General features: G+C 48.3%; 49 protein-coding genes (1 of these 49 running past the window's edge). 40 read left to right on the top strand and 9 right to left on the bottom strand.

Annotation, left to right across the window (positions count from 1 at the left end; translation table 11 throughout):
- On the bottom strand, positions 1-1,234 hold the 5' portion of the coding sequence (locus tag IT393_05100) for an MtrB/PioB family outer membrane beta-barrel protein (GenBank protein MCC7202028.1). Its footprint begins 1,064 nt before the window's first position; only the first 1,234 of its 2,298 coding nucleotides appear in the window; its start codon is at positions 1,232-1,234; its stop codon lies off the left edge, out of view.
- A complete protein-coding gene (locus tag IT393_05095; protein ID MCC7202027.1) occupies positions 1,231-2,718 on the bottom strand; it encodes a DmsE family decaheme c-type cytochrome in 1,488 nt (495 codons plus the stop codon). The genes IT393_05100 and IT393_05095 overlap by 4 nt, the downstream gene beginning before the upstream one ends.
- Positions 2,719-2,720: 2 nt before the next feature.
- On the opposite strand from IT393_05095, the gene polA reads away from it, so the two are divergent.
- Positions 2,721-5,378 (top strand): DNA polymerase I, encoded by a 2,658-nt coding sequence (polA, locus tag IT393_05090; protein MCC7202026.1) that lies wholly within the window; start codon positions 2,721-2,723, stop codon positions 5,376-5,378.
- 214 nt (positions 5,379-5,592) lie between these two features.
- Here polA and IT393_05085 read toward each other — a convergent pair whose 3' ends face one another.
- Positions 5,593-6,363, bottom strand: coding sequence for an inositol monophosphatase (locus tag IT393_05085; GenBank protein MCC7202025.1), 771 nt, complete (start codon positions 6,361-6,363; stop codon positions 5,593-5,595).
- Positions 6,364-6,771: 408 nt separating this feature from the next.
- Between IT393_05085 and IT393_05080 the strand changes: the two genes are divergently transcribed.
- From IT393_05080 to gltA, 4 genes are all read left to right on the top strand, one after another.
- A complete protein-coding gene (locus tag IT393_05080) occupies positions 6,772-10,359 on the top strand; it encodes an Ig-like domain-containing protein (protein ID MCC7202024.1) in 3,588 nt (1,195 codons plus the stop codon).
- Between the two features lie 20 nt (positions 10,360-10,379).
- Positions 10,380-12,440 (top strand): primosomal protein N', encoded by a 2,061-nt coding sequence (priA, locus tag IT393_05075; GenBank protein MCC7202023.1) that lies wholly within the window; start codon positions 10,380-10,382, stop codon positions 12,438-12,440.
- A gap of 115 nt (positions 12,441-12,555) precedes the next feature.
- The gene (locus tag IT393_05070; protein ID MCC7202022.1) at positions 12,556-13,392 is read left to right on the top strand and encodes a sulfide/dihydroorotate dehydrogenase-like FAD/NAD-binding protein; all 837 of its coding nucleotides are present in this window, start codon (positions 12,556-12,558) and stop codon (positions 13,390-13,392) included.
- Positions 13,393-13,439: 47 nt separating this feature from the next.
- Positions 13,440-14,846: an NADPH-dependent glutamate synthase gene (gene gltA / locus IT393_05065; GenBank protein ID MCC7202021.1), complete on the top strand. Its 1,407-nt coding sequence runs from the start codon at positions 13,440-13,442 to the stop codon at positions 14,844-14,846.
- Positions 14,847-14,877: 31 nt separating this feature from the next.
- On the opposite strand, the gene IT393_05060 is transcribed toward gltA, so the two are convergent.
- On the bottom strand, positions 14,878-15,741 hold the full coding sequence (locus IT393_05060) for an NAD(+)/NADH kinase (protein ID MCC7202020.1): 864 nt from the start codon (positions 15,739-15,741) through the stop codon (positions 14,878-14,880).
- Between the two features lie 114 nt (positions 15,742-15,855).
- Here IT393_05060 and IT393_05055 point away from each other — a divergent pair, with 114 nt between their 5' ends.
- From IT393_05055 to IT393_04975, 17 genes are all read left to right on the top strand, one after another.
- A complete protein-coding gene (locus tag IT393_05055; GenBank protein MCC7202019.1) occupies positions 15,856-17,106 on the top strand; it encodes a TIGR02710 family CRISPR-associated protein in 1,251 nt (416 codons plus the stop codon).
- A 285-nt stretch (positions 17,107-17,391) separates the two neighbouring features.
- The gene (rho, locus tag IT393_05050; protein ID MCC7202018.1) at positions 17,392-18,639 is read left to right on the top strand and encodes a transcription termination factor Rho; all 1,248 of its coding nucleotides are present in this window, start codon (positions 17,392-17,394) and stop codon (positions 18,637-18,639) included.
- A gap of 20 nt (positions 18,640-18,659) precedes the next feature.
- Positions 18,660-18,860 carry a 50S ribosomal protein L31 gene (gene rpmE / locus IT393_05045; protein ID MCC7202017.1) on the top strand — a complete coding sequence of 67 codons (201 nt, stop codon included), beginning with the start codon at positions 18,660-18,662 and terminating at the stop codon, positions 18,858-18,860.
- Positions 18,861-18,954: 94 nt separating this feature from the next.
- Positions 18,955-20,031 carry a peptide chain release factor 1 gene (gene prfA, locus IT393_05040; protein MCC7202016.1) on the top strand — a complete coding sequence of 359 codons (1,077 nt, stop codon included), beginning with the start codon at positions 18,955-18,957 and terminating at the stop codon, positions 20,029-20,031.
- Positions 20,024-21,274 (top strand): UDP-N-acetylglucosamine 1-carboxyvinyltransferase, encoded by a 1,251-nt coding sequence (gene murA / locus IT393_05035; GenBank protein ID MCC7202015.1) that lies wholly within the window; start codon positions 20,024-20,026, stop codon positions 21,272-21,274. Before prfA ends, murA begins: the two co-directional genes overlap by 8 nt.
- 275 nt (positions 21,275-21,549) lie before the next feature.
- Positions 21,550-22,212 (top strand): ATP phosphoribosyltransferase, encoded by a 663-nt coding sequence (locus tag IT393_05030; protein MCC7202014.1) that lies wholly within the window; start codon positions 21,550-21,552, stop codon positions 22,210-22,212.
- Between the two features lie 115 nt (positions 22,213-22,327).
- Positions 22,328-23,728 carry a histidinol dehydrogenase gene (gene hisD, locus IT393_05025; GenBank protein ID MCC7202013.1) on the top strand — a complete coding sequence of 467 codons (1,401 nt, stop codon included), beginning with the start codon at positions 22,328-22,330 and terminating at the stop codon, positions 23,726-23,728.
- A gap of 272 nt (positions 23,729-24,000) precedes the next feature.
- Entirely contained in the window at positions 24,001-24,591 is a 591-nt protein-coding gene (gene hisB / locus IT393_05020) for an imidazoleglycerol-phosphate dehydratase HisB (protein MCC7202012.1), read from the top strand.
- Positions 24,592-24,960: 369 nt separating this feature from the next.
- Positions 24,961-26,280, top strand: coding sequence for a sigma-54-dependent Fis family transcriptional regulator (locus IT393_05015; protein ID MCC7202011.1), 1,320 nt, complete (start codon positions 24,961-24,963; stop codon positions 26,278-26,280).
- Between the two features lie 331 nt (positions 26,281-26,611).
- The gene (locus IT393_05010) at positions 26,612-28,099 is read left to right on the top strand and encodes a HAMP domain-containing protein (protein MCC7202010.1); all 1,488 of its coding nucleotides are present in this window, start codon (positions 26,612-26,614) and stop codon (positions 28,097-28,099) included.
- 25 nt (positions 28,100-28,124) lie between these two features.
- Entirely contained in the window at positions 28,125-30,263 is a 2,139-nt protein-coding gene (locus IT393_05005) for a CHASE2 domain-containing protein (protein ID MCC7202009.1), read from the top strand.
- Between the two features lie 275 nt (positions 30,264-30,538).
- Positions 30,539-33,907 carry a TonB-dependent receptor gene (locus IT393_05000; GenBank protein MCC7202008.1) on the top strand — a complete coding sequence of 1,123 codons (3,369 nt, stop codon included), beginning with the start codon at positions 30,539-30,541 and terminating at the stop codon, positions 33,905-33,907.
- Between the two features lie 103 nt (positions 33,908-34,010).
- Positions 34,011-34,304 (top strand): hypothetical protein, encoded by a 294-nt coding sequence (locus IT393_04995; GenBank protein ID MCC7202007.1) that lies wholly within the window; start codon positions 34,011-34,013, stop codon positions 34,302-34,304.
- 80 nt (positions 34,305-34,384) lie between these two features.
- Complete coding sequence (locus IT393_04990; GenBank protein ID MCC7202006.1) at positions 34,385-35,308, top strand: hypothetical protein; 924 nt, start codon at positions 34,385-34,387, stop codon at positions 35,306-35,308.
- Positions 35,309-35,336: 28 nt separating this feature from the next.
- Entirely contained in the window at positions 35,337-35,855 is a 519-nt protein-coding gene (locus IT393_04985) for a hypothetical protein (GenBank protein ID MCC7202005.1), read from the top strand.
- A 250-nt stretch (positions 35,856-36,105) separates the two neighbouring features.
- Positions 36,106-37,986 (top strand): ankyrin repeat domain-containing protein, encoded by a 1,881-nt coding sequence (locus IT393_04980; GenBank protein ID MCC7202004.1) that lies wholly within the window; start codon positions 36,106-36,108, stop codon positions 37,984-37,986.
- Positions 37,987-37,988: 2 nt separating this feature from the next.
- Positions 37,989-38,354, top strand: coding sequence for a hypothetical protein (locus IT393_04975; protein MCC7202003.1), 366 nt, complete (start codon positions 37,989-37,991; stop codon positions 38,352-38,354).
- 172 nt (positions 38,355-38,526) lie between these two features.
- Here the strand turns inward: IT393_04975 and IT393_04970 are convergent, their stop codons facing one another.
- The 5 genes from IT393_04970 to IT393_04950 all read right to left on the bottom strand — a co-directional run bounded on the left by IT393_04970 (position 38,527) and on the right by IT393_04950 (position 40,988).
- Positions 38,527-38,982, bottom strand: a complete 456-nt coding sequence (locus IT393_04970; GenBank protein MCC7202002.1) for a hypothetical protein — start codon at positions 38,980-38,982, stop codon at positions 38,527-38,529.
- Positions 38,975-39,775 (bottom strand): NAD(P)-binding domain-containing protein, encoded by an 801-nt coding sequence (locus IT393_04965; protein ID MCC7202001.1) that lies wholly within the window; start codon positions 39,773-39,775, stop codon positions 38,975-38,977. Before IT393_04965 ends, IT393_04970 begins: the two co-directional genes overlap by 8 nt.
- 69 nt (positions 39,776-39,844) lie before the next feature.
- Positions 39,845-40,180 (bottom strand): cation transporter, encoded by a 336-nt coding sequence (locus tag IT393_04960; GenBank protein MCC7202000.1) that lies wholly within the window; start codon positions 40,178-40,180, stop codon positions 39,845-39,847.
- 209 nt (positions 40,181-40,389) lie between these two features.
- Positions 40,390-40,743, bottom strand: a complete 354-nt coding sequence (locus IT393_04955; GenBank protein ID MCC7201999.1) for a type II toxin-antitoxin system PemK/MazF family toxin — start codon at positions 40,741-40,743, stop codon at positions 40,390-40,392.
- Entirely contained in the window at positions 40,740-40,988 is a 249-nt protein-coding gene (locus IT393_04950; protein ID MCC7201998.1) for a hypothetical protein, read from the bottom strand. The genes IT393_04955 and IT393_04950 overlap by 4 nt, the downstream gene beginning before the upstream one ends.
- 345 nt (positions 40,989-41,333) lie before the next feature.
- Here IT393_04950 and IT393_04945 point away from each other — a divergent pair, with 345 nt between their 5' ends.
- The 18 genes from IT393_04945 (at position 41,334) to IT393_04860 (ending at position 57,641) form a co-directional block, all read left to right on the top strand.
- Entirely contained in the window at positions 41,334-42,026 is a 693-nt protein-coding gene (locus IT393_04945; protein MCC7201997.1) for an energy transducer TonB, read from the top strand.
- Positions 42,026-42,649, top strand: a complete 624-nt coding sequence (locus IT393_04940) for a MotA/TolQ/ExbB proton channel family protein (protein MCC7201996.1) — start codon at positions 42,026-42,028, stop codon at positions 42,647-42,649. The genes IT393_04945 and IT393_04940 overlap by 1 nt, the downstream gene beginning before the upstream one ends.
- Positions 42,639-43,037: a biopolymer transporter ExbD gene (locus IT393_04935; GenBank protein MCC7201995.1), complete on the top strand. Its 399-nt coding sequence runs from the start codon at positions 42,639-42,641 to the stop codon at positions 43,035-43,037. The genes IT393_04940 and IT393_04935 overlap by 11 nt, the downstream gene beginning before the upstream one ends.
- A 31-nt stretch (positions 43,038-43,068) precedes the next feature.
- Positions 43,069-45,357 (top strand): TonB-dependent receptor, encoded by a 2,289-nt coding sequence (locus IT393_04930; GenBank protein ID MCC7201994.1) that lies wholly within the window; start codon positions 43,069-43,071, stop codon positions 45,355-45,357.
- An 87-nt stretch (positions 45,358-45,444) separates the two neighbouring features.
- Positions 45,445-46,146, top strand: a complete 702-nt coding sequence (locus tag IT393_04925; protein ID MCC7201993.1) for a hypothetical protein — start codon at positions 45,445-45,447, stop codon at positions 46,144-46,146.
- Entirely contained in the window at positions 46,143-46,748 is a 606-nt protein-coding gene (locus tag IT393_04920; protein ID MCC7201992.1) for a MotA/TolQ/ExbB proton channel family protein, read from the top strand. The genes IT393_04925 and IT393_04920 overlap by 4 nt, the downstream gene beginning before the upstream one ends.
- Positions 46,717-47,055, top strand: coding sequence for a DUF2149 domain-containing protein (locus IT393_04915; protein MCC7201991.1), 339 nt, complete (start codon positions 46,717-46,719; stop codon positions 47,053-47,055). The genes IT393_04920 and IT393_04915 overlap by 32 nt, the downstream gene beginning before the upstream one ends.
- Positions 47,042-51,049 carry a cobaltochelatase subunit CobN gene (locus IT393_04910; GenBank protein ID MCC7201990.1) on the top strand — a complete coding sequence of 1,336 codons (4,008 nt, stop codon included), beginning with the start codon at positions 47,042-47,044 and terminating at the stop codon, positions 51,047-51,049. Before IT393_04915 ends, IT393_04910 begins: the two co-directional genes overlap by 14 nt.
- Complete coding sequence (locus IT393_04905; GenBank protein MCC7201989.1) at positions 51,028-51,204, top strand: hypothetical protein; 177 nt, start codon at positions 51,028-51,030, stop codon at positions 51,202-51,204. Before IT393_04910 ends, IT393_04905 begins: the two co-directional genes overlap by 22 nt.
- Before the next feature lie 124 nt (positions 51,205-51,328).
- Positions 51,329-51,631 carry a CooT family nickel-binding protein gene (locus IT393_04900; protein ID MCC7201988.1) on the top strand — a complete coding sequence of 101 codons (303 nt, stop codon included), beginning with the start codon at positions 51,329-51,331 and terminating at the stop codon, positions 51,629-51,631.
- 363 nt (positions 51,632-51,994) lie between these two features.
- A complete protein-coding gene (locus tag IT393_04895) occupies positions 51,995-52,486 on the top strand; it encodes a hypothetical protein (protein ID MCC7201987.1) in 492 nt (163 codons plus the stop codon).
- Complete coding sequence (locus tag IT393_04890) at positions 52,479-52,667, top strand: helix-turn-helix domain-containing protein (protein MCC7201986.1); 189 nt, start codon at positions 52,479-52,481, stop codon at positions 52,665-52,667. The genes IT393_04895 and IT393_04890 overlap by 8 nt, the downstream gene beginning before the upstream one ends.
- A 66-nt stretch (positions 52,668-52,733) precedes the next feature.
- Positions 52,734-53,033 (top strand): hypothetical protein, encoded by a 300-nt coding sequence (locus tag IT393_04885; GenBank protein ID MCC7201985.1) that lies wholly within the window; start codon positions 52,734-52,736, stop codon positions 53,031-53,033.
- A gap of 21 nt (positions 53,034-53,054) precedes the next feature.
- On the top strand, positions 53,055-53,339 hold the full coding sequence (locus tag IT393_04880; GenBank protein MCC7201984.1) for a hypothetical protein: 285 nt from the start codon (positions 53,055-53,057) through the stop codon (positions 53,337-53,339).
- A 63-nt stretch (positions 53,340-53,402) separates the two neighbouring features.
- On the top strand, positions 53,403-53,690 hold the full coding sequence (locus tag IT393_04875; GenBank protein MCC7201983.1) for a hypothetical protein: 288 nt from the start codon (positions 53,403-53,405) through the stop codon (positions 53,688-53,690).
- A complete protein-coding gene (locus IT393_04870) occupies positions 53,690-54,217 on the top strand; it encodes a hypothetical protein (GenBank protein MCC7201982.1) in 528 nt (175 codons plus the stop codon). Before IT393_04875 ends, IT393_04870 begins: the two co-directional genes overlap by 1 nt.
- A 68-nt stretch (positions 54,218-54,285) precedes the next feature.
- Positions 54,286-56,418 (top strand): cation-translocating P-type ATPase, encoded by a 2,133-nt coding sequence (locus IT393_04865; GenBank protein MCC7201981.1) that lies wholly within the window; start codon positions 54,286-54,288, stop codon positions 56,416-56,418.
- A 371-nt stretch (positions 56,419-56,789) separates the two neighbouring features.
- A complete protein-coding gene (locus tag IT393_04860) occupies positions 56,790-57,641 on the top strand; it encodes an ABC transporter ATP-binding protein (GenBank protein MCC7201980.1) in 852 nt (283 codons plus the stop codon).
- The last annotated feature ends 30 nt before the right edge of the window (positions 57,642-57,671 follow it).

The raw sequence follows: 57,671 nt of genomic DNA, 5'->3' as shown, positions 1-57,671 counted from the left end.
GTTCCTCAACTTTAGGTGTGTCGTTCTCATACGCATAGTACCTGTATTTTATATTCAGCTTTACGTCATGGAAGGGGACTGTTGCAAGCGTTGATGAGACATTAAGGCTCCTTACATCAGGGTCAAGGACATCCTTCTCAAATGCACTGCCGACACCTTCTACGGTAGTGAAGGGGACAAGTTTAATCGAATTGATGACCCTGCTGTATGAAAGAGAATTTATCAGCCGTATATTATCTGCAATCCTGACTGATGGTTTAAATGTGAGGGTATGAACAGTATAGTCATCAGCGGCCATTGCACGTCCGTAAGCGCCTGTTTGCCAGGGATTATCCCATAAGAGCTCATCGGACCGTGTGTTGGCAAATACCTGCACGTTGTTGTTAAACTGCATGTCAACAAGATCGTCTGAATACTCAAGGCCGATGGCAAACGAGGCGGTGGTGAAGTCAGTGGGTTCAGTGATCTCCGTAATTGCCGAAGGCGTGCCCGCCGACCCTGTCAGATTCTCGAATGTAACAGGCCTTCTGCCTTTCATGTTTTCCACCCTCAACGTTGTCGTAATGGCAAACTTGTCTCCAGGCGTTAATCTGACATTGAAGTCATAGTTGTCCCGCAGTGTTGAGATGTCAGGATCATTAGAGTAATCATGTGGGAATTTATCAATGCCAAGACTTATGTCAATGATTCCATACCTCCTGTAACGCAAATCCCCGTGTCCATCATCAATTAAGTTGGCAAGAGGCGCTATGTTGCTGAAGCGGCTGCTGATTTCCTGATTCCGGGTTTCGTAGGTAAAAGAGAATCCCTTTATAAAAAAGCCGTCTGTAAGTTTTCTGTATTCACTGGCCTTTGATGAGTTGGTGTCAAGATCAACAGCCTGGAAATCTGTTGTCAGTTCTGCATGAAATTCCGCCCGCTCTATTTCAGGTTCCCTGAGCGGACTGAACAATACCTCTTCTGTTGCCGGTGTAAACAGTATCTCTACGGTCGTTGCCGAAGGCGGCGCAGGGCTGTACAGTATCTCTTTGTCTTCCGGTTTTGACGGGGCCTTATCTGGTAATGCCGCTTCAACTTTCGCCTCATCCCCTGCCGTGAGGGGAGTAGTGGATACTGCTGTGTCTGTTTCTTTATCCCCCGCCTGAGGAAGCGGAGGGGTGTGCTGATCTTCCTGAGACCAGCCTGTGCCGGAAATCAGGAACGTTATAAGAAGTATAAAAAATACTATTTTCATCGCTGAAGTCGTGCACCTGAAGGATGCCGTGAGCCATGGATCATCGGATGACAGTTAGTGCACCCTTTGTTGTATGTAAAACGGCTGTTTGGATTCAGCACATCATGCGCATCAGGCACAGAGGCTCCTTTTACAGGAAGGTTTGAGTGACACTCAAGGCACAGGAATGGCTGTCTCATCTTAAGTAAAGACCGGTTCATTGATGAATGCGGCTCATGACAGAGCAGGCAGTTTTCCTGCACAGGGAGGTGATCGAACAGATAAGGCCCCCTCTTGTCTGCATGGCATTTATAACAGTTGTCATTTACTGATATTGCAGAAAGCATGCCTGGCGTGTCAGATCCGTGCGGATCATGGCAGGTTGAGCAGGACATCTTTTCTTCATTTTGGGATAGGTGTGGTGAACGCAATAAGTCTTTCTTCTTCTGAACATGACACCTAAGGCATATATCCTTTTCTGATGTATCATTCAAGAGTCCCTGCGCGGACAGGTTGTCCATAACATGATGGCAGTCAGTGCACCGCAGGTTCATGCCATGTCTGTCTGCTTTCCAGTGGAAAAGTCCCCCTTTTTCGTGACACTTAAGGCAGACGGCATTTTGTTCATCCCTCGTGTCAGCAGACTTTGCGCCAAATGATATGATATTCATAAGATTTCCAGGGTCCCTGACGTGCAGGCTCCCGGGCCCATGACATGTTTCACAGTCTGTCTTCTTTATTTCTTTGACCTTTTCAGGTTTAATAAGTTGTGGTTTCCACTTTGCGTGAATTGTTTTATTCCACTGAACATAAGGACCTTCGTGACACTCCCTGCACTTATCCATTCCAACGATCAGCGCCTTCTTTGCAGAAGGTGCATCTATCAGATATGTCCCTTCCGAGACAGGAAACGGACCGGATATATCAGCGCCGGGAACATATGCAGTGGATTCTGAAGGTGACAATGGTCCTGTAGATTCAGCAGGTGGCAGTGGCATGGCAGTATCTGGCGGTTTTAGCGGCGCCTCAGCCACAGGGGAGAGTATCTGGGATTCCATGCCGGCAGGCGGTGCCGGGGCTGCCTCCACCAGGGGCGTTATAGCCGGGGCACTGGCAGTGTCTTCAGCAGGCAGCAGCGGCCGTTCATCAAGCATTTTTGTGACAAGGGGTGGTATGACAATATCGAAACCTGGTTCAATAAGACTGGGATCTAAAATATAGCGGTTTGCCGACCATAACCTCTGCCACAGGAAAGGATTCTTTAAATATTTCTCTGAGATACTCCAGAGTGTATCCCCTTTTTTTATTGTATATATAATCTTAGCATCAACTTTTCCTTTTATCTCTGCAGGCAGGATGTTGCCTCCTGGAAGGATGATCGTAAAATGAATAATCAGGAGATATAAACTGATTCTTTTAAGATGCCTCAGGCGCATATAGAAGTTTAATACTATCGGCAAGGCGTCTATATTGTCAAGGATAAACAAAAGATTTACAATGGCCATACATGAAAAATGACCTGAAAGAAATTTATCTGATTGATGGCAGCTCATTCATATACAGGGCATTCTTTGCCATCAGAGGTCTTTCAAACTCAAAGGGCCTTCCAACGAATGCTGTGTACGGTTTTATAAACATGCTTCTGAAGATTCTGAATGAGAAAAACCCCCGGTTGCTTTGTATTGCATTTGATCCCAAAGGACCGACAAAACGGCATGAATTATATGAGGAGTATAAGGCACAGAGACCCAAAATGCCCGATGCCCTCTCAGTGCAGATACCGTATATACACAGGGTTACAGGGGCTTTTAAAATCCCAGTCCTTGTCCTGGAGGGGTATGAGGCGGATGATGTCATTGGTACTGTTTCGAGAAGAGGGGAGGCTGATGGCTACGATGTGATAATTGTCACAGGAGACAAGGACATGTTTCAACTTATTACACCACATGTCCGGGTTTATGATCCGATGAAGGACAGGTTCTTTGGTGAGGCTGATGTGATGGAGAGATTTGGGGTTGGCCCCTCAGGGGTGGCAGAGGTTATGGGGCTAATGGGTGACTCCATTGACAATATTCCCGGGGTAACAGGAATCGGGGAGAAGACGGCAAGGGAGCTGATATCTGTGTTCGGATCAATAGAGAATCTGCTGGTACATCTGGATGATGTAAAGAGGCCGAAACTAAGGAGCCTTTTGCAGGAACAGGGAGAGGCGGCAAGACTCAGCAGGGAGCTGGCGCTGATAAACACCTCACTGCCTCTGAATATTGATTATGAAGATTTCAGGATAAAACCGCCGGATTACGATGAAATAATCGGGCTATTCCGGGAATTGGAATTCTCAAGCCTGCTGAGGCACTTTACCAGGCACACCTCTTCGAAAGATGAGAATTTAACATACACGTGCGTATCAGAAGAAAGAGCGCTCGCAGACATTATCAAAAAGACAGGGGATGCGGGACGGTTTTCATTATATATTGATGCAGTCAGTTCTGATGCGATGACTGCTTTAGTGAAAGGAATGGGCCTGTCAGCCACGGAAGGAGAGGCGTGGTATATCCCGGTTGCCGGTGACACACTGTTTACTGAGACATTAACGCTAAGGCAGATAATGTCTCATTTGGGATTGCTGCTTGAGTCTGAGGATATCCTGAAGTGTTCACACGATATCAAGAGACAAATGATCCTGTTGAATCGTTCAGGCATGAGACCGCACGGTTTTGACTTTGACACAATGATTGCCTCACATCTCCTGAACCCGGGCCGGCCTGACCACAGCCTTGAAAGTATTGCCCTCGAGCATCTGCACATGAATTTGCTGTCGCCAAAGGCGAAACCCCAGGCCAATGGCGGATGTTCAGATGAGGATACACAGCGCATCTGTCAGCGGGCAGACGTTATCCTTCGTCTTAAGGAAATTCTCGGGAAAAAACTCATTGAAACAGACGTTCATGACCTGTTCCGTAATGTGGAGATCCCGCTTGCTGAGGTGCTGGCTGAAATGGAGATGACAGGAATAAGGGTTAATCCCGATATACTGATGTCGCTTTCCAAAGAGATGGAGCGCGATATGGGCGTGATATGTCAGAGGATATATTACATTGCAGGAGAGGAGTTTAACATAAATTCACCCAAACAACTTTCAAGTATATTGTTCAACAAAATCGGCCTCAAACCCATTAGAAAGACCAGGACAGGTTTTTCAACAGATGAAGGGGTCCTTACAGAGCTTGCCCTGCAGCATGAGCTGCCTGCGGAGATACTCTCGTACAGGCAATTGTCAAAGCTAAAATCTACCTATGCCGATGCCCTCCTCAGCCTGATCAACCCTGATACAGGCCGGGTGCATACATCATTCAGCCAGGCAGTTACTTCCACAGGCAGGTTATCAAGCAGCAAACCCAATCTCCAGAATATACCGGTGCGCACGGAAATGGGTCAGCGCATAAGAGAGGCCTTTGTGGCAAGGAATGGCTGCCTCCTCCTGTCTGCGGATTATTCACAGATAGAGCTGCGCATACTTGCCCACATCTCAGGAGATGAGCTTCTGACACGGGCGTTTATAAATGATGAAGATATCCATACGAGGACTGCAGTGGAGATTTTCGGACTTTCGCCGTCTGATGTAACACCTGAAATGAGAAGGCGGGCAAAGGCGGTCAATTTCGGGATCGTCTACGGTATTAGCCCGTATGGTCTTGCATCGGACACAGGTATAACACAACAGGAGGCAAAAGAATATATAGATAACTACTTCCTGCGGCACAAGGGAGTAAAGTCATTTATAGATGCTGCAATAATAAGGGCTAAAGAGTCCGGTTATGTGACTACACTGCTCAACAGGCGCCGGTATGTCCCTGAACTGGCAAGTGAAGACAACGGCCTGCGGCAGTTTGGCGAGAGGATTGCAGTAAACACACCTGTCCAGGGGAGTGCCGCAGACATAATCAAACTTGCCATGATCAATATCCACAGAAGATTTGTCAGGGAAGGACTGAGGGCTGCAATGATATTGCAGGTGCATGATGAGCTCTTGTTTGAGGTGCCAGAGGAGGAACTTGCTGCTGCAAGGGATATTGTAATAGCTGAGATGGAGGGTGCGTTACAACTTACAGTGCCGCTTAAAGTAGACAGCGGTGTTGGCAGGAACTGGCGAGAGGCCGGGTGAACCGTCATGAGCCCTTAGACTGTTCGGCACGCTCACAGCTCAGGGCTCACCAGGGTTAATGAAAACGTCATTCCCGCATAAGCGGGAATCCAGACCGGGGCCTGATTCTGGATTCCCACTTCCGTGGGAATGACGGGGTGAAAAATCCTGCGGGGACAGGTTCCATGGGGATGACGGGTACTTAGGAGTATTTTCGAGTGAGCTCTTTGCCAGGCTATTTTATGGTTTCAACCATCTCTTTGTGAATCCTGCCATTGCTTGAGAGGGTTTCATTACCATATATACTATATGCATTTCCACTGAAATCACTAATCCGGCCGCCTGCCTCCCTGACAATGACAACAGCAGCAGCAACATCCCAGGGTTTGAGCTTACACTCCCAGAAGCCGTCTATCCGGCCTGATGCAAGGTAGCACAGGTCTATGGAGGCAGAGCCCGGTCTTCTTATTTCCTGTGCTTTAATCATGAATTTTTTAAACAGTTCAAGATAGTTGTCAGGGTTCTTCCTCCTGTCGTAAGGAAATCCTGTTGCGAGAAGGGCTGAGTCAAGGCTGTCCGTATCAGATACATGGATTGGATTTCCATTCAGGTGCGCCCCACAGCCTTCCATAGCTGTAAAACATTCATCCCGGACAGGGTCATAAACCACCCCCGCAACCATTTTACCGTCTGCCTCAAGACCGATTGAGACAGCGAAACATGGAAAGGTGTGGGCATAGTTCGTTGTCCCATCGAGGGGGTCTATGATCCAGCGGTATCCTGACTCCCCTTTTTGAGTCGTCCCCTCCTCAGCCAGGATCTGATGGCCCGGGTAAGCCCCCCGGATTATCGAGACAATAGAGTCTTCTGAAAGGCGGTCTGCCTTTGTAACAAGGTCAACATCCCCCTTGAACTCCACATCCAGCGGTTTTCCAAGGTGTTTGAGCAGGATACTGCCTGCAGAACGTGCTGCATGCTCCGCAATCTTGAGAAAGTCAGCGTACATATCAACCTCCATTTTTACCACAGTGACTCAGAGAAGACAAAGGATTAAATATCAAGCTGAGGAGTCAGCCCGGTACAGATGTTGCAATAATTCTACAGAACAAATTGGCATTATGGTAAAATAACTTGTTTTAGTGTTTTGTCGGTATTTTTTTACACATAGTGTGTAATAGGTATCATTGGAAGGGAACCGTAATGGCCCTTCGACTGTTCGGCACGTTTACAGCTCAGGGCTCACAAAGAACCGTGAAAACGTCATTCCCGCGTAAGCGGGAATCCAGACCATGGCCTGATTCTGGATTCCCACTCCCCGCTTAAATCCTGCGGGGACAGGTTTCGTGGGAATGACTGGAATGTGTGTCCTTTGCGTCTTTGTGGTAAATGACAGCGATTTCCGGGGGAATGTGTGATGAAAAAACATATATTTTCCATGTTAGTTCTGCTGGTTGCGGTTGGTCTCGCGGCTAATGGCTGCGGTGGAGGTGGCAGTGCAACTGATGACCCAAAAGAATCGTTGCTAACAAATGGAAAGGTGGTCACAGGAAAGGTAAAAAATGACTGTGACAACTCTTTTGTCCTCGATGCCGTGGGTGAGCTGTGTGAACTCTTTCAAACATTTAGCAGCGACCCTAATACCGCGGCCTGTGTTACACAGGACTCTTCCTGCAACAGCTATGCGACACAGATCTATGCCGGAAGCAATCTCGGATCAAGCCAGAAACAAGCGAGTCCAGGATGGAACGGCCGCGGCGGGAGCGGGGATCTCATGGCGGATGCCGCGGTTTGTACTCTCCGTCAGCTTTCTCCCAAGCTGGATGGACCGGTCAACTCCCAGGCCTCCCTGAATATCGGGATTGGAGATGTGGTCGTAAAACAGCAGGTAGGCTATCTCGATTTCGACCGGATCAACCGGCGTTTCAAGGGTTACCGCAAACTGAGTGTGGAACTGCCTGTCATCGGGAAATTTGATGCAATCACACAGAACATAGTACTGCAGCGTGTCCATTATGGGACCGGTCAGCTTTATAAGAGCACACCCATGGCAGGGGATTACCCGATCCTCTCCGGCTATGGCCTGAACCTCGACACTGAAGAGAAAAAGAAGTCAATTGATATCAACCCTGGCTCATTTAATGTCGATACCCCCATTGGCACATTTCAGGTGAGCCCTCACTTCAAGTACGAGTCCAACACTGTTGTGGCTGATTTGCCTTATGTAACGAACCATACCTATATCCCTCTCGATGATGATACTTTTGACGTGCCCCCATCTCCTGCTGCAATCAGGTTGACTGACATCTATGGCATTATCCCTGGTATTAATATCAATACTACACCGATGCCTTCACTGGGTAATTATAAGAACCTTCGGACAGGCTGGATAAGCCAGATAGGTCTTGGTTCACGCGGCTCTATTGGAGACAAGCTCTGGGCCCCGCCATTAACTGGTTTTTTTTACCGGCCTGATTACGATCCAGGCGGAGTATTCAAATTCGAATCATATGAGTCCAGATCTAATGACGAAAACAAGCCATCTGTCTATGCTGAGGCGTCGGCGAGCATCAAGTATCCTGATAACCCGGCGGATATGCTTCCTGAATGGGTGGACGGTCTCCCGGGGTTAGACTGGGATGCCTATATCAAGGTGACCCCGACTATAAAGGCAGGCGCAGCAGGACAGTTTGGTATTTCGATGCTTGAAGGGACTGACAACAGACGCAGTAACGAATTTGATGTCCGTCCGGAAAGCCGCACCTCTGCCCTCGGGATTTACTCCGGTGTCGAAACGAATGCATCCTTTGAGGTACTTGCGGAACTCAGGCTCTATGTCAGCGCTGTCTTCGATTTCTTTTTCGGGAGCAAGAGGATAGACCTGATTGATATCCACCCGAAGTTTCCGATCCCCATTGCCGGCGGCACGCCTTCATCAAGCAAGGTAGAGCTTGCCACAGCCTATTCTTCTACGGACAATATCCCGGACTTTCCTGAAACGCTCGATTATCTAAAGACCTTCAAAGGCACCAAACTGCCTGAGGAATTCATTAATCTTTGTTACGCGAAGGAGGCAGAGGTTCCAGCGGAAGACCCGCCTTGTACGAAAGAAGGGGAGAAAGATCAGCCCCCATGCAAGCCGGAAAAGGGAGATGTCACGGACCTCTTCGAGTATCTGCCATGCAACATCTGCCTTGCAACAAACGCGGTCATTGATTCCAAGACCGGAGCAGTTAAAGAACCTGAGCACAGGGAGATCATTTCGCCTGTAGTTCCTGTGCCGCCGACAGACTCAACAACTCCCGCTGTCTGGAAGTGTGACTCCGCATCCAAGAGCGGTTGCATGGACCTCTGCAAGCTGAATAAGGAGACGGGAGCATTCACAGTGGTCAAGAATCCATCAGAGATCGCAGACAGCATGCCCGTGACAGATCCGGATTACAGTGAGCTCTATCCATTCTATAATAGCTGTAAGGTCTCATGTGATGGGGGACCAGTCCAAATAGGAGATTATACTTACTGCAAAGGGCTCGATCCCACGCCGCCGGAGATCTTCGGCTTGATGGTCCCCGGCGGGAGCAGTAGCAGCAGTTCGCCTTCACCTGTTCCGGTAGCCTCGAACATCGCCGCTCCCTTCAGCGAGCCGATGGATCCGGAATCCATCAATACCAATACATTTACAGTCAGCGATGCGGACGGTAATAGTGTCAGCGGCACTGTTCGCTATGATGGGGCAACCTATACAGCCACATTCTCTCCTTCGAGCCCCTTTAATTATTCTTCGATTTATACTGCAACGATAACAACCGGTGCAAGGGACCTGGCTGGGAATCCTCTACAGGATGCCTTCTCATGGACATTTACGACCGAGGCTGCTCCGGCGACCGCCTTTGCTACATCTGCCACAGGAAACGGTAATCTCAGTTCCTGGACTGCCGCAGGAGGCAAGGCCGGGCTTGAGGCCGGGGATGCGATATGTCAGTCCCTTGCCAGTGAGGCAGGACTGAGCGGGACATTTGTGGCATGGCTCTCTGATTCCAGTAACGATGCCTACTGCCGTGTCCATAACCTGACCGGAAAAAAGTCAGACAATTGCGGCCAGGCGAGCCTGCCGGACACAGCAGGTCCCTGGGTCAGGACAGGAGACGGATTCCCATTCAGCGCGGATATCTCCCAACTGGTCAATGACGGGACGGTCTATGCGCCTGTGAAATATGATGAGTCAGGTAATGCCTTTATAGCAGGCGAGAAATATATGACCGGCACGAATGCTGACGGCACTTATGATGCTTCAGGAAATACAACTTGTTATGACTGGACAAGTAATACAAGCAACTTGATGGTCCACGCTGTTGGCGGCTGGACAGACGGCACGACCTATAGCTGGACGCATAACTACAGTACCGGCTGTAACTCATCCTCCTGGCGCCTCCTCTGTCTTGAGACAGGAGAAGGTCTGCCATTGCCGGATTTTGCCACATTCGGAAAGAAGGTATTTGTCACATCCTCGAGCGGGACAGGCGATCTCAGCACATGGCCAGGCGCTGGCGTAAACAGGGGAGTTGCTGCCGGGGATGCCATCTGCCAGTCCCTGGCCGTGGAAGCCGGGCTTTCGAATGCATCCAACTTCAAGGCATGGCTCTCTTCATATACATCCAGTTCCGACTACGTCCATGCCAAAGACCGCCTGACCTCGGATGGTCCGTGGGTCAGGCCTGACGGTGTCCTCGTTGCCAATAACAAGGCAGACCTGATAGATGGCAGTCTCTTTACGGCGATCAGCCAGACAGAGACAGGGGACTATCTCTCAACAACCACATGGACCGGCACTTACTCAAATGGCACACTGGAAAGCACCATCAGCAACTGCGAGGGATGGACAACTGCGGCGCCATTAAGGGGTGAGGGTAGCCTTGGAGAGTCAAGCCTCTCTGACGGGAACTGGACAAAGACCGGCTACAACCCCTGCTCGACACTCCGTCACTTATATTGCTTTGAGGACTGATAGAGTGCTAATATCACCCTATGTTCCTGCAAGTCGCAGTCCCGCGTCCTTTTGAAGAATTGTTTACCTACAAGTGCCCGCCTGAACTCCAGGATCAGGTCGCAAAAGGAAAGCGTGTAATTGCCCCATTTGGCAAACAGAAGATTACCGGCTATATCATAAATGCATCGAAAGAACTGCCAGCGCATCATGCGGGCAGGATCTCTGAAAAAGAGATCAAACCCATTTACACCATCCTTGACCCTGAACCCCTGATTGATGAGATGATGCTCTCCCTTTGCAAGTGGGCATCTGACTATTATATGTTTCCCATAGGGATGGTACTTAAGACTGCGCTTTCAGGTATCCCTGAAGGCAAAGGGGTGACTTCTCCCAGGAAAAAATATCATGTCCCTGCCTCGTTCAGCGATGAAAATGATCTGCCCTGTCCCCCCCCCAAACTTACGCCTTCCCAGAAAGACGTCCTTGAAAAGTTGTCGGGCTCTATTACCGGAGGAGTTTTTGCTGTCCATCTCCTTCATGGCATTACAGGGAGCGGCAAGACCGAGGTTTATATGTCAGCCCTTGAGGAGATCGTCAAACTGGGGAGGAAGGGGATTGTCCTTGTGCCGGAAATATCCTTAACTCCTCAGCTTATCATGCGGTTTGTCTCAAGGTTTGGTGATAAGGTAGCAGTGTTGCACAGCGGACTTACAGAGGCCGAGAGGAGGACTGAATGGATCAGGATAAAGGGCGGAGATGTGGATGTCGTAATAGGCGTCAGGTCTGCAGTATTTGCGCCGCTGGACAGGATCGGCCTTGTTGTTGTGGACGAAGAGCATGAGCACACATACAAGCAGGAAGAGGGTTTCAGGTTCAATGCCCGTGACGTAGCAGTCATGAGGGCCAAGCTTTCAAATGCCGTGGTCATACTCGGTTCTGCCACGCCGTCACTCGAGTCTTACTATAATGCGGAGAAGGGTAAGTATAATTATCTTTCCCTGCCTGACAGGATCAACAAACTGCCGCTGCCGGCTGTAAGGGTGGTTGACCTGAGAAAGAAGCCCGGCTTTACTATCTTCACGGATGAACTTCTGGATGCAGTCAGGGCAAGGATTGAGCGGGGCGAGCAGTCCCTGCTCTTCCTGAACAGGCGCGGTTTTTCCCCGTTTCTGCTCTGTCTTGACTGCGGCCATTCCCCGGAATGTCCCAACTGCAGTGTATCGTTGACATATCATAAGGGCGCCAGTAACTTATGCTGTCACTATTGTGATTATATTATTAAACCGCCTGATAGTTGTTCTAAGTGTATTGGCAGCAGATGGAAGGCATTCGGCGCAGGAACAGAAAGGGTTGAGGAGGAGTTAAAGAAGCTCCTGCCGGATGCAAGGATAATCAGGATGGACAGGGATACGACAGCGAGGAGGGGCGCCCACATGCGCATCTTCCAGAGCATGAAGAATAAGGATGCAGACATACTCATTGGAACTCAGATGGTCACTAAGGGATTGGACCTTCCGGACATAACACTGGTAGGTGTCCTGCTTGCAGATGCATCCCTGCACCTCCCTGATTTCCGTTCCGGCGAGAGGACATTCCAGTTCCTGACACAGGTGGCTGGCAGGGCTGGCCGCGGCTCCAAAGGAGGTGAGGTGATAGTGCAGACATTCAACCCTGAACACTATGCCATCCGTCACGCATCCGGACACGATTTCAGGGGTTTTTATGATGACGAGAGTTCATTCAGGAAGGCACTGGGCTATCCGCCGTACAAGCGCATTGCAAGGCTTCTCATAAAGGGTAATAACGAGGACCAGGTGGCGTCTTCTTCAGAGCTGCTTAAAGAAATTCTCATGCGAAACAGCAGGGGAGAGATAGACATACTCGGCCCTGTATCAGCGCCATTCAGCAAGATACGGGGCAAACACCGCTGGCATATCATTATCAGGGGAAAGGATGCAAAGACGCTTAACAGGTGTGCAAGAAAAGCGCTTGATGAGATGAAGCGGCAGAGTCAGCGAGGCCGTGGGGCTGGCAGCGCTCAGGGTATGATAATGCGCGCACAGGTTGAGGCAGACGTAGATCCCATGAGCCTTTTGTGATGGCTGTCCCCGCTTTTAAAAAAAGCGGCGTCATGGCTATTTTCTACTTGACAATGAAACGTTTTTGTTGCTAATTTACAGTTTCACACTAACTTATGTTTATGAGGTTTAAACTATGTCTTATGCGATCCTTGAGAAGAAAGAGCTGGCGCCAAACACGGTTATGATGCAGATCTCAGCCCCCCTTGCTGTAAAGAAGATGAGGCCGGGGCAGTTTATTATCGTACGGGTCACTTCAAATGGCGAACGTATTCCTCTCAGTATTTCCGGCTGGGATGCGGATAAGGGGACGGTCAGGATTATAGTCCAGGCTGCCGGCAGGACAAGTACGGAGCTTATCAATCTTAAAGTCGGAGATTCAATCACAGATGTTGTCGGTCCGCTTGGCCAGGCATCTCATATAGAAAAATACGGGACATGCATCCTCATCGGCGGCGGTTATGGCACAGGCGCTATTATCCCGATAGCAAGGGAATTAAAGGCCCTTGGCAACAAGGTCATTTCTATAGTAGGCGCTCGGACAAAAGACCTTGTCCTGATGGAGAATGAACTTAAAACCGTATGTGACAGCGTAGAGGTATCTACCAACGATGGAAGCGCCGGCATTAAAGGGCTGGTTACGGATGTCCTTGCAGGGATATTGAAGAATGAGCCGGTGCATATGGTTACAGCCATCGGCCCTGTGCCCATGATGAAGGCGGTATCCGAGATGACACGGCCGTTAAATATACGGACCTATGTCAGTCTGAATGCCATAATGGTGGACGGGACAGGGATGTGCGGGTCATGCCGTGTTGAGGTTGGCGGGGCAACAAAGTTTGCATGTGTTGACGGTCCTGACTTTGACGGACATCAGGTAAACTTTGATGAGCTTGTGTACCGGCAGAAGATGTACGTGCCTTATGAGAAGAAGGCTTCAGAGCTTTATGCATGCAAGGCTGGTTGTCATTAAAATAAGGAGAAATGCCGGTGAGCGGGACCATATCAAATAAAGAACGTATGCAGATACCTCTTCAGGATATGCCTGAGCAGGATCCTGCAGTAAGGGTAAATAACTTCAGTGAAGTGCCTCTTGGTTTTGAGGAGATGATCGCACTGACTGAATCCATGAGGTGTCTTGATAATTGCAAGGCCCCGTGTGTCAAGGGCTGCCCTGTTGGAATTGATATCCCGGCATTTATTAAGAAGATCGAGGAGAGAGACTTCATAGGGGCTGCGAGGACACTTAAGAAATACAACCTGCTGCCTGCTATCTGCGGGAGGGTCTGTCCCCAGCAGGAGCAATGTGAACTCGTGTGTGTTATCGGAAAGAAAGGCCCTTCAGTAGGCATAGGGAGGCTTGAGAGGTTTGCGGCTGATTATGAGAGGATGAGCGGGTCAGTTGAAATCCCTGAAGTTGCCCCTCCGACAGGTAGAAGGGTGGCTGTTGTAGGGTCAGGACCGGCAGGACTTACTGGCGCAAGCGAGCTTGCAAGGCTTGGTCATAAGGTTACTGTCTTTGAGGCGCTTCACAGACCTGGCGGCGTGCTTGTTTACGGCATCCCGAGATTCAGACTCCCGATTGATGTCATAGATAATGAAATTGATATGCTTAAGAAGATGGGGGTCGAGATTGTATGTAATGCAGTGATTGGCAAGACACTGACCATAGATGATCTCTTCGCCGAAGGTTATGATGCTGTACTTGTTGGTACAGGCGCTGGTTTGCCTTATTTCATGGGTATACCTGGAGAGAATCTTTGCGGTATCTATTCAGCAAATGAATTCCTTACACGCGTGAACCTTATGCGTGCAGACCTTTTCCCTGACAGCCTGACTCCTGTATTCTTTGGAAAGAAGATAGCAGTTATTGGGGCAGGCGATACAGCAATGGATGCGGCAAGGACTTCAGCAAGGATGCACCCGGAAAGCATTACAGTCTTCTACAGGAGGAGCAGGGAGGAGGCCCCGTGCCTGCCGCGCGAGATGGAGCATGCTGAACAGGAGGGGGTTCACTTTAAATTCCTTACGAATCCTGTCAAATTTATCGGAGATGATAATTATTTTGTCAGGGCGATGGAGTGTGTCAAAATGGAGCTTGGCGAGCCTGATGCCTCAGGCAGAAGGAGTCCACGGACGATCCCAGGTTCGAATTATATAGAAGAGGTAGATACTGTTATAATGGCGCTCGGTTTTGGTGTTAATCCGATAATCAAAGATACCACACCTGGTCTTGAGACCAACAAGAAGGGCATCATCGTTGTTGACCCTGCTACAGGAAAGACCTCGAGGGATGGTGTTTATGCAGCAGGCGATATCATAACCGGCGGTGCTACTGTTATAAAGGCTATGGGCCAGGCCAAGGTGGCCTCAAAGGCCATGCACGTCTACCTGATGAGCAAAGAGCCGGCCATGGCAGCGAAATAAGGGAGCCAATAAGGGGGGCGCCCCTGCGACCCTATACGCCCCACCGCAGCTTGTGCCTTAGCACTTCATAATAATCTTTATCCGGAGATGTTATCAGCCGTATGGTATTCGCAGACTTTCTTATGACTACCTTATCCATATATTGAAGTGGATAACCTTCCTGGCCATCAAGTGTGACGAGCACATCTTCGTTTTCAGTTCGCAGGGTTACCTCAACAATTACATCTTCACGTACGACTATAGGCCGGTTAGTAATCGTATGGGGACATATGGGGCTTATTATTATTGCACCGACAGCGGGATTTATGATTGGGCCGCCGGCTGAAAGGGAGTAGGCTGTAGAGCCGGTTGGTGTGGAGATTATAAGGCCGTCAGCCCGGTATGTATTTAAGTAACGTCCGTTAATTACAGTCTCCATGAGGATCATCCTGGCGAGTGCCCCTTTATTTATGACAACGTCGTTAAGGACCGTATATTTTGCCATTTCTTTATCGCCTCTTTTTACGGATGCTTCGAGTGTCCACCTCTCATCAATGCTCATATCTCCGGCGAGCATTCTCTTAAGAAGCGGGTACATCTCTTCGAGGGTCACCTCAGTCAGGAAACCAAGGCTTCCGAGATTTACGCCGAGTATAGGTGTGCCCCTTCCGCCTATCAGCCTGGAGACACTGATGAGGGTGCCGTCGCCGCCCAATACGAGGATTATATCTGAGAGTGCCGCTATATCAGTTCTTTTCCAGGAGCTTTCAAAGTCTATAAGACCGGCTGTCTCCTGGTCCATTAGTGGTTCTACGCCCCTGTCTTTAAGCCACCGGACGAGATCTGATAATACCGGGCCAGCGTCTCTCTTCCTGGGTTTTGATATGATCCCTATCTTTTTAATTGTTGTGGTCATCAGCAATGGGATTCTATTAGCTTTTGACTTCCCTGTCAAATAAAGGAAAATAAATCTGTCCCCTTTGTCTCGTCGCTATTTATTTCCTGAGACAAATTTAGTAATATTGATGACATGGCTGACCATCGGATAAAGGCGCTTCTTATTTCAATAGGCGGGAGTCCTGAGCCTGTTATCTATTCTGTTAATGAGCTGAGGCCTGAGTGCCTCTGTTTTTTTGCCTCAGAAGAGACACGGCCGTTTATTAATAATGAAATCCTGCCCAGGCTTACTGACAGGCCTGTCTGGATGGCTGAGATTATTACTGAAGATGCAAACGACCTCCTCTCCTGTTATAAGGCAATAACAGGCAAATGGAAAGAGCTGCATAAGAACTGGCGTCTTGAACCAGGGGATTGGGTCGTAGACTACACCGGCGGGACTAAACCGATGGTAGCTTCACTGGTCCTCGCAACAATTGACGATACCTCAGGGTACAGGTATATAAGCGGCAGTGAGAGGACAAAAGGCGGGACAGGCATCGTCATTGACGGCAGGGAACAGGTCCTGCACCAGATTAACCCCTGGGATCATCTTGCAATCAAAGAACGGCAGGACGCGGCTGTACTCTTTGGGCGTGGCCGCTATAAACAGGTTTCAGAGATATTTGACGGTGTGGCAAAGAGGGTCAGCGGTGGGGAAAAGCATCTCTACAAGGCCCTGTCGGATGTAGCCGGGGGCTATGCCCACTGGGACAATTTCCAGCACAGGCTGGCATGGGAGAAACTTCGCCCCTCGCAGAAATCCCTTGAGATGGCGACCGTGTTTGGCGGACCTCCGGGTCTGAAGTCATTTGCCGCTATGCTGAAAGAAAACCTCACCTTTCTTGAGAAGTTAAGCGTTGGAATGACCGGCATAAGGAGTGAACATTTCCTGGACCTCCTGTCAAATGCGAAACGCCGGGCTGACCTTGAGCATAAATATGACGATGCCGTAGCACGCCTCTACAGGGCGGTTGAGGCGTATGCCCAGGTCAGGCTCTCTGCCAGGGGCATTAATACATCGGATGTTCAGGAGGGACAGCTTCCGCCTGACATCTCTGCAGATTTTGCCGGTAAATTCAGGAGTGACATTGACAACCGTATCAGGCTTCCCCTCTACGGCGCTTATAAGCTCCTCAAGTCATTGGGAGATCCGGCAGGCACTGCCTTTTTTGATAACTGGCCGCAGATGAAGCTCCTGCTTGACAGCAGGAATAATTCCATCCTTGCCCACGGCCTTGAACCGGTAAAAAGGGAGAGGTATGAAGAGATGTTCAGGCTTATTTGCAAAATAGGTGGCGTAAATGAATCTTCTCTCCCCGGATTCCCCGATCTCCACCTGTAGGAATCCACTAAAATTATGTTGACAAACGAAAATTGTTTATATAATATAAAGTTACATATCATCCGGTATTATCTTTGTGCAACCCATAAAGGTAGGTAACAAATTATTTAGGAGAAATGACTTTAACTGTAAACCTGAGCGTAATTCTCGCCGATTAACTAACGAAATCCCTTGCAGCTATTAAAGATATTTAATTTTGGGCCACTCACTAACGAATACATCCATTAACCTATATTAATAACGGTAACCTATCAGATTTTCATGAAATACTAAAGGAGCCTAAGGATGAACCTTACAGAATTAAAAGAAAAGAATATTAGTGAGCTTACGTCCCTGGCCAAGGATATGAGCATAGAGGGCGCTGCAGGCATGAGAAAGCAGGAACTCATATTTGCAATACTCCAGACCCAGGCAGAGAAGAATGGCTTCATTTACGGCTCAGGCGTCCTTGAGACACTATCTGACGGGTTCGGGTTTCTTAGGGCACCTGATTATAACTACCTGCCGGGTCCTGATGACATATACGTTTCCCCCTCACAGATAAGGCGGTTTAATCTCAGGACCGGAGATATAGTGTCCGGTCAGATACGTCCTCCAAAGGAATCTGAAAGATACTTTGCCCTCCTTAAGGTTGAGTCAGTAAATTATGAAGACCCTGAGATAGCAAGGGAAAAAATACTCTTTGACAACCTGACACCGATATTTCCAACGGAAAAGGTCAAACTTGAGTACCACCCTGAGGATTATTCAACAAGGGTCATGGACCTTATCACGCCCATTGGAAAGGGGCAGAGAGGTCTCATCGTTGCGCCTCCGCGTACCGGCAAGACCATGCTACTGCAGTCAATTGCAAAGGCAATAGCGACCAATCATCCTGAGATCATACTGATTGTCCTGCTTATAGATGAACGGCCTGAGGAAGTGACTGACATGCAGCGTCAGGTAAAGGGCGAGGTCGTAAGTTCCACATTCGATGAACCTATGCAGAGACATGTGCAGGTGTCTGAGATGGTCATTGAGAAGGCAAAACGCCTTGTAGAGCATAAGAAGGATGTAGTGATACTCCTCGACAGTATAACGAGGCTCGCAAGGGCGTACAACGCAGTGATACCGCCAAGCGGCAAGGTACTGTCAGGCGGACTCGATTCCAACGCCCTCCAGCGCCCAAAGAGGTTCTTTGGCGCTGCACGAAATATCGAGGATGGCGGAAGCCTTACGATCATTGCCACTGCCCTTGTTGACACAGGGAGCAGGATGGATGATGTCATATTTGAAGAGTTTAAGGGAACCGGCAACATGGAACTCCATCTTGACAGAAAACTTGTTGACAGGAGGATATTCCCTGCGATAGAAATTAATGCTTCAGGGACACGTAAGGAAGAACTGCTTGTCAGCAGGGAGGACCTGAACAGGATGTGGATACTGAGAAAGGTGCTGAATCCGCTTAGTACGGTTGAGAGCATGGAGTTTTTACTGGATAAATTAAAGGTGACAAAATCAAACAGGGATTTCATGGATTCAATGAACAGATAGGAAAAAGGAGGAGCAGAATTATGAAAGAAGGCATACATCCGGAGTATACAGAAACGGCGATCAAATGTGCATGCGGTGCAGTAATCAAGACCCGCTCTACTGTAAAGGACCTGAGGGTAGAGGTATGTTCGAGCTGCCATCCGTTCTTTACCGGCATGCAGAAGATAATGGACACAGAGGGAAGGGTTGAGAGATTCAGAAAGAAATATGCCAGTAAGTAGGCATATTAAGGCTTTAAGATCAAAAAGACCTGCCTATGGCAGGTTTTTTTTTGGAGAGAGGTAAGTATAAGTGGCAGTTATTTTGGAAGAAAGCATATTCAACAGGCTTGAAGAGATCATAGAAAAATACAATGGCATGGGGATACTCCTTGGGGATCCCAAGGTCATCGCAAACCGTGCTGAGTTTCAGCGCATTGCCAAAGAACAGGGGGAGATGACCCCATTGGTGGAAAAGTATAATCAGTATAAAGCGCTGGCGCAGAAACTGGCAGAGGCTGATGAACTGATTAATGATGACGCTACGGATGATGACATGAAGGAGCTTGCGCTGGAAGAAAAGACGGTGCTCGAGAAGGAGATGGGGGGGCTTGAGGGAGAGATTAAAACCCTGCTTCTGCCCAAAGATCCAAGGGATGAAAAGAACATTATTATGGAGATTCGGGCAGGGGCAGGCGGGGATGAGGCTGCGCTTTTTGCTTCGGAGCTTTTCCGCATGTATGCAAAATATGCTGAGAAGAAGAGGTGGAGGCTCGAGGTACTCAGTTCAAATTACATAGGCATCGGAGGCATTAAAGAGATAGTCTTTACTATTGAGGGAAAAGGCATCTTCAGCAAGATGAAGTTTGAAAGCGGTGTTCACAGGGTGCAGAGGGTGCCTGCAACTGAGTCCTCCGGAAGGATACACACGTCCACTATCACTGTAGCTGTCCTGGCTGAGGCTGAGGAGGTGGACCTTACTATAGAAGCCAAAGACCTCAGGGTGGATACCTTCTGCGCATCAGGTCCTGGTGGTCAGGGGGTTAACACAACTCATTCTGCTGTCAGGATTACCCATCTTCCTACAGGCATGATCGTATCCTGCCAGGACGAGAGGTCTCAGATAAAGAACAGGGACAAGGCTATGCGTGTGCTGAGATCCAGACTGCTCGAGATAAAAGAGGCTGAAGAGCGGGCAAAGAGGGTGCAGGAGAGGAGAGGACAGGTTGGCACCGGCGACAGGAGCGAGAAGATCAGGACTTATAACTTCCCCCAGAACAGGATTACAGACCACAGGATTGGTCTGACACTCCACAGGCTGGAGGGTGTACTGGAGGGCGATCTTGACGAGATGATCGAGGCGCTGATAACAGCGGATAATGCGGAGAGATTGAAAGAGGTAGCAGGTGGATAAGATATTAATAACCGGCGGCCGGCGTCTTGAAGGCGAGGTGGAGATAAGCGGCGCAAAGAATTCTGCGCTGCCCATAATAACGTCGGCAATCCTGTCTGCTGAAGACTGTATCCTCAATAATGTCCCTTTCCTAAATGATATAAAGACGATGAAGAAGGTGATGGAGAGCATGGGCGCTCACATCATGCCGGACGGTTATACATTCACTATTAATACAAAGGATATGAAGAGTTGTGAGGCTCCGTATGAGCTTGTAAAAACGATGCGGGCCTCAGTTGTTGTCTTGGGCCCCCTTGTTGCAAGGTTCGGTGAGGCAAGGGTATCTCTGCCCGGCGGCTGCGCCATAGGCGCGAGGCCTATAAATCTCCATCTGGCAGGGCTTCAGAAGATGGGCGCTGAGGTGGATATTAAACACGGGTATGTGGAGGTAAGGGCGAAGAGATTAAAAGGCGCAAAGATATATTTTGATATATCAACAGTAACAGGTACGGAAAACCTGATGATGGCGGCTTCGCTTGCTGATGGAGTGACCGAGCTCCGGAATGCAGCCTGTGAGCCTGAGATCGTGGACCTGGCTAATTTTCTAAATATGAGAGGCGCCAGGATAAGCGGGGCCGGCACTGAAACAATAGTCATAGAAGGGGTTTCAGAGTTGCGTGGCGGGACATATGATATCATGCCTGACAGGATAGAGACAGGGACATATGTCATCGCAGGCGCTATTACCCGCGGTGATGTAGTTCTGAAGAAGTGTATCCCTCAGAACCTTGAGGCGGTTATCAGTAAGCTCCGGACTGCCGGCGTAAAGATCGAGACCGGGAGTGATACGATAAGGGTTATTGCTGATAATGGATTGAATGCCGTTGATGTGAGGACAATGCCGTACCCTGGTTTTCCGACAGACATGCAGGCGCAGATAATGTCCCTTATGACAGTCAGTAAAGGGCTCAGTGTAATTACAGAGACGATATTTGAAAACAGGTTTACCCATGTACCTGAGCTGCACAGGATGGGGGCCAATATCAAACTGCAGGGTAATTATGCTATAGTGGAGGGCGTGCAAAAACTGAGCGGCGCCCCGGTTATGGCGACAGATCTGCGTGCGAGTGCATCGTTGATACTTGCTGGGCTTGTAGCAGATGGTCAGACTGAGATCTCCCGCATATACCACCTTGACCGCGGCTATGAGCGCATCGAAGAGAAACTATCAAAGCTGGGAGCGCAGATCGTCCGGATCAGGTAGCGCCGGCCTTTATGGCCGTTCCGGTGCACGGGATAGTGTGAAGTGTTTTTGGGTGAACAGACATAAGCCCTTCGACTGTTCGGCACGCTCACAGCTCAGGACGTAAGGCGTGTAGCAGCAAGGCTCAGGGCTCACAAGGTGTCATGAAAAACGTCATTCCCGCGCAAGCGGGAATCCAGACCGCGGTCTGATTCTGGATTCCCACTCCCCGCTTAAATCCTGCGGGGACAGGTTCCGTGGGGATGACGGGTACTTAGGAGCATTTTCGAGTGAAAATGAAAGAGACGGCACAGCCTGTTACAATAGCCCTTGCAAAAGGAAAACTCCTTGAACATGCTGTAGAGTATTTTGACAAGCTCGGCTTGATTCCTGAGGATGTCAAAGATGCAGGCCGGAGACTCATCTTTAATTCTCCCAAACATGGCCTGACATACCTGATAGTGCGTCCTACAGATGTCCCCACATATGTAGAATATGGCGCTGCTGACATTGGCATTGTCGGGAAGGATATGCTGCTGGAACAGGAAAAAGACCTCTATGAATTGTTTGACCTTAAGTTCGGGCATTGCAAGGTTGTGGTCGCAGGACCAAAGGAGGCAATAGAGCCTTACAAGAACGGCAAGCTGACAAAGATACGCGTTGCCACAAAATATCCCAGGATTACTGAGCTATACTTTGGCAGCCGCGGTGTCCATGCAGATATAATTAAACTCTATGGTTCCATAGAACTTGCGCCGCTGGTTGGCTTGTCCCATGTCATTGTTGACCTGATATCAACCGGCAGGACGCTTAAAGAAAACAACCTTGAATTAATTGAGGTCGTCACAGAGTCAACAGCCCGTCTTATAGCAAACAGGGCCAGCCTGAAGCTCAAGTATGAAAGGATAATGGGGATTGTTGATGACCTGAGAAGGGTTATTTCAGGTGAACCGTCATGAGCCGGGGCTCACATAGGCAGATGAAAATCCCCCTTAGTCCCCCTTTTTCAAAGGGGGAAATTAGTTCCCCCTTTAGTAAAGGGGGGATAGGGGGGATTTGAACGGAGATTTTCGAGTGAAGCTAATAAAAACAGATAGCCGTGGGTTTGCAAAAGTAAGGGCGCAACTCCTTGCAAGGGGTGTAACTTATGGGGAATCCATAGAGAACTCAGTCCGGAAGATTATAGATGACGTCAGGGTTAACGGTGACAGGGCGCTGATCAAATATACAAAAAAGTTTGACAGAGTTTCTCTAACGCCTGAAACGCTGCAGGTAGATAAAAAAGTCATCCAGGATGCCTATGCCAGGGTGAACCCTTCTGATGTCGATAGTTTAAAATACGCGGCATCCAGAATCAGAAAGTTCCATGAACACCAGAAGACGTCAGGATGGCAATATAAAGATAACGGCGTGATGCTCGGACAGATGGTTACTCCGCTGGACAGAGTTGGCGTTTATGTGCCTGGCGGGAAGGCGGTCTATCCATCTACAGTCCTGATGAGCGTTATCCCGGCCAGAATTGCCGGTGTAAAAGAAGTCATCGTATGTACGCCGACACCAGCATCTGGTTTCCTTAGTCAACCTGAACTTGTTTCAGTGTCTCAAACGAGGCAGGGTCAGGAGATTCTGAAACAAGTTCAGAATGACAAATGGCGGAATGACAGGGTGGGCGGATATTCAGGTGCAATAAACCCATATATCTTAGTTGCAGCGGACATAGCCGGTGCTGACAGGATTTATACTGCCGGAGGGGCGCAGGCTGTTGCTGCTATGGCGTATGGTACTGATACTGTACCGCGCGTGGACAAGATAGCCGGACCTGGCAATATCTATGTGGCAGTGGCAAAGAAGCTCTTATATGGTCAGGTGGATATAGACATGATCGCAGGACCAAGCGAGATACTTATCGTTGCTGATGATACGGCGGAGCCGTCATTCGTTGCGATGGACATGTTGTCCCAGGCGGAGCATGATGAGGAGGCGGTTGCAGTTCTTATTACGACATCTGAATCGTTTGCAAAGAAAGTCGTACAGCTCATAAAATCAGAGATGAAGCATCAGCCCCGAAGGCGTGTAATACGAGAGTCCCTAAGGAATCACGGCCTCATCATTGTGGCAAGAGATTTAAATGAAGCTGTTGAACTGACGAATGAGTTTGCAGCGGAGCATCTGTCACTGCAGGTGGCACAACCGGAGAAACTCCTGAAAGAAATAAGGCACGCCGGTGCAGTCTTTCTTGGCAGTTACACACCCCAGACAATGGGAGATTATGTTGCAGGCCCGAACCATACGTTACCTACCGGAGGAACAGCAAGGTTTTTCTCACCCCTCAGTGTGGATGATTTTGTAAAAAAGACGAGTGTGGTAATGTATAGCAGGATGGCAATAAAAAATGATGGCAGTGTCGCATCAAGACTGGCAGAGATTGAAGGCCTGTACGCACACAGCGAGGCAGTCAGGATAAGGATGAAATAGCAACTAAGAACACTTTCGCAGCAGAAGACACGATGGTAAGTGTCTCTATTAAAGGGTATTTGTGGGTACTTGGGGGGATTTTCAGATGAACCGTCATGAGCCCTTCGACTGTTCGACAAGCTCACAGCTCAGGGCTCACAAAGGTTTATGAAAACGTCATTCCCGCGTAAGCGGGAATCCAGACCGGGGCATAGTTCTGGATTCCCACTCCCCGCTTAAATCATGCTGGGACAGGTTCCGTGGAAATGACAGGTACATAGGAGCATTTTCAGATGAAGAGAATAAGCCAGATTAAACGAAAAACGGCCGAAACGAATATTAAGTTGAGATTCACAATTGAAGGTCAGGGCAAAGGGAAAATAGACACCGGCATCCCTTTCCTTGATCATATGCTGACGCTCTTCGCAAAACATGGTTTGTTCGATCTCAACATCGCCGCAGTTGGTGATTTGGATATAGACTATCATCATACAGTCGAAGACATAGGAATTGTGCTTGGTAAGGCGATTGCGCAGGCAGTTGGAGACAAGAAGGGCATCAGGCGTTATGGGAGTGCTTTAATTCCTATGGATGAGACACTTGCATCCGTTGCCCTCGACATCAGCGGCAGGCCATATCTGGTATATAGCGTGGCGCTTCCGAAAAGGGGAAAGATCAAAGAGTTTGACGCTGACCTGATCGAGGATTTTTTCCAGGCGCTTGTCACATCAAGCGGCATTACGCTGCATGTCAACATGAGATACGGCCGCAACATCCACCACATCTTCGAGGCCGTGTTCAAGGCATTTGCAAGGGCGCTTGACGAGGCAACGTCAGTTGACATCAGGGTTAGCGGTATCCCTTCCACTAAGGGAAGGCTATGAGTAATCCAGTTTTCCATCAGGGTATGTAGTGTATCCTTTCATGTTTGCTTAGTATCCTTTTGTGTACAGAGATTTAAACCCTGAGTCATTGCACACCTATTTATCCTCATTATTTCAAGTAATTATAAGATCAATTAAGAAAACAACAGGGCATTATAATTGCAATACAGTGGTCTATAATGTTCTGGAGGCCAATTAATTATCTGTATATAAATTGACAGTTATAATAGATGCACATATAATCCCCCATGTGTGTGTCTATGTCTTCCCTGGAGTTTAGTAAGGAGAACAGATGTGGACAATCTAAGCAGCGGAGTAAGGCCCTGTAGAGAAAAAATTCTTGTTGTTGATGATGATCGTGATATCCGGATGATTATTAAAGACAGGCTCGAGATGCTCGGATATCAGACGCTTACTGCCTCGGATGGGCAGGAGGCATTAAAATCCATAGCCCAGCAGGAACCTGATGCTGTATTTCTTGACCTTCAGATGCCCCGTATGGATGGGATGGAGGTACTCAGGAGTTTAAAAGAATATCCTAATCTCCCTGTCATTGTCATTACTGCCTTCGGTACCATTGAAAAGGCCGTGGAGGCCATAAAAGAAGGCGCCTTTGATTTTATCACGAAACCTTTTTCAGCGGGTCATCTCGATATCGTAATTAAGAAGGCTCTTGAATGCAGGTCGCTCAAACGGGAAAACCTCTATCTTCAGGGGGAGGTCGATCGTTCTTTTCCAGGGATTATAGGAGAAAGTCAGAAGATAAAAGAGGCAACTGAAATGGCTAAAAAAGTTGCCCTCACCTCTTCCACGGTTCTCCTCCTGGGAGAGAGCGGAGTCGGTAAGGAGGTCTTTGCCCGTCTGATTCATAGATCAAGTGACCGGTCTAAAAAGCCCTTTGTGGCTGTTAACTGTGCCGCCCTCCGGGATGAACTCCTTGAAAGTGAGCTATTCGGCCACGAAAAGGGGAGCTTTACCGGGGCATTCCAGATGAAGCGGGGGAAATTGGAGGTTGCAAATGGAGGCACAATCTTTCTGGATGAGATTGGCGATCTTAAACCTGAACTTCAGGCTAAGATTCTCAGGGTTCTGGAAGAGAGGGAGTTTGATCGGGTTGGTGGAACCCAGTCTGTCCGGATTGATATACGGACGATTGCGGCGACTAATCATAACCTTTATAAGAAGGTACAGGACGGACGGTTCCGGGAAGACCTGTTCTTCCGTCTCAATGTAGTAACAATCCATCTCCCTCCCCTCAGAGAAAGAAAAGAGGACATCCCCGCATTGGCAGACTTTTTTTTGGAGCGGGCCTGTTATGAAGTAAAAAAACCGCTGATGAAGTTTACCCGGGAGTCTATGGAACATCTGATGAATTATCACTGGCCGGGCAATGTGAGAGAGTTGCGCAATTTGATTGAACGGGCGGTCGTATTGTCTGAAGGAGTGGAGATTACGCCGTATGATCTTCCCTACAGCCCATTTGTCAATTCGGCTGAAGAAAATCATCTGATCAAGCCTTATCATGATGCGGTCTTATCGTATCAGAAAGAAGTCATACTGCACGCCCTGAAACAGGCAAAAGGAAACCAGAGCAAGGCAGCAGAATTTCTGAATCTTCAGCGCACATATTTAGCCCGTTTGATTAAGAAGATGAACATCAAAGACTCAATTAAGGATGAACCGTCATGAGCCCCTCGACTGTTTGTCTTGGGACCAGCTCAGGACGTAAGGCGTTTAGCTGCAAGGCTCAGGGCTCACAAAGGATCGTGAAAACGTCATTCCCGCGTAAGCGGGAATCCAGACCGCGGCCTGGTTCTGGATTCCCACTCCCCGCTTAAATCCTGCGGGGACAGGTTCCGTGGGAATGACGGGTACACAGGAGCATTTTCAGGTGAACCGTCATGAACCAGGCCTTACAAAGACAGATGAAAATCCCCCTTAGTCCCCCTTTACAAAGAGGGAAATCAGCTCCCCCCTTTATTAAAGGGGGGAGAGGGGGGATTTGAACGGGGATTTTCGGATGAACTCTCTCAGGGCAAAACTGATTGTTTTCTTCACTCTTCTCATATTGTTATCTGCCACAGTTTTAGTCACTTCATTTTATTTTCAGGGCGTGACGTGGTTGTTTCCCACAGCCCTCATGTGTTTAATAATGGTCGAGGGAATAGTCCCTATCTGCTACCTCTCAAAGTTCCATATAAAACCGATGGGTACTCTCATACAGGCTGCCAGGAAAGTTACAGAGGAAGGAGATTTATTAAAGGTGACCGTGCCTGCCTGCGGCGATGAGATGGGAGAGCTTGCGAGGACATATAATGAGATGGTCTCTACACTCAGCCACCGAAAGAATCAGTGCCTCGAACATGGTCAGCAATTAAAAAGACTGAATAGTAAACTGGCAGAAATGAATCAAACGCTTGAAGAACGGGTCAGAAAAAGAACAACGGAGATGCAGGATGTAATTCGCCATATCCGTGATGAGAAGAGAAAGTCCGAAAGTATTCTCCTTAATATAGAGGACGGTGTGATCGTTGTTGATGTCAATGGGAGTATAATTCATATAAATCGCGCCGCCGGAAGAATGTTTAAGAAAGAAGGCAGGGATTCCGAATCCAGGCTTTTATCTGATCTGTCTCAGTTACCTCATTTATGCAGTATTTTTAGTAATCTTGCTATAAAAGACAAGGGTGAGATGGAGGTCAATGACCCGGAATCCAATTTACCCAGGGTAATTATGTACTCATCCTTCCCATACAGAAACGATAAAGGCCTTCTACTTGGAAAGATAGCGGTCTTTCATGACATTACACACTTTAAAGAGGCGGACAGGCTCAAATCGGAATTTTACTATCAAATCTCTCATGAATTAAGGACCCCGCTGACCGCTATAAGGGGGTATATAGAAAATCTGTGTGACGGCATTGCCGGGGATTTGAACAGTAAACAATTAGAGTACCTTGATCGAATGACAAAAAACTCAGAGATACTTATACGTAGGGTCAGTGATATATTAGACATCTCCCTTATCGAGTCAAAGAAGATGCAAATACATCTTGCCCCAATGCCGTTGTATGATCTCATCGGCCAGGTGGTGAATGAGCTTCGTCCCCTTGCAGCACAAAAAACTCTCGATGTCAGTTTGGCTGAATTTGAAGGAAATGGCCGGATTCAGGGAGACAGGGAAAAGATTAAACAGGTCATCACGAAACTGCTCGATTATTCCTTTATGTATGCCCAGCCGGGGGGGCGGATAACTATCTCCCTGGCCCAGAATGGCAAATTTTTCGTGACCTCTATCAGAAATACCGGGATTGAGATTCCACCGAAGGAAAAGACCCGTATATTTGATCGCTTTTACCGGCCCGACCCGTCCTCAGTTGCGGAATCAAAAGGAACAATAAATGGCCTTTTTGTTGAAAAAAATATTATTGAGATGCATGGCGGACAGATCGGGATAGATAATGAGGCGGCAAAGGGAAGTGAGTTTTACTTTACGCTTCCGGTTTAGTCCCAAATATTCAGGAAAACGTGTAATGGCTAAGTGGCATAAGGCGATCATCCTCGGTTTTGTCATAGGAGTATTCGGTCTGATAATGACTATAATTCCATATGGGGATGATCTTGAAGAAGGACTCGGTCTGGGAATTCTTTTTAAACTCAGAGGGAAAGTGCCTCCGCCACCGGAGGTCGTCGTCATTGCCATGGATAAAGAGTCTGCTGTTAATCTTAATCTGCCTCATGACCCTAAGAAATGGCCCCGCACCTATCATTCCCGGCTTGTTCAAAAATTGGTACAGGAAGGTGCAGGCGTCATTGCCTTTGACGTCTTTTTTGAAGACCGGCCTCTGGTTGAAGAAGACCGTCTGTTTGCCAGGACGATCAAAGATGCATCCAATGTGGTACTCCTTGAATATCTGAGAAAAGAGTTGTTGCCATTAAAGGGTCGCAGAGATCAGGTTGTCACTGAAGTGACTATTGAAAATAAAGTGGAACCAGCGGCTCTTCTTGCGAAGGAAGCAGTTGCCCTCTCCTCCTTTCCACTACCAAAGTATCCATGGAGAGTAAACTGGTACTGGACCATTGATTCCAGCGGGGCGCCTACGATGCCAGGGACAGCATTCCTTGTTTTTTCATTGCAAGCCTATAACGAGCTGACAGACCTGCTGAATCAAGCACTTAATCACACGGAAATTGTCCATACTGAAGAAGATAAGGCGAACATCTCTTCTTTATCCGGCGCCAGAAGATTACTCGCGCTTAAAAAAGAAGATATTATAGCCGGCAAAAAGATAGAAGACTTTTCAAAGAACCTCAAAGATATATTTGGTCAAAAGACATTGATCTCAGAGTTCATTGCGGATGAGTTGGGGAATCCTGACGCATCCTATAAGGGCGATAAGGGGATAAAAATCCTAAGTGCGTTGAAAGATATGTACAAAGGCAGCGACGAGATCCGCCACCTGAATTTTTACGGGCCTGCCAGGACAATAACTACCATTCCCTATTATCAGGCGCTCCAATCTGATGGCAAGACAATAAGCGGTCAGAAGCCGTTTGATTTTAAAGGCAAGGCGGTTTTCATAGGGGTATCTGAGATTAATCAGGCTGAACAAAGAGATAGTTTCTACACGATCTACTCTGAATCAAAAGGCCTCGATTTAAGCGGTGTGGAGATCTGTGCAACCGCATTTGCGAACCTGCTGGATGATACTTCCTTACAACCTCCGGGATTCATAATCCGTATCCTGACGGTCCTGATCTGGGGGGCCGGCATTGGGATGATCTCTTTTTTATTTCCACCACTGAAGGCCATGTTATACATTTTGGGCCTTATGATATTTTACGCTGGAGCTGCCTATTTCCGGTTCAAGACAGCAGGTATCTGGCTTCCATTGGTCATTCCAACAATGCTCCAGGTTCCCCTTGCCGTACTTGCTGCTGTTGTCTGGAGGCATGTAGAGATAAACAGAGAACATCAGATTGTTCAGATGAAATCAGAATTTATCTCCCATGTTTCTCACGATCTTCGAACTCCCCTCACAGTAATCAAGGGTTATATTGATAATCTGCGGGATGGAATTACAGGGGAGTTGACAGAGAGACAGAAAGAGTATCTTAACCGGATATCTAAAAACGCGGAAAGGTTGTCACATCTGATTAATGACCTCCTCGATACATCCCGTATGGAATCGGGCCGGGTAAAACTAAAGCGCGGTTCCCTTCATCTCGATCATCTCATTAACAATGTGGTCGAAGACCTGAGGCCCGTGGCAGCTGCAAAAAATATTGCGATCAGGGTCAATACCCAGAATGAGGAGCTGGAGGTTAAGGGGGATCAGGAAAAATTGGAACAGGTTGTCACAAACCTTCTTGAAAATGCAATCAAGTTTACCTGTCCCGGAGGTCATGTCACCATTAATCTGCAAAAAGATCAACGGTCTTTTACAGTCTCGATAAGAGATACAGGGGTAGGGATCCCACCAAAGGAGCAGTCGCGGGTCTTTGACCGTTTCTACAGGATAGAAGAACATGGTTGCCTTACAGAAGAAAAGGGAACAGGCCTTGGACTCTACATTGCAAAGACCATAGTTGAGCTTCATGGGGGCAAAATCCGGGTAACCAGCGAGAGTGGAAAGGGGTCTGAATTTTCCTTTACCATACCCATGAGGTGACATTTCAGTGTGTATCTTTTTGGTGTTTGCCATGTATCTGTTTAGATAGCATCTCGACTAACAAAAGGCTTATCCTGCGATCAGATTTAGTCTGCAAAAAAGATGTAGACTCATAACTCTTTGACAATAAGGGATATTTTCCTGTATAAAAGGAGATAGTTGGGAATTTATCCTGATGGTACAAGTTCTGCATTTATATTTTTAAAAATACAAAAAAGGTAATAGAAATATAATTCGATCAATCTTGCCATTGCTTACTATAGGGGGCGCCTGATATGCATATCCGCTTTTTTCTGATATCTGTCATGACTATAATTCTTATTGGAACTTCTTTCAACGGATCAGCAAGCTCTATGGAATGCGGGCAATGGACTGCGAGGGTCGTCTCAGCAGAGGGGCATGTAGAATCACTGAGAGCCGGCGAGTCTGTTTGGAAAGAGGTGAAGATTAATGACACCTATTGTCCTGCTGATATGATCAGGACTCTTGAGAAGAGCCGGGCCGCGATCCTCCTTTCAAATGAAACCATTCTGCGTCTCGCTCAGAAGACGATAATTAAATTCTCCGAACCCAGGAAGCCATCTCTCCTTGAAATAATAACAGGACACATCCTCTTTATTACACGCACTCCCAGGCCTTTCACCATAGATACTCCTTTTGTGAATGCGGCAAGCGAGGGGACGGAGTTTGTCATCGAGGTCAATGAGGAAAAGAAATCAACCACGGTGACCGTAATAGAAGGAAAGATAGCCGTTAAGAATGAGGCTGGCAGCGCGACGATTCTAAGCGGCCAGGCCATGACAGTCATGGTCGGAGAACCGCCTGTGTCCCGTATCGTTGTCCGGCCCCTTGATTCGATCCAGTGGGCGCTCTATTATCCCCCTGTCCTCAGTTTCAGTGAACTTCGACTGGAGGAGCTTGAACCGGCTGGAGAAGGGGAATGGCCTTCCATGGTGAGAAGGTCCGTCGGGTTCTATGCGGAAGGGAATATGGAAGAGGCGTTTGCTGCGATCAAAGACGTTCCGGAAGGAATCCTGGAGCCGCGATTTTATGTTTACCGGGCCTCTCTCCTCCTTCTGGTCGGCCGGCTCGATGAAGCAGGCCAGGATATCCGGAGGGCATTGGACATTACTCCTGATTTTAGTCAGGCCCTGGCGCTTCAGTCTGTTATGTCTATAACGAGGAATGAAAAAGAGTCAGGTCTCAGGCTGGCGCAAGAGGCTGCCCGCACTGACCCGGACTCTGTATCAGCGCGGGTCGCCCTCTCCTACGCGTGGCAGGCCAGCTTCAATATTTCAGAGGCCGTTACTGCCGCAAGAGAGGCTGTGCGCCTGGATCCTCAAAGCTCCCTTGCCTGGGCCAGACTGGCTGAACTTCTGATGGCCGAGGCCGACACGGACCAGGCGCTCGATGCAGCAAGGAAGGCCGCAGAGATCAATCCCCGGGAGTCGCGGGCTCAAACAGTCCTCGGATTTGCCTATCTCATTCAGATCAGGATCCCGGAGGCTAAAACAGTCTTTGAAAAGGCCATCACATTAAATTCTGCTGACCCCCTCGCAAGAGTCGGACTCGGACTGGCCAGGATTCGGGAAGAGATGCTCAAAGATGGACGGGAGGAGATCGAGATCGCGGCGGGTCTTGACCCGAATAATTCATTCATCAGGAGCTATCTCGGCAAGGCCTACTATGAGGAGAAAAGGGATGACATCGCGGGTATCCAGCTCGATATGGCCAAAGAACTCGATCCTAAAGACCCGACACCCTATCTCTATGACGCTATCCGGAAGCAGACGGAGAACCGGCCAGTAGAAGCGCTCCATGATCTCCGGAAATCGATCGAGCTGAATGACAACCGGGCGGTCTACCGGTCCCGATTCCTTCTGGATAATGACCAGGCGGCGCGCAGTGTCAGCCTCGGCCGCATCTATGGCGACCTTGGTTTTGAACAGGCGGGCCTGGTTGAAGGGTGGAAATCGGTTACTACCGACCCGGTGAATTATTCAGCCCACAGGCTCCTGGCGGATTCTTATTCAGCGCTACCCCGCTCTGAGATTGCCAGGTTGAGCGGAATCCTCGTCTCCCAGTTGCTGCAGCCGTTGAACAACAACCCTGTCCAGCCGTGGCTGAGCGATAGCTCTCCGGCCATACTGGCAGGTTCAGGCCCCCTCAATCCGTCGTATAATGAATTTAGCCAGCTTTTTATTCGTGACCGTGTTCAGCTTCTCCTCGGCGGCGTCTTCGGAGAGCAGAAAACGCTGGGCGAGGAGGTCATTGTCACCGGCTTGCATGGAAGATATTCCTACAGTCTGGGCCAGTTTCACCTCAAGACAGACGGATTCAGGAAAAATAACGATATAAGACAGGACATTTACAATGTCTTCATGCAGGCTGGCCTGACTCATAAGCTGAGCATTCAGGGAGAGGTCCGCGTTCACGATACTGAAAGCGGTGACATTGGTCTTCGATCCGATTCTGAGAATTTTTCTCCTGCCCTTGATTTGAAAATCAAAAAGACAATTTATCGATTGGGCCTTCACTACGCCCCCGGACCTGGATCGGATATTATCGTCTCCGTTTTACACCAGGATCATAATGAAGATCAATTCGAACCATTACCAAGTTCAATCACTACAATGAAGGGGCAACTAAAGGGTCACATTCTGGAAGCCCAATACCTGTTCCATTTGAGACAGGTAAGCTTCATCACGGGAGCCGGCCGGTTTGACGGGAAAGAGAACATAGACGCCAGTCTCGTCTTCCCCCCACCGGACGACATATTTAACTTTTCTGACGAGAGTAAGGATACTATTCGCCATACCAATTTTTATCTCTACTCCCTCATCCATCCTGCATCGAATGTGACTTTGACAATCGGAGCCAGTGCAGACCTGTATAAAGGCATCGTAGGGGATGTTGACAAAGTGAATCCTAAATTTGGACTAATATGGAATCCGGTCCCTTCGACAACGCTGCGCGCGGCCGCTTTCGGCGTTCTGAAGAAGACTATTATCTCAAGTCAGACAATCGAGCCCACCCAAATTGCCGGATTTCAGCAGTTCTTTGATGATGGTGATGGTACGGATTCGAGGCAATATGGGATCGGACTCGACCAACAATTTTCTCCGGATTTATCCGTAGGCGCGGAATTCACCTACAGGGATTTAAAGACTCCTGTATTAGTCTTCTTCCCTGAAGAAGGAACGATGGAAGAGAATGGCGATTACAGGACAGGCCGCGCGTACCTCTATTGGGTCCCGTCATCCTGGATCGCGACCAGCGCGGAATATTACATTGAAAGATTGGACCAGACCGGCCTTGATTTCCACGAGTTTAATACAGATCGCATCCCTTTGAGCGTCAGGCTCTTTCATCCATTTGGACTCTTTGCAAAACTGAAATCAACTTATATCAATCAGACGGGTGAATTTTTGAACGACTTGACCGGCAACTACAAACCCGGTGAGGATCGATTCTGGGTTTGGGATGCCAGCATAGGATATAGTTTGCCGAGGAGGAGGGGAATTCTTGCAATCGATGCTAAAAATATTTTCGATCGACGATTCCGGTTCCAGGAAATTGATTCCATGAACCCCCTCATTCAACCGGAAAGGCTGATCATTCTCAAGCTGACGGTGTCTATTTAATAGTAGAAAGGAGGGTGATGCGATAAGGGCAGATAGCCCCCCATTCATGATGTTTCAGTGTTAAAGCAATAATCCGTATCATTAAACAAAATTGAGGTGATTTATGAAGGCCAATAAAATTGTGATTTACTTGCTTTGTGCAGGTTTAGCTGTCGGAATTGCTTATTTCTCTATTGCCGGGGAAAAGACTATAGAAAAGAATAAAATAGAGGTAAAAAAAAGCGAACTCATCATAGAATTTGACAGAAAAGGGGAGGTCATAAAGGTCCGGGATTATATGGGTAGAGAATTGAAACCACTCCCTGACAACCCAGGCACTCCGAGTGACGGACCTGATTGTCCCCCCGGGAGCTGTCCAAGGAAATGGGGGACTCAATGGTTTTGTTTGCCATGTTAACCTGTTGTGGTGCTTCATTCGGCTGCTTGCGGCTGAAGCGCCATCTCCTTTTTCAAACGCCGTGCCGGATGAAGTGATTTATGAAACAGAAAAGGCTTGTGTTTCTTATCACAGGATCTGTCTTTGGAATTGTTTTATTATTTTCAGCGTGCAGTGACAGTGACAAGATTAAACTCAACAATAACACAGGAAGTGACAGGGCCGTTGTTTTATATGACGGGTACGGTGCAACGGGCTGTCTCGATGATGCGTTTAAAGAAGGCATTGGCGTTATAGATTTGAAAGATAATATATCTACACGTAGTGGTTGTAATTCTGAACTCGTTGTCTTTTCCCAGGGCGATCCCATGCGTTTGATCGAAAACGTCCCGTGGACGAAAAATAACGATAAAATTCAGGTGGATTTAACTCCGGATATCTTAAAGGAAAAAATGACTCTATGGATTATAAAGGGTCCCTTTAATGATAATAGCAGGCTTGCAGCAGGTCAGGTGGCGCTTGCCAACCAGCTTTACGATACGATGAATTGCGGAATAGGTTTCGAGATAAATGGTCAGCCTAATGATAAAACCGGATTGCAGTATGCTGATTTCCTGGATGCTGATTGCCGTGATATGACGCAAATAGGTTTTACTCCAGGTCAATTGAATGTTTATTATGTGGAAACCATCGGGCCCGGGAATCAGCCATATAGTCCAAGAGGATTTTATTGTGGAAACAACACCATCATTATCAGCAACACTTCGGATGACGGGACGCTCGCTCACGAAATCGGACATGCCTTTTCATTGGGCCACTCAAATTATGTGAATAATATCCCTGACACAAATCTAATGTGGTCGGGGGGTACAGGAAGAGACAGTATTACAGAGGGGCAGTGTTTCAGATGTAACGTCAATAATGCATCCGCACTGAATACAAATGGGACCCGCAACGGAACAACGCGTAACTGCGGCGACGGAACACCAGATCCATATTGTCCGGCCCTGGCAACAGATTATTGAATGAGGCCCGAGATGCAGCAGGAAATTTATGAAAATAATATTAATGACCATCTTAGTCTATTGTTTTGTGGCATTGAATCATACAGAGCTAACCTATGCCCAGGATTCCGAGGCGAGTCGCGCAATAATTAGTTTGCTTGAATGCGAGGAATGTACAGAGGGCGAACTTGAGGCTGTTAAAAGGCTTGGGGAAACTGCAGTGCCCATACTTGCTGCATATCTTCGTAATGGCCCCGCTCCTCCGAACCTGGAAAAACAGAAAGAGCATCTCACCAAAAGGTATGAACAAGTTAAAGCATATGGAAATTCACATGCCTTGACGTTCGAAATCAGTAAAAAGGATTATGTCAGAACGTACGTGGAAAATTACAAAGCCCTATATCAAATCCGCTCGGCACAAGCCCTCTCCGCAATTGGCGGAGCAGATGCCAGAAGGACCCTGAGAGAGGCTTCCCGACTGCCTCTTCGTGAAGATGTGAAAACCGTTGTCATAAAGCTTCTGAATATAGAAACTCCTCATATTCGCAGAAATTTGGACCCACATTGAAGAGTTCGATGTATCTTTGAGGATAGTCATGTTATCTCTTTAAATAACATCCGGCTCGAAAAATCTACCCTGTTTTTCATCTCTCATTAAGATCTTCTGAAAAGTGAAATCATATATAACCCATTGTTAAACAAACAGTAATTACTCCAGCTAAAGTTGTTTTGAAACACTGAAGACTTCATTGGTATGCCCTATGCACTAAGGGGTTATCATGGAGCAAATGTTAACAACAAACAAAGGGGGGAATGAAATGAAAATCTACACTCATAAAAGAACACATCTGTACGTGCTGTTCTTTTCCATTGTCCTGCTGCTTTCGTCAATGGCATATGGATATAGCCCTGATGAGGCGGTTGCCATGTTAAGAGAGAGTGGCATCGGTAATTACCTCAGCGAGCCTGCCTTTCTGTCCAGCATCAAGGCCGGGGACAATGTCTCGGCAAGATTATTCCTGGATGCCGGGATGAACCCGAATGCGAAACATGAGGAAGGCACAACAGCCCTTATGCTTGCCGCAAGGTTCGGTTACACGGAGATTGCACAGGCATTGCTTAAAAGAGGCGCTGACGCAGAGTTGCAAAACAGGGATGGAATTACAGCGCTCATACTGGCGGCTGTGCATGGTCACACGGATATTGTGCAGGCCCTTCTGCCTGAAGTGATGGATCAGGATGAAAAAAATGCAGCATTGCTGGTTGCAGCAGAAAGGGGTTTTTCCGAGATTGTGGAAAATCTGGTATCCAACGGCGCTGATGTGAATTGCAAAGACAAGTATGGACAGACTGCACTGCAAATAGCGGCAAGGGAAGGCCATGCCGGAATAACACAGACCTTGCTTGATAATGGTGCTGATCTTAATGCCAGAAACAAGTTAGGCCAGACATCATTGCTGCTTGCTGCAAAGGAAGGCCGTACCGGCGCTGTGCAAGTCTTGTTAGCCGGGGGCGCGGACGTGAATGCAATGAATCCTTCTGGAAAAACGGCGCTCTTATACGCTGTGGAAAACAATCTGACGGATATTGTAAAAGCCCTGCTGGACTATGGCGCTCCGACCGGCACAAAGGCAGAGTATGGTATGCCGGTACTGACCATTGCGGCCATGGATAATCAGACGGGCATTGTGGAAGCCCTATTGAAGAAAGGGGTAGACCTTCCTGCACAGGAGGAGGCCCTGATCGTTGCAGCGGGTCTCGGGCATTCGGGTATTGTCCAGGCCCTGGCAGACTACGGCGCTAGCCCAAATACTGTTACAGACGATGGGACGACTGCCCTGATGATTGCTGCAGGGGAGGGTCACAGGGATGTTGTGAATGTCTTACTGAAATACAATGCGAATCCCAATATGGAGACGACAGATGGAGAAACGGCACTGATGATAGCGGCCAGGAATGGTTATTTTGATATCGTCCTGGTTTTGTTAGCCGGAAATGCTCATGTGGATGCACAGGATGGATCCGGTCAAACAGCCCTGATATTTGCTTCGAAGCGGGGCCATACAGACATTGTAAAAACCCTGCTGTCCAGGGGAGCTAAAGTGGAAAGTCAGGATAAGTCAGGCCAGACCGCCCTCATGGCTGCTGCATGGTCCGGAAAGGAGGATACAGTAAGTGCCTTACTGACAACCGGGGCCGGGGTGAATGCAAAAACAAATTATGGCATGACTGCCCTGATATTCGCTGCAATGAGAGGACATGCCGGTATTGAGAAAGACTTATTAGCAAGGGGCGCTGACATCCATGCAGAGACAGCAGATGGTTTAACGGCTATAAGTCTTGCAGCAGGACAGGGTAGCGCAGAAACCATGACGGTCTTGTTAAACAACGGGGCTGATGTGAATATCACTACACGAGAAGGATTGACTCCCCTGATCATCGCTGCAGAAGAAGGCCATGCCGACCTTGTGAGTATCTTGCTGGAGTATGGCGCTAATGTAAATGCGAAAACAGAGTCTGGTATGACTGCATTAATGGCAGCGGCAGGAAAAGGCCGTGCTGAAATTGTGCTGACCTTATTGGAAAGGGGCGCTAATCAGAATGTAAAAACAATGGATGGGTTGACAGCCTCGAGGTTAGCGGCCATGAACGGTAATGCTGAAATTGCTAATCTGCTGACTTACGGTTATGGGAGGTAACTATGCCAGAGATATTAAACAGGGACTGTGAATGCTGGGAGCACAATATATCACTGGTTTTATTGGATCGGGGGCTTGTTAAAGAAATTGTCCTTCACATCTACTGCCCCCGATGCAGCCGGGGAATTAAGAAGAATGATGCCTGCATGCTGGGGGACAAGGGATGGCTGATCGAATTTGATCCGAGGCTTCTGAAACACTCTGTTGCAACTGCATATTTCGTCCACAACTCCGAAGAAACACCCTCTCTCAAACTCCCCGAAACCGCTTTCAATAATCCGCTGGAGGGTATATCCGGTATTCAGTACCCTACTTGCACTTACACTCTGATGATTTCTTTCCGCATCCGGAACAGACACCATTCTTGATGTCACGTCCGCAGACCTTACAGGGTGAACAACCACATGACTGACACATGTTCCCACCCCCCTTCCTGAAACTTACTGATGAGAATATTCTATTCCCCTGGATGACAGTCGTCAATAAAAAAATCGTCATAAATATACGGATGACCTTATCTGGAGGTTATAAGGGAGACGGTCAATGCCCCATCATTTCATGAAATAGCCTTTCATGTTTTTCCCTTAATGTTTTATGCCGGACGGAAATGTCTTCCATGATACTCTGCATCTTTTCATAATCATTAATCAGTTTTTCGTTAGCCGGATCATCAGAAACGGCCGTAGAAATTTGTTCTGTTATCTCTTTGAGTGCAGAGAAGGTCGTCCTGCACTCGGCAAACACTTTTTCATCTTCAGTAAGCAATGGGCTGGACTTCTCCTGCCATGCCTTGAACATCAGCTGATGCTCCCCTTTCATTTTTTCATGATCCACTTCCAACTGTTTACAGGTTTTCTCTGCTCTCTTAAGTGCCCTGGCTGCTGCCTCCGGTTCAGGTGAACCTGCAAGGGATACGGTTGCCGTCATACCTGAAAGAAAGATGAGAAGCATGACTATTAGTGTCTTAAATGATTGCCCGTTCTGTTCCTCATCCATTAACTTCCTCCTCGCTTTGTATAATATCCATCTTCTCTTTTGCTCTCCTTGCCGCATTGAATATCATATTGGATAGTGCATTTTCATCAACGGTTACCAATGGGGTCATTGCTTTAAGTTCGTCAATCGTCAGGCCTGTCTGCAACACAAGATCAGCTGTTCCAACAAGTACCTGAGCTGCGACCGCTCTCGCCTCCTCAGATGAAAGGCCAGCCTCAGTGCCGGCTTTAATCAGTCCCTCAAGCACAGGAAGAATTGAACGCATGGATGCCCCTGTCAGACCGACAAGCCAGTTCATCTGATCATCACGGACAGAAATGGTCTTGCCGAGAATTCCGAGCAGCTCTTCCACTAATTGTTTTGCCTCAACTGTAACATGGCGACCATAGACTACAGGGTTAATCCCTTCCCCGATCAGGGATGGGATATTCGGGTTCACCCGTATAATACCGACGCCCTCTGGCGTCAATGTCTCCAGCCTATTCAAAGAGACGGCATTTGCAAATGATATTATTAGATGATTGGGATGCAGCCATTCTGCTGTCTGAGAAAGGAATCCCTTAACTGCTTTGGGTGGAGTGGCAATCAGGATAACGTCAATGTCCTGAAATGACTCTCTGTTTAAAGATAGAGTCTTAACACTGGTCTCTCTGACTAAATAGTCTGTGCTGCCGGGAGTAATATCATAGACAGCTAAATGGTTAGGCCGGACGCCTGCTGACAGGAGCCGTTTGCATAATAGTGTTCCTATATTGCCTGTGCCTATTATGGCCCAGCGTTTATCTTTAAGCATAAAGTCTTACGTTATTATATATGTCTGCAGGGTAATTGCAAACAGAAAAGTCAGGAGTGGCTTTGGCCTCTATGAATCATGAGAATGACTGTGTTCCTTATTCTTATTCCCATGTCTGTGCGGATGATTGTGCATTACATGTCCATGAGAATGGTCATGTTCATGGATAATGTATCCATTGACAGGATAACCCAGCTCAACGATTGCCCCCCTGATCTTCTCAAAACTTACATTCTTTGTTTCGTAAGAGATGTATACGTCAGACGGATCGGTTCCGGCCTGGATGGAGATGGAGATGATGCCGGGGAGTCCCTTAATGGTATTGTTTACAGCCTCCGTGCAATGTTTGCACGACAGATTTGAAACCTTTAATGTCACATTCTTTACCACGTTAATCCTCTTCAATGTTGTACAGCTAACGCCGGTTAATAAAAAAGGCCGCGAAGTGCTCCCCGCTCCCTGCAGAGTAGAGGCCTTCGTGGCCCTGTAATGTAAATTTCTTAAATTATTTATTGTAAACCAACTGCCAGGAGGATCCATTCCTCCATTTATTGAATTCAAAATACCAGACGAATGTTTTTGTGTCAAGAAATTTATTAATTTATTTCCCTTTTCTAAATTTCCCTTGGTTCCAACAGGAGTTTAAACCCTTCAACAATCTGTCTGATCCTTGACTGAGATAAACTGCCGATCTTTTCCCCGAGGTCTGATTTATTTACAGTCAAAACCTGGGATATATTGGCCACACTGTCTTTTGGGAGATTGGCGTCTCCCTTCTTAAGCAAGACATTGCCAGGGGCTTCTGCAAGTTTAAGATTGGAGGTAAGGGCACACACGACTACCGTGTTAATCCTGCTCTTATTGAAAACATCATTTTGAATAATCACATGCGGATGTCTGAACCAGGGTTCTGAACCTTTGGGGTCATCCAGGTCTATCCAGAAAATATCGCCCTGTTTTATTGTCAATACTTCTCCTTTAAGACCTTTCTTGAGTAGTACTTTTTCCCTTTCTTTATTATGGTCTTTTCTTCCGGAGACTCCATTACCGAGTAAGCCTTGTTAAGGTCGTCCAGGAGTTTTTGAGATTCTCTTTTTTTGAAAAATTCCTGAACTGCAGCAGCAAACACCTCACTTCGTGAATAATTATGTTCTTTGGCATATTTTTCTATCTTTCTGAAAATATCATCAGATATTGATATTGCTGTTTTCATACCATATGGATAACATAAAGTTATACTTGTGTCAATCCCATAGGGATTAACAACAGAAGATTTATTATATTTTAAAAAATAGTCACAGATGCAGGCATTAATTAGCATGTGTTAGTGGACGTCATGCATTATGGCATATATACTTATTTATTAACGTTATGAGTAATGCCTCTCATGAAGAGGGGTGGATTCAAAAGAGTAGAGCTGACGCAGCATAATAAGAAACCGTCTTCATAAAACTTAAGTCATCTGAGTTTTTTGCATCTTGTTAAAAAGGCCATGTAGGCCCGAAATCCGGAACGGATCCGGGCCTGCATGGCCTTTTTGTTTTTTGTGTATTGAATTATGGAACAAATAAACAGGCAGACCGGGTTAATAGGCGCAATATTGTTTCACCTGATAATTTTACTGATACCTGTTTCTCTTAAGGTAAACAACCAGTTTAAGGAGGTTGAACTTTTTGTGATGGGAGAAGTTGCACAAGTTCAGACAAGCAGGATAAAACAGAGGGCGATAGAAAAGCCCTTGGTTAAAGAGACTGTCCCGTTCAATGAACCTGAGCAGATTCGATTGCCGGAAGAAACACCTGTGATGCAGGACAATCACCAGAATGTCATTGAAACGGCAGCAGTGAGTGAGACGCCATCTGCTCACTCGTACCCTCCAATACCTGAGGTTGAGGCTGCTTCTGCGGGCACGCCTCAGCCTCAGGTTACTTCTTCAAACAGGCCTGCTTCGCCAATAGACACGGAGTTTGGACTGACCGAGGCGCCCAAATTCCTGCGCCGTGAGATTCCCCGGTATCCCATGATGGCAAGAAGGCTTGGAAAGGAAGCGAATGTGGTACTCAGACTTACAATCGATGAAAACGGGAAACTCCTGAATGTTGAGGTATTAAAGGGCGCTGACTATGGTTTCACAGAGTCGGCAGTTGAGGCTGTGAAGAGATCAAGGTTTCTCCCGGCGACAAGAGACGGCCAAAAGATGGCGTCACGGGCGATACTTCCCATAGGATTCATACTTAAGGAGGCTAAATAATGATAGAACTTTTTTCAAAGGGTGGTTTTCTGATGTACCCGATACTCCTCTGTTCCCTTGCAGGGGTGGCCATACTGATCAACAAGTTTATCCAGTACAGAAAGATTTTGAAAGAGATAGAAAGGCCGGTTGACGAATTGTTATCGGAGACTCCGGCTATATTCAAACCCATAGTGGATGGTCTCGGCAGTGGCTCTGATGAACAGGGTCTGGCAGTTATCGGAACACGGCAGATAAGGGAGATGGAGAAGGGGCTAAGCTGGCTTGGGCTCATCGCAGCCATTGCCCCACTGTTAGGATTGACCGGCACAGTTACAGGGATGATAAAGGCCTTCATGGTAATTGCCACCAGCACAAGCGTTAACCCCTCCATGCTTGCAGGTGGCATCTGGGAGGCATTGATTACCACTGCAGCAGGGCTTCTGGTGGCCATGCCCATACATATTGGACATCACTATCTCGACAAACAGGCGGATGAGATTGCCTTTGTGCTGAAGGAATTGACTGTGAGCCTTGTTGAGAAAAGACGGGCACGGGACAAGAGTGTAAGCGATAAATTTCAACGGTCAGGCAATAGATCAACGGTATTAGAACCTTCTGTAAGGTGTAATGATGGAATTTGAAAGGAAGAAACACAGCCATGATTTCATCAATATTGCCCCGCTGGTGGATGTAGTCTTTCTGCTGCTGCTATTTTTTATGCTCTCATCCCATCTTGTAAAGGAGCCGGCTATAACGATCAGGCTGCCGGAATCAAAGACAGCAGAGGCAAAGAATGAAACGGTCAAAACGATACTCATCACAAGTGGCGGCGAAATCTATTTTCTGGATAAAAATGTAGAGCTAAGAGACCTGCAGGGAGTCATTAAGGACAATCTAAGCGATATTGAAAAGGATTTCCTGCGGATCAAGGCGGACAGGGATGTTAATGTCGGGCTTTTGGTAAGTGTAATAGACGAGGTACGTTTTTCAGGGGTAACAAACTTCAGCATTGTGACAGAGAAGGGGTAACAGTAATCTTATCATGAAAGGAGAGAGTGTAATGAAAGGAATCAGAAGGACGAAGAAAATGGTGATGGGGGCAGCAGCAGTTGGACTATCGGTCCTGTGCTTTTCTCCCCTGTCCTTTGCAAATGATGCGACTATGGAGGAACTGATCTCAATCTCAACCAGGACGGAAAAACCTGTTTCAGAGGCGCCGGGGAGTGTCTCTGTCGTTACCAGAGGGGAGATTGAGAAGAGAAATATAAAGTCGGTAGACAATATATTAAGCCTCACCCCTGGAGTTTTCAATAGAAGATCAAAGGGGTTGATGGATAGCCAGGCGTTCATCTCATTGAGGGGGATGCCTGCAAACGGTTCAAGGACATTGCTTATGCTGGATGGCGTTTCGTTGAACGACGGTTATACAAGGGCAGTATCTTACGGGGGGCTTGCGCCGGAGGATGTGGAAAGGGTCGAGGTTGTCCGCGGCCCGTTCTCGAGTCTCTACGGAGGAAATGCCGGGGGCGGGGTTGTAAACGTGATTACCAGGCTGCCTGTGCAGAGAGAATTTTCGCTGCAAAGCGGATACGGCACCAGTCTGGACCGCGGAGATGCTCCGGACGATTACCGCAAATATTACCTCTCCTATGGAGACAAAATTGGAGACAAACTCAGCCTGCTGCTGGGTTACCGTTATCAGGCAACCAACGGATATTCTACGACTCACCGTACAACAACAAATACTGTCTTCCCGCCCGGGACCACAGGGGTGATCATTGAAACCACGACAACCGGGGGCACCCAGCGGATCATTGGAAATGCAGGAGACAACGGTTGGTGGGACGACAATATTTCCCTGCATGGCGGGCTCACTCCAACCGGGACGTCTTCTATAAGGCTTAACGTCAGCCGGAGCCGGTCAGAGTACAGTTATGATGAACCTCATACTTACCTTAGAAATAGTTCCGGAGCCCCTGTCTACTCATACGCTTCAATGGCAAATCCTACCCCTCCGCCGGCAACTATTCCTGCGCTCAATGAGAGCTCTTTTCTGACGGGCGATGGCGGAACCAAACAAAACGTCTACAACGGGACATATCAGAATGAGTGGGGATCCGCAAAGCTAAAGCTGTCCCTCGGTCTTGTTGACCAGCCGTCATGGTTTATTACCCCGGGTGTTGTTGCAGGCACAGTGACGCGAACAGGGGGGCCTGGATTGTATACAAAAACACCATCGAAACAGTATTCAAGTGATTTACAGGTGGCGTTTCCGGTTGGGGGAAGAAATCTGCTGGTTGCCGGAGGGGCATGGCAAAATGAGAAGGTTGACGCCAAAGATTATGTCCTGACAAACTGGAAAGATGAAGGTTCCAAAACAACCCTATACAGTACTGCTAAGGGGGAAAACAGCACATATGCCCTGTTTCTTCAGGATGAGATAATGATCCTGGAGAATGTAACGATGTATGTCGGCGCCCGCCACGACTGGTGGAAGACACAGGACGGCCAGGCATACCTGTCTACAACACCATCAACAGCGGATTATCCGGAAAACAGCAAATCACAGCTAAGCCCCAAGGCCGCACTGGTCTATAAGCCGTTTACTGCCACAACTGTAAGGACCTCATGGGGCAAGGCCTTCAGGCCGCCGACTGTCTTCGAATTATACCGGAGAAGCCGCAACTCGGCGACGAATTACGGTGACCCCAACCCGGATTTGATCCCGGAAACACTCACCTCGTGGGATTTAGGTGTGGAGCAGGCCTTAGGGAAGAGTGTCATCATGAGGGCTGCCTATTTCCAGAATAACTTTAAAAACATGATTTACAGCAGAAGTGTTACGCCTGTACCAGGCGGTATCGGTCTCCCGGCAGGCGTTACAACCTATTCAGTGAAGACCAATGCAGGAAAGGCAAAGGGAGACGGTTTTGAGCTGGAAGTCGAACATCGCCCATCCAAAGCCGTCAGACTTTTTACTAACTACACTTACAATGATACTGAAATGCAGGAGAATGCGGCGTCTCCAGCCTCTGTAGGTAAATCTCTCACTTATGTGCCGGACCAGATGTTTAATATCGGCGGGGAGTTTGAATTCGGCAGGTTCTCTACTTCAGTTACAGGGAACTACGTCGGCAAAATATGGACTACTGATGGCAATACAGACAAAATAAAAAATGTCCCCGGTTCATATGATCCTTATTTCCTGCTTAATGCGAAGGTCGCCTGCCGGATTACGAAAGCGGCTTCCATCTCTCTGTCTGCGGACAACATTCTTGACCGGGACTACTACTACAGCACGAAGGCACCTGGAGCGTCATGGTTCAGTGAATTGACAATAAAACTATAGGTATGCATCAGAGACACTGTTCCCACGTCCCGGTCCGTCACTGATTGACGGACCGGGACGTGTGTGGGCGGGATCAGGAAGGCAGATATGGAAACAAATATGATTATGCTAATGGCAGGAATGCTGCTGAGTCTTGCTGTGTTTGCTGTTAAAACAGGATATGGACTCCGAAGCGGTAAATTGAAGTGGCGCGGGATATCCGCGGTTCTCATCCTGTATCTTGCGCTGTTTGTAATCACGGCGATTTTCTCTGATCGTATTATGAGCATCGTATCCACTGTCCTGAAAGACAGGATCATTATTCCTTTTTTCATGCTTACAGGGCTGGCGCTATGGGGATACTACCTGATACGGGAAAAGGCCCATACTGTACGGACCACATGGTTTCTTATTTTACCGTGTCCCTTCCTGCTCACTGCGGCTGTCTTTTCTTCATGGATGGCCGCACCGCTGTTTGACCTGAAACCGCTATCAGCCGGACTTATTACAGGTTTCTTATTTATCCTTATAGCTCTTCTCTCTTTTAGGGGAGGTTTTTTGCAGCAGAAGGACGATTTACCGGTATCCAGCCGGATGAGGCTTGGCCTTATTATGCTGGGACTGGGCGTCTACTTTCCTGCTGCCATGGTCTTTCCGGCAAGGATTGACGAGGCCCGGGGTGTGTTTAAGTCATTTCTGGCAGAGGGGGCAGGTACGTCTTTTAATAACAGCATTGGCGTAATCGCTATTTTGTTTGCAGCAGCATTAATTGGATTTTTTTCACGTAAAAAAAAGGAGGGTTCCAAATGAATATTCTTGCGGGGCTTGAGACATTTCTCTATGTAATATCATCCGCCCTATTCTTCCCGGTAGTGGCTGGACTCGTTCTGCTTGTCTTCTGGATGGTGATTTCTTTCGGTGGTTTTTTACGTGAGTACATGGAACGCCGGCAGGGAAATTCATTTGTGGTAAACAAATATCAGAAGGACGTTGAGGCAGAAGTTTTTACCGGGTCTCCGACTGTTGATATAACTATTGAAAGACTGCTGCAGAGTACGGAGCTTGAAATCATTAAGTCACTGGACAAGGTGCGGTTTGCGATACGTGTTGGTCCTGCACTGGGACTTATGGGCACACTTATACCAATGGGAATTGCCCTGTCAGCCATGGCGCAGGGGGATATGCCCAAGATGGCCGGTAGCATGGTCACAGCCTTCACCACCGTGGTCGTCGGCCTTGCCTGCAGTGTCCTGGCCTATCTCATGTCCACAGTGAAAGAAAAATGGCTGAGAGCGGATATACGGGAGATGGAATATATCACAGAACTTACGCTCAGGCGTTCAAACTTAAAAGGCAGGGATTCAATGCTGGAGGTGGAAGATGAAATTTCTGAAAAGACGGAAACGATTTGAAAAATACGAGGAGCCTCTGGAAGACCCCATTGCCGGAGTAGCTAATCTCTTTGATGTGAGTGTGGTCTTTATCGTGAGTATGATGATTGCCCTGTTCATGGCGTACAATATGATGGATCTGATGGACCCCAACTCAGATGTCACGATCATGAAGAAGACCGCTGACGGTGAATTGCAGATCATCGAGAAAAAGGGGAAAGAGATCAAGGCAAAAAAAGTTACGGATAAAAGCATGAGCGGGGAAGGGAAAAGGCTTGGAACAGCATATCAGCTAAATGACGGAAAGGTAATCTATGTGCCTGAATAAACGAAGTCTTCTTCAGGGAGAAATCATCATGAACTTGCGCAAATGGATCTGTATTAATTTCATCGGATGGATTGTCCTCTTTGTGTTCTGGATTGCCGGTCCGAATGCCTTCGCAGCGGAGCTGACCCGCGTCAGTCTTCTGCTGGGAGATGTGTCAACCAAACAGGCCCTTGATGTTGTACAGGAGCTGTCGCTGAGCCAGTCCGCTCTTGCCGGTGTCAGTATGAAGGTATATTCTTCCACCGGACTGCGCGGGCAGGACATGGAATTTCTGAAACGCTCAGAACTGGTGATTATCATCGTACGGGGACGTGCTATCATTGACGAACTGAAGCCGGAATTGCTTGAAGCGATAAAGCGGGGCGGGAAGGTGTATGCCGTGGGCCCTGGTTATAACGATGAAGTCAAAGCGCTCGGCATCCTTACGGATGAGGAGATGCGGCGGTATTTCGAAACCGGGGGACAGGAGAATCTGAGGAACGGCATATTGTATGCCCTGAGCAAACAAGGGTTTGATCTCACCTACCAACCGGTTAAGGTGGTGCCGGATGTTGCCATTTATGAGGCCACTACAAAGAAAACCTATACCGACTTCAACAAGTATCTTGCCGGGTATCCACATTATGTGGAAGGACGCCCCTGGGTTTCCGTTTTGTTCTATCAGTCCAATGCGCAGGCGAACAGCTCCCGTCACATAGATGCACTAATTGCAGCCCTGGAACGGCGCGGCTTTAATGTCCTGCCTGCTTACGGTTATCCCCCGGAACTCCCGGTGGAGAAATTCCTGTTCGATGCTGATGGTAAGCCGCGTGTGGAGGCTGTGATCGCTATCAGCATGAAATTTGGTGTAACACCTGACAAGACACTGCCTTTGCATGAGCGCCTGGGTGTTCCGATCATAGATGCCATTTCACTGACATCAAAATCACTGGCAGAGTGGGAGGTATCGCCTACTGGTCTGGATATTATGGAGAGGAGCTGGCAGGTCGGCCGGGCAGAGATGGGGGGGTTGATTCAGCCGACCGTGTTTGCGACAAAGGAGAAGATTGCAGACCCTAAAACAGGTATGACGTATTTTGAAGAGCGTCCTATCCCAGAAAGGGTTGAGATGCTGGCGCGGCGTGTGGAAAAGTGGATTAATCTGCGGCACAAACCCAATCCGGAGAAGCGGGTGTTGCTGCATTACTTCAACTCTCCGTCGGGCAAAGAACGTATTGGCGCTTCAAACCTGAACGTGGTGCCACGGAGTCTGTGGCAGGTGATGAGCCGCCTGATGGATGATGGTTATAGCGTGACAGGGATGCCTCAAAACGAGACCGAACTGCAGGATGCAGTTGTCAATTACGGGAGCAATATCCCAAGCTGGAACATAAAGGAAATCTATACCCTCGCCCGTAGCGGACGGGCCGTTCTGCTCCCGATGGAAACGTACAAACGCTGGTTTTCAGAACTCCCGTCGGTTTCTCAGAAAGAGATTGTAGCGAGCTGGGGCCAGCCCGAGAAAAACGACATGATGGCCTATACTGATACGGCCGGGAAACAGTACTTCGTACTCCCGATGGTTCAGTATGGCAACATCCTGCTGTCACCACAGCCGGCCATGGGATGGTCGGATCACGTGGATAAGGTGCTGCATGATGTGACGCTCCCGCCGTCCCATCAATATCTGGCCTTTTATTTCTGGCTGCGTAAGGAATTCAGGGCGGATGCGATTGTGCAATTCGGGACCCACGGCACGCACGAGTGGCTGCCTGGAAAGGAAGTGGGATTGGCCTACAGTGATTCCCCGGAGTATCTGTTTGAAGACATACCCAATCTATATTATTTTATTGTAGACGATCCTGGTGAGGGTATTCAGGCGAAACGCCGCGGCATGGGGGTGATGATAGATCATATGACACCTCCCACGGATAAGGCCACGCTGAACCCTCAGTTGAGAGAACTAAAGGCCAGGCTTAATGACTATTCTGCTGCTGTCGAAAAGAGCCCGGCCCTGGCTGAGGCACGGTTGAAAGACATCAATGAGCTGGCGGAAAAGATGGGAATTTTAAAGGACCTGGGGATAGCCAGACTCAGGCCTGAGTCGAGTGAACATGAGCACGAACACGAACACGGGGACGATGAAGAGGGTGATGAGTCAATTCACGAATTGGAGCATTATCTCGATGAACTCGCGGAAAAGCAGGCCCCTCACGGGCTTCATACCCTCGGTGTCGTACCTGAGGACAAACTTGTTCACACTACTGCAGAGGCCATTGCGTCAGCTAATGCCAGCTTAACCCCTGAGCAGCGCGCAACCATGACGACAGAGTTGGAAGGCAAAATCCGGCAAAGCGCCAGGAATGAAATGAACTCATTGATTCTGGGTCTTTCTGGCCGGTTTGTCCCTGCCGGAATGGGCGGGGAACCGCTGCGCAATCCCAACGTACTGCCCACAGGGCGTAATTTCTATTCATTTGATCCCACCAGGATCCCCGGTGCATCAACATATGCTATCGGTGCCCGCCTTGCCCGGGAATTGATAGACACCTATAAGAAAAAGCACGGTGTCTTTCCTGACAAACTCACGTATCAATTATGGGGTGTGGAGACCATGCGCCATGAAGGGATAACTGAGGCGCAGATCATGTATCTGATGGGTGTGAGACCGGTATGGGACAATCATGGGACGGTGCGCGGGGTTGAGGCCATTTCCCGCAGTGAGCTGGGACGGCCCCGTATTGATGTAACCATCATCACATCAGGAGAATACCGGGACCTTTTCGCCAACCTCGTTCCTCTGATGGACCAGACGGCAACAGTCGCACGCGAACAGGACGAGCAGGACAATATTGTTCGTATTAATTCGGAAAAGACTGAGGCGATGCTTCAGGCACAGGGTGTTGCTCCGGATGTGGCGGCGCGGCTGGCCGGGGTGCGGATATTCAGCATGCCTCCCGGGGCTTACGGTACCAATATTGCTGCTATCGCAGAGCATTCCCATTCGTGGGACAAGGAAAGCCAGGTGGCGGACGTCTACTTTATGCGGATGAGTTATATGTATGGCCAGGGTTTTTGGGGAGATGCGGGAGAAAAGGGTGTGGGCCAGGAGATGTTAAAGACTGCACTGTCCGGTACGAAGGTCGCCGTGCACAGCCGCTCCAGCAGCCTGCACCAGTCCCTGGATGGTGATGATTTCTTTCAGTATCTGGGAGGCGCCGTCCTCGCAATCAGGACAGTGGACGGCACAAGCCCTGAGGTCTATGTGAGCAATCTGGCTGATCCCGGGCAGGAGCGCCAGGAGACGCTGGAGAAGATGATGGGACGCGAGATGCGTACACGCTATCTGAACCCCGTATACATCAAAGGCATGATGAAAGAAGGCTATGCCGGGGCAAAACATATCAACCTGTCAGTGCAGAACCTCTGGGGATGGCAGGTCACAGTGCCTGAGGCAGTTGATGAGGCCAAGTGGAACGAAATGTACGAGACCTACGTACTTGACAGGAACGGGCTTAGTATAAAAGAGTTCTTCAGGCAGTCCAGGAATATGTGGGCGTATCAGGCTGTTGTCGCAAGGATGCTCGAGACAACGAGGAAAGGTTACTGGAAGCCTGACAGGGAAGTGATCGAAACCCTGTCAAGAGAGTTTGCCAGCAGTGTCGATGAGGTTGGTCTTGCCTGCGATATGTGCAACAATTCCCAACTTGTAAAACTTGCCTCCTCTGTCCTGGCCAACATACCAGGACTCGCCCCACAGGCAAGGCTTCTCTCAAAGTCGTTGCAGGCAGTCAGAGATCCGGGGCAGCAGCCGCTTCAGACAAATGCCTTTGCATCCCCTGGCCGTTTGTCTGCTCCGTCAGAGCGGGGCAAAACGATCCTGAAAGGATACGAGATAGAAGATGTAATTCCAGGCGGGGCGGCTGCCCCAAAACCGGTCCCTTATCTGTTCCTGACCGGCTTTCTTATTCTGATCACGCTGGTAGTCATAGGATGGAGAAGAAGGGTGTCTTAACACTTAAACCGTCACAGACGGATGTATGGAGCGGCAAAGGTTGGTTGACTCCGGACAAGACAGCCGGTATCTTTAAGGGTAACGGAAGTTGTTCGCAAGGCCCTCATGAAGGGGGCTGGCTTCAGAATGAAGCCGACCGGACAGGCGTTATATAAAATCTCAGTCTTCTGAGCTTTTGTATCTTGTAAAGAAGGCCATGTAGGCCTAAACCCGATGGATCGGGCCTGCATGGCCTTCTTATTTTATTGAGACAAGGGCAAAACAGAGGAGGATTATTTCATGTGTGACAGAATAGACAGAATGATCTGTATGAAGGCAATACACGAAAGGAGGCGTGCCATGTGTGAGGTGAGCGCCTATGTGTTCAGCGATGGCAGGGAGGAGCTATATATGGATGGTGTTGCAGAGATACGTCCGTTGGAGAGCGGGAGATTATGCCTGACAGGTCTGTCAGGAGAGCAGAGGTTTCTTAATGCAAGGGTCCTTAGAATCCGGTTGCTTGAGCATAAGATAATTCTTGAAAAGGTGAACGAGTCCAGGAATGTCAGCGAAGGCCGGGTTAATAAAGAAGTGCATAGCTAATGACGTATGCCTATCATTGCTAACAGATGTGACATAATTTCAGTTTTAGGCTGGTATTTTCTGCTATACTATTACTGTTTGACCCCAAAATTGTATTGACAGATTCAGTAGTGTCGTGTTAATAATAATCAATAACGAAGAGGCGAACCTCTTTAGTAGTTTAAGTAATAACAGTAAAAAGACTTAAGCGACAAGAAATAATCAAGGCCATGAAGGTCAACAGCCCGCAGGAAGCGGGCGGCATTCATGGCCTTTTTTTATTTTTGACACTTTGAGACCATGGAGGTTTCTTAAGGGCATATTGCCCTGACCTTTATGGTCTTTTTTGTTTTTCATTCTGTTATATATAAGGAGGGAAACGCTATGGGATGTGTTACAGAAATTTCAACGATTCATGAGATCAAAGGGCGTGTTAGATTCAGTGTTCCGCAGATAAAATGGAGTATCAAAAATAGTTCCGCACTCAAGACGATGCTGTCGGAACTGCGAGGTATTTATCACTATAAAGTATGTGTGCATGCCGGGACTGTTATAATTTACTTCAATCGCAGGGTTCTTTCCAGGGATTCCCTTGTTGAGGCCATTCACCATTGTCCTTTTCCTGAGAGCGCTGAGGAGATGCCCAAGTGCCCTCCTCCTGTGCATATCAAAAGGAGAGAAGGCAAGTGGGGGCGGGGCATATTTCATCATAACCATTTTATCCTGTTGGACCTTTTGAAACATGGGGTCATGGCCGGTGGTGCAGGAGGAGCCGGGGGGCACCTTCCTCTTGCGATTTCCGCCTTTATGGCCTGGCGATATCTTAAAAATAGAAATTTTCATCACAAGGGCAGGAGGAGGAAGTCTAATGAGTAAGGAACTTCTGCGTCCTGATGAGGCCGCTTTTATGCTGAATGTCAGCAGGTGGACGATCTACAGGTGGGTTAAAGAAGGTAAGCTGGAGGCTACCAAGATAGGAAAGGGAAGCCTTCGGGTGTTTAATAAATCCGTTGAACAGCTTGTTAAGGAAATGAAGGTTAATGCGTTGCAGGAGTAGGCAGGCATTGGCAAAGTTGGGTAGACGTTTCTCCGGGATTTTCTTATAATTTTTTTACGATACGATATGTCTAAATTAGTAGTCTTTCGGGAATCAAAAAAGGCCCAGGACGAATTGGTTTCCTGTATTGAACGATATTTGCTGCACCTGTTGGAGGTTGTAAAACCATTTGACCATGTTGTCAGTTATACGTGGAACGAGCATCGCAACAAGATGTCTGTCCTTGGGAAACGCTTCAAGGCCGAGGTAGTCCTGGTACCGAAGGGAATTGTCGTAATGGGTGAAATTCCCGTAATATGGTATCCATTCCGCAACATGATCGAGGAGAGGATTGCGAAGGCGCTTGATATGATTATTGAGGAGTAACAAGGAAGGGAGGGGTGAAAAATGTTTTTCTTAAGACGTGCATTCTGGCTTGGTGTTGGAGTAGTAGTCGCATATGAGTTTTTGCCTCAGATTATGAAGTCGCTGCGGCCGGTAGCTATTCAGGCTATGAAAACCGGTTTGGCTGTTGCAGATCAGATGAAAGTCGCCGGCGCGGAAGGCAAGGAGTCCTTTGCTGATCTTATGGCAGAGGCGCGCTCACAGTATGAGGCGGAGAAGGGTACTGCAGAAGCTCCACCTGCTGAAGAGGTAAAACCAAAAGTTAAAAGGGCTGCCAAAAGGGCATAAATCGGGGACGGAATTTAATTCTGTTCCAAACAGCGAGAGCATCAAAAGACACAGGAGGATTATATGATACCACCACATCCATTGCATCAATTTGGAAGACGTTTTCTGGGAGCAGGAGCAGGGGCCGGGGCCGGCAGCGGGGGTTTGCTGAGCGGGCTGTCTACCTTTTTCCTGGGAGCCATGGCTGCCGGAATCGTAGTCTCTCTGATAAAGCAGGGCCAGCCCCGGATTGCCGGCGCTGTAAGAAAAGGCGGGACTGCTGAAGGAAAGGGTCTCGAAGAATTGATTGCGGAAAAAGAGCGTCTCGAGGATCTCATCGCTGAAGTTGCCGCGAGAGAAGGAAAGGGTTGATGGGACTTCGCGTAGTTCATAACACGCTTCAGGGGCGACTCAGGGTGAGGGCAGAGGAACTGCGGGGTAATGAGAAAACGCTGCGGGAGACGGCGCAGGAACTTGGAGGTTTGTCCGGCATCATCAATGTGGAAACCAATCCTATAACCGGAAGTATTCTTGTCAATTTCGATGTTGCCCTGATTAATGAAAAGGACATTTTATTCCATCTGTCTGATAAGTCAGGGCTGTCCCTGGACCCTGAAGAAGTAAAACCACAACCTTCAGGTTCGTCTGTGTCTAAAGGTTTGGAGATCCAGCACCTTGCCAGGGTTGTTGAGGAACCATTCCGGGATCTTAATGCAGGGCTTTTACGCGTGACAAACGGTTATATGGATTTTCGCTATCTTTTGCCAGTAGCCCTTATGGCCTATGGCACCTCTAAGCTTGTCAGGCTTGGGCCTGTTCCTGCTATCCCATGGTATCTATCGTACTGGTGGTCATTCAGGACGTTTGTACTCCTGAACAGGCAGATGAAACCTTCATGATACTGAACCGGAAAAAAAACATAAACATCAGCTTGCCTTATAGTCGCCCGAAATACCGTATTCGTCATATGATACCCGGGCGTGTACGTTTCTTCATGCCTGTCCTTCATGGCTCTGATGATCTTAAAATCCATTATGAGCAGGAATACCGAAAGCTCAGGGGTGTATCTGAAGTAAAGGGCAATCATATTACAGGGACATTGCTCATAGTCTATGACCCGTCACGTCTATCCCTTGCAAAGATCCTTTATGTCCTGTACCAGATGAACGGGATTAAGCGGGGCGCCCGTCAGCTTTCAGCAGTCAGGACATGTCATGCTGAACCTTCGGACGCCCACTCTTTACGCAGACAGTTTACCGGGATAGCTGTTGCCGGTTCCATTCTTGGGCTGCTCGTCTTCCAGAGATTTCTATCGCGATGGTTTCCGTTTTTCGGGAGCATTCCTGCTACGCTTGTTGCATCAGTAGCAGCCGTGTTTACAGGAATCCCTGTCTTCCGTGAAGGGCTGGAAGATGTTGTTGAGAACAAGCGGATAAGTCTTGACCTGATGGTCAGCATTGCCTCTGTAATTGCAATCTTTATGGGAGAAGGGCTTGTCGCCCTCGAGGTGGTCTGGTTGATGAACTGCGGCACCTTCCTTGAGGACTATACCGCAGAGAAGTCCCGACGGGCAATAAGAAATCTGCTTGATGTCGGGGAAGAGCGCGCCTGGGTTTTAAAAAACGGGATTCCTGTTCGGGTCCTCCTTGAAGAGGTGCGAACGGATGATATAGTTGTTGCGCACGGCAGCGAGAAGATCCTTGTTGATGGAGAAGTTATAGGGGGAGAGGCTGCGGTCAATCAGTCGCCTATCACAGGGGAGTCAATTCCTGTCGGGAAGGCAAAGGGAGATCCGGCCTTTGCCGGCACAATAGTGACGAGCGGGACTATTTATATAAAAGCGACCAAAGTTGGCGACGATACATATCTGTCGCGTGTGCTTCACATGGTTGAGGAATCTCTTGAGACGCGTGCGCCTATTGAGAGCATATCCGACAGGTTTGCCACATGGTTTGTCCCGTCCGCATTTCTTCTGTCAATACTTGTTTTTGCTGTCACAAGGAACTTCTACAGGGCATTTACTGTACTGGTTACTGCATGTCCATGCGCTGCTGCCATTGCGACGCCAACAGCCATTTCCGCTGCGGTCGGAAATGCAGCAAAACGCAACATGCTGGTCAAAGGCGGTATATTCATAGAACAGGCAAGCAGGATTGATACGATATGTCTTGACAAGACAGGGACTATTACGGAAGGAAGGCCTGTTGTAGTCTCAATCCTTCAAAGGCATGACAGATATTCACCGGATGACATAGTTGCCCTCGCCGCATCTGCAGAGGCGAGGAGTCCTCATCCCCTTGCACGCGCCCTTCTTGAGGGAGCTGAACTCAGGGGGGTAAAGGTGATTGATGCCGTTCAATTTGAGACTATTGCCGGCAGCGGCGTTGTTGCTGAACTGACGGACAGGCGGCGCATCCTTGTAGGCAGTGAAAGACTGATGAGACAGCATAACATTGCTGTTGACGGGATTGATGGAGAGGCAACCAGAATGCGGGGAGCTGGAGAGACCCTTCTCTTTGTAGCAGTTGATGCAGAGCTTGTGGGACTTATTGGAGTAGTGGACAGGCCCAGGAAAGAGGCCCTGTCCGTGATTTACGGGCTTCAGCAGTCAGGGATGAGTGTTTTCCTCCTGACAGGTGATCATCAGAAGACTGCAGATGCCGTAAGCAGGCAGCTTGGGATACGCGATTATTACTATGACATGCTGCCTGAAGACAAGGGCAGGATGATTGAGAAATTACGGGCTGAGGGAAGGGTTGTTGCCATGGTTGGCGACGGGGTTAACGACGCCCTGGCCCTTGCCAAATCAGACCTCGGGATTGCCATGGGTGCGGGCGGCTCTGATGTTGCAGTAGAAGCTGCGGACATAGCCCTTAAGTCAAACGATCTGACCCGTCTTCCGGCAGTCCGTGAATTAAGCCTTAGTACCATGTCCATCATCAAACAGAACTATGTCTATTCCATGGTTATAAATGCCCTTGGGATAGGCCTGGGTTCATTTGGTATTATCTCACCCTTCATGGGCGGTGTCCTGCATGTAGTAAACAGCCTCGGGGTAATCGCAAACTCCAGCAGGATATTGTTAATCAGAGATACGTAAACCCGCCTCTGTAAAAATACTCACAAAGGCAGGCAATCATTGGCAACCGTGAGTAGACTCAAAAATCCATCACAGGTATTTTAAGATTCCAGACAGTAATCAGAGGACATTTTCAGGTGAACAGTCATGAGCCCTTCGACTGTTCGGCACGCTCACGGCTCAGGGCTCACAAAGGTTCACGAAAATGTCATTCCCGCGCAAGAGGGAATCCTGACCGATGGCTTGATTCTGGATTCCCACTCCCCGCTTGAATCCTGCGGGGACAGGTTCCGTGGGAATGACAGGTTCGTAGGAGCATTTTTGGATGATGTATCTGAAATATAATTCTTTGTGTCCTTTGTGTCTTTGTGGTAAATAACGGAGATTATCGGATGAACCAGACAGCCATTGATGTCAGAAACGTGTATTTCAATTATCCTGACGGTCATGAGGTGCTTAAAGACGTCTCGTTCAGGATTGGCTATGGCGAGAAGGTAGCCATCATCGGCCCTAATGGCGCAGGGAAGTCAACCCTCATGAGCCTTTTTAATGGCATCCTGATGCCTACAGACGGTCTCGTGTCTGTTGACAGCATGGCTGTTAACAGACACAATCTTAAAGCAGTCCGCAGAAAAGTAGGGATGGTTTTTCAGGATCCTGATGACCAGTTGTTCTGTCCCACTGTTTACGAGGACGTTGCCTTTGGACCGGAGAATCTTGGACTTCCTAAAGATGAAATATCTGTTCGTGTAAACGATGCCCTTAGACTAATGGGTTTGTCCGGTTTCGAGGGACGATCATCATTTCACCTATCCTTTGGAGAAAGAAAGCGTCTGGCCATGGCCACAGTGCTTTCATATCAACCGGAGATACTTGTCTTTGACGAGCCGTCTACCAATATGGATCCATCAAGCCGCCGGAGACTTATAGAATGGCTTAATTTTTCGGACAAGACAATTATTTTGTGTACCCATGACCTGGATATAGCGCTTGAGGTTTGCGACCGTTGCCTTTTATTAAGCGGAGGCAGGATAGTTGCAGACATGGCAGCATGTACTATTTTATCCGATCAGGCATTATTAAAGGCAAACAGGCTGGAATTGCCAGTATCATTCAGTGCATGCAATGACCTGAGGGACTGCCTGTATAGTGAAATAATGGATGCTGAGAAGCGCGCGATTATAGGGAATTTCCTCACGCGCCAGTCAGCATGTCCGCGTCAGGGAAGATGTCTCAGGTGTTAGCATATGATAGTAACTATTAAAAAAAAATAT

It is taken from the genome of Nitrospirota bacterium (assembly GCA_020851375.1).
In the GTDB taxonomy this organism is placed as follows: Bacteria; Nitrospirota; 9FT-COMBO-42-15; order HDB-SIOI813; family HDB-SIOI813; genus RBG-16-43-11.
Note: the sequence above shows the minus strand (reverse complement) of the source record. Positions and strands in the feature narration are given on the sequence as shown.

Excerpts from the sequence above, each read along its gene's own strand:
- IT393_05085 (MCC7202025.1), bottom strand. The coding sequence starts at position 6,363 with ATGTACGCTGACTTTCTCAAGATTGCGGAGCATGCAGCACGTTCTGCA.
- IT393_04915 (MCC7201991.1), top strand. The coding sequence starts at position 46,717 with ATGAAATTTCTGAAAAGACGGAAACGATTTGAAAAATACGAGGAGCCT.
- IT393_04880 (MCC7201984.1), top strand. The coding sequence starts at position 53,055 with ATGTTTTTCTTAAGACGTGCATTCTGGCTTGGTGTTGGAGTAGTAGTC.
- IT393_04860 (MCC7201980.1), top strand. The coding sequence starts at position 56,790 with ATGAACCAGACAGCCATTGATGTCAGAAACGTGTATTTCAATTATCCT.
- IT393_04990 (MCC7202006.1), top strand. The coding sequence starts at position 34,385 with ATGAAACAGAAAAGGCTTGTGTTTCTTATCACAGGATCTGTCTTTGGA.
- IT393_04910 (MCC7201990.1), top strand. The coding sequence starts at position 47,042 with ATGTGCCTGAATAAACGAAGTCTTCTTCAGGGAGAAATCATCATGAAC.
- rho (MCC7202018.1), top strand. The coding sequence starts at position 17,392 with ATGAACCTTACAGAATTAAAAGAAAAGAATATTAGTGAGCTTACGTCC.
- IT393_05095 (MCC7202027.1), bottom strand. The coding sequence starts at position 2,718 with ATGGCCATTGTAAATCTTTTGTTTATCCTTGACAATATAGACGCCTTG.
- IT393_04945 (MCC7201997.1), top strand. The coding sequence starts at position 41,334 with ATGGAACAAATAAACAGGCAGACCGGGTTAATAGGCGCAATATTGTTT.
- IT393_04995 (MCC7202007.1), top strand. The coding sequence starts at position 34,011 with ATGAAGGCCAATAAAATTGTGATTTACTTGCTTTGTGCAGGTTTAGCT.
- IT393_04970 (MCC7202002.1), bottom strand. The coding sequence starts at position 38,982 with ATGGATGAGGAACAGAACGGGCAATCATTTAAGACACTAATAGTCATG.
- polA (MCC7202026.1), top strand. The coding sequence starts at position 2,721 with ATGAAAAATGACCTGAAAGAAATTTATCTGATTGATGGCAGCTCATTC.
- hisB (MCC7202012.1), top strand. The coding sequence starts at position 24,001 with ATGAAGAGAATAAGCCAGATTAAACGAAAAACGGCCGAAACGAATATT.
- rpmE (MCC7202017.1), top strand. The coding sequence starts at position 18,660 with ATGAAAGAAGGCATACATCCGGAGTATACAGAAACGGCGATCAAATGT.
- IT393_04930 (MCC7201994.1), top strand. The coding sequence starts at position 43,069 with ATGAAAGGAATCAGAAGGACGAAGAAAATGGTGATGGGGGCAGCAGCA.
- IT393_04920 (MCC7201992.1), top strand. The coding sequence starts at position 46,143 with ATGAATATTCTTGCGGGGCTTGAGACATTTCTCTATGTAATATCATCC.
- IT393_04965 (MCC7202001.1), bottom strand. The coding sequence starts at position 39,775 with ATGCTTAAAGATAAACGCTGGGCCATAATAGGCACAGGCAATATAGGA.
- IT393_04895 (MCC7201987.1), top strand. The coding sequence starts at position 51,995 with ATGGGATGTGTTACAGAAATTTCAACGATTCATGAGATCAAAGGGCGT.
- IT393_04905 (MCC7201989.1), top strand. The coding sequence starts at position 51,028 with ATGGAGAAGAAGGGTGTCTTAACACTTAAACCGTCACAGACGGATGTA.
- IT393_05000 (MCC7202008.1), top strand. The coding sequence starts at position 30,539 with ATGCATATCCGCTTTTTTCTGATATCTGTCATGACTATAATTCTTATT.
- IT393_05070 (MCC7202022.1), top strand. The coding sequence starts at position 12,556 with ATGTCTTATGCGATCCTTGAGAAGAAAGAGCTGGCGCCAAACACGGTT.
- IT393_05015 (MCC7202011.1), top strand. The coding sequence starts at position 24,961 with ATGATTATTAAAGACAGGCTCGAGATGCTCGGATATCAGACGCTTACT.
- IT393_05005 (MCC7202009.1), top strand. The coding sequence starts at position 28,125 with ATGGCTAAGTGGCATAAGGCGATCATCCTCGGTTTTGTCATAGGAGTA.
- IT393_05010 (MCC7202010.1), top strand. The coding sequence starts at position 26,612 with ATGAACTCTCTCAGGGCAAAACTGATTGTTTTCTTCACTCTTCTCATA.
- IT393_04890 (MCC7201986.1), top strand. The coding sequence starts at position 52,479 with ATGAGTAAGGAACTTCTGCGTCCTGATGAGGCCGCTTTTATGCTGAAT.
- IT393_05060 (MCC7202020.1), bottom strand. The coding sequence starts at position 15,741 with ATGACCACAACAATTAAAAAGATAGGGATCATATCAAAACCCAGGAAG.
- IT393_04885 (MCC7201985.1), top strand. The coding sequence starts at position 52,734 with ATGTCTAAATTAGTAGTCTTTCGGGAATCAAAAAAGGCCCAGGACGAA.
- IT393_04985 (MCC7202005.1), top strand. The coding sequence starts at position 35,337 with ATGAAAATAATATTAATGACCATCTTAGTCTATTGTTTTGTGGCATTG.
- IT393_04875 (MCC7201983.1), top strand. The coding sequence starts at position 53,403 with ATGATACCACCACATCCATTGCATCAATTTGGAAGACGTTTTCTGGGA.
- IT393_04900 (MCC7201988.1), top strand. The coding sequence starts at position 51,329 with ATGTGTGACAGAATAGACAGAATGATCTGTATGAAGGCAATACACGAA.
- IT393_04950 (MCC7201998.1), bottom strand. The coding sequence starts at position 40,988 with ATGAAAACAGCAATATCAATATCTGATGATATTTTCAGAAAGATAGAA.
- IT393_05055 (MCC7202019.1), top strand. The coding sequence starts at position 15,856 with ATGGCTGACCATCGGATAAAGGCGCTTCTTATTTCAATAGGCGGGAGT.
- IT393_04980 (MCC7202004.1), top strand. The coding sequence starts at position 36,106 with ATGAAAATCTACACTCATAAAAGAACACATCTGTACGTGCTGTTCTTT.
- IT393_04935 (MCC7201995.1), top strand. The coding sequence starts at position 42,639 with ATGGAATTTGAAAGGAAGAAACACAGCCATGATTTCATCAATATTGCC.
- IT393_04940 (MCC7201996.1), top strand. The coding sequence starts at position 42,026 with ATGATAGAACTTTTTTCAAAGGGTGGTTTTCTGATGTACCCGATACTC.
- IT393_04975 (MCC7202003.1), top strand. The coding sequence starts at position 37,989 with ATGCCAGAGATATTAAACAGGGACTGTGAATGCTGGGAGCACAATATA.
- IT393_05030 (MCC7202014.1), top strand. The coding sequence starts at position 21,550 with ATGAAAGAGACGGCACAGCCTGTTACAATAGCCCTTGCAAAAGGAAAA.
- IT393_04865 (MCC7201981.1), top strand. The coding sequence starts at position 54,286 with ATGATACCCGGGCGTGTACGTTTCTTCATGCCTGTCCTTCATGGCTCT.
- gltA (MCC7202021.1), top strand. The coding sequence starts at position 13,440 with ATGCAGATACCTCTTCAGGATATGCCTGAGCAGGATCCTGCAGTAAGG.
- priA (MCC7202023.1), top strand. The coding sequence starts at position 10,380 with ATGTTCCTGCAAGTCGCAGTCCCGCGTCCTTTTGAAGAATTGTTTACC.
- IT393_05080 (MCC7202024.1), top strand. The coding sequence starts at position 6,772 with ATGAAAAAACATATATTTTCCATGTTAGTTCTGCTGGTTGCGGTTGGT.
- IT393_04870 (MCC7201982.1), top strand. The coding sequence starts at position 53,690 with ATGGGACTTCGCGTAGTTCATAACACGCTTCAGGGGCGACTCAGGGTG.
- IT393_04925 (MCC7201993.1), top strand. The coding sequence starts at position 45,445 with ATGGAAACAAATATGATTATGCTAATGGCAGGAATGCTGCTGAGTCTT.